The 57,671-nt window shown below is 44.3% G+C and carries 46 protein-coding genes, 5 tRNA genes and 2 other annotated features (2 of these 53 cut by a window edge); of the genes, 33 read left to right on the top strand and 18 right to left on the bottom strand.

Features of this window, described 5'->3' with window-relative positions; translation table 11 throughout:
* Positions 1-6,771, top strand: partial view of a DUF1542 domain-containing protein gene (locus tag AABI08_RS05200; protein ID WP_338344391.1) — the 3' portion only. The gene continues 6,615 nt to the left of window position 1, outside the view; the window shows 6,771 of its 13,386 coding nt (coding positions 6,616-13,386); the start codon falls outside the window, past its left edge; its stop codon occupies positions 6,769-6,771.
* A gap of 434 nt (positions 6,772-7,205) precedes the next feature.
* Here AABI08_RS05200 and AABI08_RS05195 read toward each other — a convergent pair whose 3' ends face one another.
* Positions 7,206-7,733: a TetR/AcrR family transcriptional regulator gene (locus tag AABI08_RS05195; protein WP_338343962.1), complete on the bottom strand. Its 528-nt coding sequence runs from the start codon at positions 7,731-7,733 to the stop codon at positions 7,206-7,208.
* Between the two features lie 138 nt (positions 7,734-7,871).
* Here AABI08_RS05195 and AABI08_RS05190 point away from each other — a divergent pair, with 138 nt between their 5' ends.
* Positions 7,872-10,139 (top strand): MMPL family transporter, encoded by a 2,268-nt coding sequence (locus tag AABI08_RS05190; protein ID WP_338343963.1) that lies wholly within the window; start codon positions 7,872-7,874, stop codon positions 10,137-10,139.
* A 275-nt stretch (positions 10,140-10,414) separates the two neighbouring features.
* Positions 10,415-10,906 (top strand): GNAT family N-acetyltransferase, encoded by a 492-nt coding sequence (locus AABI08_RS05185; protein ID WP_338343964.1) that lies wholly within the window; start codon positions 10,415-10,417, stop codon positions 10,904-10,906.
* Between the two features lie 249 nt (positions 10,907-11,155).
* On the opposite strand, the gene AABI08_RS05180 is transcribed toward AABI08_RS05185, so the two are convergent.
* Positions 11,156-11,677 (bottom strand): TetR/AcrR family transcriptional regulator, encoded by a 522-nt coding sequence (locus tag AABI08_RS05180; protein ID WP_338344387.1) that lies wholly within the window; start codon positions 11,675-11,677, stop codon positions 11,156-11,158.
* 127 nt (positions 11,678-11,804) lie between these two features.
* Between AABI08_RS05180 and AABI08_RS05175 the strand changes: the two genes are divergently transcribed.
* From AABI08_RS05175 to AABI08_RS05150, 6 genes are all read left to right on the top strand, one after another.
* On the top strand, positions 11,805-14,075 hold the full coding sequence (locus AABI08_RS05175) for an MMPL family transporter (protein WP_338343966.1): 2,271 nt from the start codon (positions 11,805-11,807) through the stop codon (positions 14,073-14,075).
* A gap of 148 nt (positions 14,076-14,223) precedes the next feature.
* Positions 14,224-14,439, top strand: a complete 216-nt coding sequence (locus AABI08_RS05170) for a DUF6290 family protein (RefSeq protein WP_059394006.1) — start codon at positions 14,224-14,226, stop codon at positions 14,437-14,439.
* Positions 14,436-14,708, top strand: a complete 273-nt coding sequence (locus AABI08_RS05165) for a type II toxin-antitoxin system RelE family toxin (RefSeq protein WP_168779044.1) — start codon at positions 14,436-14,438, stop codon at positions 14,706-14,708. Before AABI08_RS05170 ends, AABI08_RS05165 begins: the two co-directional genes overlap by 4 nt.
* 135 nt (positions 14,709-14,843) lie before the next feature.
* Positions 14,844-15,029, top strand: a complete 186-nt coding sequence (locus tag AABI08_RS05160) for a hypothetical protein (protein WP_059394004.1) — start codon at positions 14,844-14,846, stop codon at positions 15,027-15,029.
* 88 nt (positions 15,030-15,117) lie between these two features.
* Positions 15,118-15,200: transfer RNA gene (locus AABI08_RS05155), tRNA-Tyr, on the top strand.
* A 33-nt stretch (positions 15,201-15,233) separates the two neighbouring features.
* Positions 15,234-15,305 (top strand) — tRNA-Gln (locus AABI08_RS05150).
* A 168-nt stretch (positions 15,306-15,473) separates the two neighbouring features.
* On the opposite strand, the gene hflX is transcribed toward AABI08_RS05150, so the two are convergent.
* From hflX to AABI08_RS05135, 3 genes are all read right to left on the bottom strand, one after another.
* On the bottom strand, positions 15,474-16,781 hold the full coding sequence (gene hflX / locus AABI08_RS05145) for a GTPase HflX (protein ID WP_338343967.1): 1,308 nt from the start codon (positions 16,779-16,781) through the stop codon (positions 15,474-15,476).
* Positions 16,782-16,857: 76 nt separating this feature from the next.
* Positions 16,858-17,529, bottom strand: coding sequence for a histidine phosphatase family protein (locus AABI08_RS05140; RefSeq protein ID WP_338343968.1), 672 nt, complete (start codon positions 17,527-17,529; stop codon positions 16,858-16,860).
* A gap of 159 nt (positions 17,530-17,688) precedes the next feature.
* Positions 17,689-19,134, bottom strand: a complete 1,446-nt coding sequence (locus AABI08_RS05135) for a hemolysin family protein (RefSeq protein ID WP_338343969.1) — start codon at positions 19,132-19,134, stop codon at positions 17,689-17,691.
* A gap of 433 nt (positions 19,135-19,567) precedes the next feature.
* Between AABI08_RS05135 and nrdH the strand changes: the two genes are divergently transcribed.
* The 4 genes from nrdH (at position 19,568) to nrdF (ending at position 23,771) form a co-directional block, all read left to right on the top strand.
* Positions 19,568-19,798, top strand: coding sequence for a glutaredoxin-like protein NrdH (nrdH, locus tag AABI08_RS05130; protein WP_047975094.1), 231 nt, complete (start codon positions 19,568-19,570; stop codon positions 19,796-19,798).
* Positions 19,799-19,903: 105 nt separating this feature from the next.
* Complete coding sequence (gene nrdE, locus AABI08_RS05125; protein WP_338343970.1) at positions 19,904-22,075, top strand: class 1b ribonucleoside-diphosphate reductase subunit alpha; 2,172 nt, start codon at positions 19,904-19,906, stop codon at positions 22,073-22,075.
* A gap of 279 nt (positions 22,076-22,354) precedes the next feature.
* Positions 22,355-22,795 carry a class Ib ribonucleoside-diphosphate reductase assembly flavoprotein NrdI gene (gene nrdI / locus AABI08_RS05120; protein WP_338343971.1) on the top strand — a complete coding sequence of 147 codons (441 nt, stop codon included), beginning with the start codon at positions 22,355-22,357 and terminating at the stop codon, positions 22,793-22,795.
* Between the two features lies 1 nt (position 22,796).
* Positions 22,797-23,771 (top strand): class 1b ribonucleoside-diphosphate reductase subunit beta, encoded by a 975-nt coding sequence (gene nrdF, locus AABI08_RS05115; protein ID WP_338343972.1) that lies wholly within the window; start codon positions 22,797-22,799, stop codon positions 23,769-23,771.
* A gap of 143 nt (positions 23,772-23,914) precedes the next feature.
* Here the strand turns inward: nrdF and AABI08_RS05110 are convergent, their stop codons facing one another.
* Both AABI08_RS05110 and AABI08_RS05105 read right to left on the bottom strand, forming a co-directional pair.
* Positions 23,915-24,583, bottom strand: a complete 669-nt coding sequence (locus AABI08_RS05110; protein WP_338343973.1) for a phosphatase PAP2 family protein — start codon at positions 24,581-24,583, stop codon at positions 23,915-23,917.
* A 125-nt stretch (positions 24,584-24,708) separates the two neighbouring features.
* The gene (locus tag AABI08_RS05105) at positions 24,709-24,858 is read right to left on the bottom strand and encodes a hypothetical protein (RefSeq protein ID WP_168779053.1); all 150 of its coding nucleotides are present in this window, start codon (positions 24,856-24,858) and stop codon (positions 24,709-24,711) included.
* 94 nt (positions 24,859-24,952) lie between these two features.
* Here AABI08_RS05105 and mutY point away from each other — a divergent pair, with 94 nt between their 5' ends.
* From mutY to AABI08_RS05075, 6 genes are all read left to right on the top strand, one after another.
* The gene (gene mutY / locus AABI08_RS05100) at positions 24,953-26,005 is read left to right on the top strand and encodes an A/G-specific adenine glycosylase (protein WP_338343974.1); all 1,053 of its coding nucleotides are present in this window, start codon (positions 24,953-24,955) and stop codon (positions 26,003-26,005) included.
* Positions 25,989-27,134 (top strand): AI-2E family transporter, encoded by a 1,146-nt coding sequence (locus AABI08_RS05095; RefSeq protein WP_338344047.1) that lies wholly within the window; start codon positions 25,989-25,991, stop codon positions 27,132-27,134. Before mutY ends, AABI08_RS05095 begins: the two co-directional genes overlap by 17 nt.
* 211 nt (positions 27,135-27,345) lie before the next feature.
* A tRNA-Leu gene (locus tag AABI08_RS05090) sits at positions 27,346-27,427 on the top strand.
* Positions 27,428-27,497: 70 nt separating this feature from the next.
* Positions 27,498-27,570 (top strand) — tRNA-Thr (locus AABI08_RS05085).
* Between the two features lie 308 nt (positions 27,571-27,878).
* The gene (locus AABI08_RS05080) at positions 27,879-28,604 is read left to right on the top strand and encodes a CPBP family intramembrane glutamic endopeptidase (protein WP_338343975.1); all 726 of its coding nucleotides are present in this window, start codon (positions 27,879-27,881) and stop codon (positions 28,602-28,604) included.
* Positions 28,605-28,740: 136 nt separating this feature from the next.
* Entirely contained in the window at positions 28,741-28,890 is a 150-nt protein-coding gene (locus AABI08_RS05075; protein ID WP_338343976.1) for a hypothetical protein, read from the top strand.
* Between the two features lie 163 nt (positions 28,891-29,053).
* On the opposite strand, the gene AABI08_RS05070 is transcribed toward AABI08_RS05075, so the two are convergent.
* The gene (locus tag AABI08_RS05070) at positions 29,054-29,719 is read right to left on the bottom strand and encodes a YoaK family protein (protein ID WP_338343977.1); all 666 of its coding nucleotides are present in this window, start codon (positions 29,717-29,719) and stop codon (positions 29,054-29,056) included.
* A 178-nt stretch (positions 29,720-29,897) separates the two neighbouring features.
* On the opposite strand from AABI08_RS05070, the gene AABI08_RS05065 reads away from it, so the two are divergent.
* The 8 genes from AABI08_RS05065 to metF all read left to right on the top strand — a co-directional run bounded on the left by AABI08_RS05065 (position 29,898) and on the right by metF (position 39,933).
* Positions 29,898-30,095 carry a hypothetical protein gene (locus AABI08_RS05065; protein ID WP_168779057.1) on the top strand — a complete coding sequence of 66 codons (198 nt, stop codon included), beginning with the start codon at positions 29,898-29,900 and terminating at the stop codon, positions 30,093-30,095.
* 149 nt (positions 30,096-30,244) lie between these two features.
* Positions 30,245-31,258 (top strand): Abi family protein, encoded by a 1,014-nt coding sequence (locus AABI08_RS05060; protein WP_338343978.1) that lies wholly within the window; start codon positions 30,245-30,247, stop codon positions 31,256-31,258.
* 521 nt (positions 31,259-31,779) lie between these two features.
* Positions 31,780-32,685: a homoserine O-acetyltransferase/O-succinyltransferase family protein gene (locus AABI08_RS05055; protein ID WP_338343979.1), complete on the top strand. Its 906-nt coding sequence runs from the start codon at positions 31,780-31,782 to the stop codon at positions 32,683-32,685.
* Complete coding sequence (locus tag AABI08_RS05050; RefSeq protein ID WP_338343980.1) at positions 32,660-33,940, top strand: O-acetylhomoserine aminocarboxypropyltransferase/cysteine synthase family protein; 1,281 nt, start codon at positions 32,660-32,662, stop codon at positions 33,938-33,940. Before AABI08_RS05055 ends, AABI08_RS05050 begins: the two co-directional genes overlap by 26 nt.
* Positions 33,941-34,085: 145 nt before the next feature.
* Positions 34,086-35,285, top strand: coding sequence for a PLP-dependent transferase (locus tag AABI08_RS05045; protein WP_338343981.1), 1,200 nt, complete (start codon positions 34,086-34,088; stop codon positions 35,283-35,285).
* Positions 35,278-36,438 (top strand): aminotransferase class V-fold PLP-dependent enzyme, encoded by a 1,161-nt coding sequence (locus tag AABI08_RS05040; protein ID WP_338343982.1) that lies wholly within the window; start codon positions 35,278-35,280, stop codon positions 36,436-36,438. The genes AABI08_RS05045 and AABI08_RS05040 overlap by 8 nt, the downstream gene beginning before the upstream one ends.
* Positions 36,439-36,686 (top strand) — a binding site (T-box leader).
* 75 nt (positions 36,687-36,761) lie between these two features.
* Positions 36,762-39,041, top strand: coding sequence for a 5-methyltetrahydropteroyltriglutamate--homocysteine S-methyltransferase (gene metE / locus AABI08_RS05035; protein ID WP_338343983.1), 2,280 nt, complete (start codon positions 36,762-36,764; stop codon positions 39,039-39,041).
* Positions 39,028-39,933: a methylenetetrahydrofolate reductase [NAD(P)H] gene (metF, locus tag AABI08_RS05030; protein ID WP_338343984.1), complete on the top strand. Its 906-nt coding sequence runs from the start codon at positions 39,028-39,030 to the stop codon at positions 39,931-39,933. Before metE ends, metF begins: the two co-directional genes overlap by 14 nt.
* 126 nt (positions 39,934-40,059) lie before the next feature.
* Here the strand turns inward: metF and AABI08_RS05025 are convergent, their stop codons facing one another.
* From AABI08_RS05025 to AABI08_RS05010, 4 genes are all read right to left on the bottom strand, one after another.
* Positions 40,060-41,118, bottom strand: a complete 1,059-nt coding sequence (locus AABI08_RS05025; RefSeq protein ID WP_338343985.1) for an ABC transporter permease — start codon at positions 41,116-41,118, stop codon at positions 40,060-40,062.
* Positions 41,119-41,266: 148 nt separating this feature from the next.
* A complete protein-coding gene (locus AABI08_RS05020; protein ID WP_338343986.1) occupies positions 41,267-41,842 on the bottom strand; it encodes a TetR/AcrR family transcriptional regulator in 576 nt (191 codons plus the stop codon).
* Positions 41,843-41,847: 5 nt separating this feature from the next.
* The gene (locus AABI08_RS05015; RefSeq protein ID WP_338344049.1) at positions 41,848-42,351 is read right to left on the bottom strand and encodes a GNAT family N-acetyltransferase; all 504 of its coding nucleotides are present in this window, start codon (positions 42,349-42,351) and stop codon (positions 41,848-41,850) included.
* A 116-nt stretch (positions 42,352-42,467) separates the two neighbouring features.
* Positions 42,468-42,539 (bottom strand) — tRNA-Gln (locus AABI08_RS05010).
* 236 nt (positions 42,540-42,775) lie between these two features.
* On the opposite strand from AABI08_RS05010, the gene AABI08_RS05005 reads away from it, so the two are divergent.
* On the top strand, positions 42,776-43,474 hold the full coding sequence (locus tag AABI08_RS05005) for a GntR family transcriptional regulator (RefSeq protein WP_047974267.1): 699 nt from the start codon (positions 42,776-42,778) through the stop codon (positions 43,472-43,474).
* A gap of 70 nt (positions 43,475-43,544) precedes the next feature.
* On the opposite strand, the gene AABI08_RS05000 is transcribed toward AABI08_RS05005, so the two are convergent.
* From AABI08_RS05000 to AABI08_RS04980, 5 genes are all read right to left on the bottom strand, one after another.
* Positions 43,545-44,240: a methionine ABC transporter permease gene (locus tag AABI08_RS05000; RefSeq protein WP_338343987.1), complete on the bottom strand. Its 696-nt coding sequence runs from the start codon at positions 44,238-44,240 to the stop codon at positions 43,545-43,547.
* Positions 44,237-45,319 carry a methionine ABC transporter ATP-binding protein gene (locus tag AABI08_RS04995; RefSeq protein ID WP_338343988.1) on the bottom strand — a complete coding sequence of 361 codons (1,083 nt, stop codon included), beginning with the start codon at positions 45,317-45,319 and terminating at the stop codon, positions 44,237-44,239. The genes AABI08_RS05000 and AABI08_RS04995 overlap by 4 nt, the downstream gene beginning before the upstream one ends.
* A 42-nt stretch (positions 45,320-45,361) precedes the next feature.
* On the bottom strand, positions 45,362-46,699 hold the full coding sequence (locus AABI08_RS04990) for a M20/M25/M40 family metallo-hydrolase (RefSeq protein WP_338343989.1): 1,338 nt from the start codon (positions 46,697-46,699) through the stop codon (positions 45,362-45,364).
* Between the two features lie 62 nt (positions 46,700-46,761).
* Complete coding sequence (locus tag AABI08_RS04985) at positions 46,762-47,601, bottom strand: MetQ/NlpA family ABC transporter substrate-binding protein (protein ID WP_338343990.1); 840 nt, start codon at positions 47,599-47,601, stop codon at positions 46,762-46,764.
* A 36-nt stretch (positions 47,602-47,637) separates the two neighbouring features.
* Positions 47,638-48,477, bottom strand: coding sequence for a MetQ/NlpA family ABC transporter substrate-binding protein (locus tag AABI08_RS04980; protein WP_168779069.1), 840 nt, complete (start codon positions 48,475-48,477; stop codon positions 47,638-47,640).
* An 85-nt stretch (positions 48,478-48,562) separates the two neighbouring features.
* Positions 48,563-48,825, bottom strand: a binding site (T-box leader).
* Positions 48,826-49,061: 236 nt separating this feature from the next.
* Between AABI08_RS04980 and AABI08_RS04975 the strand changes: the two genes are divergently transcribed.
* The 3 genes from AABI08_RS04975 to AABI08_RS04965 all read left to right on the top strand — a co-directional run bounded on the left by AABI08_RS04975 (position 49,062) and on the right by AABI08_RS04965 (position 51,841).
* Positions 49,062-49,550, top strand: coding sequence for a P-loop NTPase family protein (locus tag AABI08_RS04975; RefSeq protein WP_338343991.1), 489 nt, complete (start codon positions 49,062-49,064; stop codon positions 49,548-49,550).
* An 82-nt stretch (positions 49,551-49,632) separates the two neighbouring features.
* Positions 49,633-50,520 (top strand): LysR family transcriptional regulator, encoded by an 888-nt coding sequence (locus AABI08_RS04970; protein ID WP_338343992.1) that lies wholly within the window; start codon positions 49,633-49,635, stop codon positions 50,518-50,520.
* A 133-nt stretch (positions 50,521-50,653) separates the two neighbouring features.
* On the top strand, positions 50,654-51,841 hold the full coding sequence (locus AABI08_RS04965) for an MFS transporter (RefSeq protein WP_338343993.1): 1,188 nt from the start codon (positions 50,654-50,656) through the stop codon (positions 51,839-51,841).
* Between the two features lie 71 nt (positions 51,842-51,912).
* Here AABI08_RS04965 and AABI08_RS04960 read toward each other — a convergent pair whose 3' ends face one another.
* Entirely contained in the window at positions 51,913-53,334 is a 1,422-nt protein-coding gene (locus AABI08_RS04960; protein WP_338343994.1) for a cryptochrome/photolyase family protein, read from the bottom strand.
* Positions 53,335-53,763: 429 nt separating this feature from the next.
* On the opposite strand from AABI08_RS04960, the gene AABI08_RS04955 reads away from it, so the two are divergent.
* Together AABI08_RS04955 and AABI08_RS04950 are read left to right on the top strand one after the other, a co-directional pair.
* Entirely contained in the window at positions 53,764-55,023 is a 1,260-nt protein-coding gene (locus AABI08_RS04955) for a hypothetical protein (protein ID WP_338343995.1), read from the top strand.
* 414 nt (positions 55,024-55,437) lie between these two features.
* A protein-coding gene (locus AABI08_RS04950) for a cation-translocating P-type ATPase (protein WP_338344383.1) crosses the window boundary here: on the top strand, positions 55,438-57,671 show its 5' portion. The gene runs 445 nt beyond the window's last position; the window shows 2,234 of its 2,679 coding nt (coding positions 1-2,234); its start codon is at positions 55,438-55,440; its stop codon lies beyond the right edge, outside the window.

Raw genomic sequence — 57,671 nt, 5'->3', positions numbered from 1 at the left:
GCTGATGATTTGAACAACACGGTAACCACTTGGACTGGAACACTGAATGACGAATACAAGGCTGGTGAGGCGTTGTCAGATCAGCAGGAGTCGGCGAATAATCAATTGGCCGTTTTGGCTAATCAGGTCAAGGTCCAGATTGAAGCCGATACTGGTTTGACAAGTGCTGAGCAGCAAGCCCAATCAAAGCAGGTGGATACTGACCTTGCCAGTGCTCAAACGGCCGTTTCGTCAGCGACGAGTGCGGACGGCGTGAATAGCGCTGTTACCACTTGGACCGGCACCTTGAACGCCGACCACAAGGTTGGTCAGGCGCTGTCGACACAACAGGCCACGGCGAACTCGAATTTGGCGACATTGGCCAATCAGATTAAGACCAAGATTACTGCGGATACCGGCTTGACCGGGGATGCACAACAAGCAGAGGTTGCCACCGTTAATGCTGACTTGGGTAAGGCTCAGGCGGCCGTTAGCGGCGCAACAAATGCTGATGGCATTAATAGCGCCAACGATTACTGGACACAAACACTGAATGGCGATTACCAGGCTGGCCAAGCATTAGCCGACCAACAGGCAACGGCTAATTCTAATCTAGGTACCTTAGCGGGCCAAGTGATTGCCAAGATTAAGGCGGATACTGGCTTGACGAGTGCTCAGCAGACTGCTCAGGTTGCCCAGGTAAATGCGGATTTGAATAGTGCCCAGGGTGCTGTGAAATCAGCCACGAAGGCCGACGGCGTTAATAGTGCCGTTGCAACTTGGACCAAGACATTAAATGCCGACTATCAGGCGGGTGAAACCTTAACCGGTGAGCAAAGCGATGCCAAGACGAAATTGTCGCTCTTGGCGGACCAGGTTAAAAATGCCATTTTGGCCGATACCAGTTTGACGGGTGCGACCCAACAGGCCCAGTCGAGCCAGGTTGATACTGATTTGGCCCAGGCATTGCAGGCGGTTGGAGCTGCCCAGAATGCCGACGATGTGAATAATGCCGTGACGACTTGGACTCAGACCTTGAACGGTGAACACAAGGCCGGTCAGGCTTTGTCGACGCAGGAGTCGACGGCCGTTAATAATCTGACAACATTAGCTGGCCAGGTCAAGGCTGCCATTTTGGCCGATACCGGTTTAACGGCTGTTGAACAGCAAGCACAGACTAAGCAAGTAGAAGCTGACTTGGCCAAGGCTACGGTTGCGGTGAATGCTGCGACGAACGCGGACGGTATCAATAATGCCGTTTCAACCTGGACGCCAACCTTGAAAGGTGACTATCAGGCCGGTCAAGCATTAGCCGCCCAACAGAAGAATGCAAATAGCAACCTGGCAACATTGGCTGGTCAGGTGCAAAACAAAATCCAAGCCGATACTGGTTTGACCAGTGCCGACCAACAGAGCCAGTCGAACCAAGTAACGAATGATTTGAGTAAGGCGCAGGCTGCGGTTAACAATGCAACGAACGCTGATGGGGTCAATAGTGCTCTTGCCAGTTGGACCCAGTCGCTGAATGGCGATTACCATGCTGGTCAAGTTTTGTCGACGCAACAAGCAACGGCCAATGCTAACCTGGCGATTTTGGCGGGCCAGGTCAAGAACCAGATTACAGCTGATACTGGCTTGACGGCTGCCAGGCAGAAGTCTTTGTCAAATCAGGTGGATACTGATTTGGCTAAGGCGCAGGGAGCAGTTAGTGCTACCACTAATGCCGATGGCGTGAATAGTGCTGCTACTAGTTGGACCAAGACCTTGACGGCCGATTACCAGGCCGGTACTGCTTTGGCGGACCAACAAGCGACTGCCAAGTCAAATCTGGCTGGCGTGGCTGACCAGGTCACAACTAAAATTAAGGGCGATACCGGTTTGACTGGTGTCCAACAACAAGGTGAGAGCAATGCTGTCAGTGCTGATTTAGCCAAGGCAGATAGCGATATCACGAATGCCACCAACGCGGATGGCGTGAATAATGCTGTTTCAACTTGGACGCAAACGTTGAATGGCGATTACCAGGCCGGTCAGGCATTGGCTACGCAACAGGCGACTGCCAGTGCCAACTTGAAGACACTCGCTGACCAAGTCCAGGCCAAGATTACGGCCGATACCGGCTTGACGAGTGCTGACCAACAGGCGCAGTCTGGCCACTTGACGGCTGATTTGGCTACCGCTCAAGGGGCAGTGCAATCCGCCACCAATGCGGACGGCGTTAATGCCGCCGTGGCCACTTGGACGCAGACGTTGAATAACGACTACCAGGCCGGTGAGGCGTTGACAGCTGAACAAAAGGATGCGAATGCCAAACTTTCGGCTTTGTCAGTCCAGGTTAAAAACGCAATTTTGGCCGATACTGGCTTGACCAGTGCGACCCAGCAAACTCAGTTAAATCAGGTTGATCATGACTTGGGTCAGGCCATCGTTGCAATCGGTACCAGCAAGGATGACGACGAGGTCAACACGGTTGTTTCAGCCTGGACACAAACGTTGGACGACGATTACAAGGCTGGCGAAGCCTTGTCCAACCAGCAGGCAACAGCTGAGGCCGCCTTGACGACCTTGGCAGGCCAGGTAAAGGCCAAGATTTTGGCCGATACCGGCTTAACCAGTGCTAACCAACAAAGTCAATCGAACCAGGTTGAAAAAGACAGTGCTCAGGTGCAAGCAGCCGTAAAGGCAGCAACGAATGCGGATGGTGTCAACAGCGCCGTAACAGTCTGGACCGCAACATTGAACGGCGACTACCAGGCTGGTCAGGCTTTGGCTACCCAACAAGCTAGCGCTAATGGCCAATTGTTGACCTTGGCAGGCCAGGTCAAGGGCAAGATTTTAGCTGACACTGGTTTAACAACTGTTCAGCAACAAAATCAGTCGAACCAAGTCGACCGTGATTTGACTCAGGCCCAAACCAACGTGACTGCAGCAACGAATGCCGACGGTGTCAACAGTGCCGTGGCCACTTGGACAAAGACTCTAAATGGTGATTACCAAGCTGGCGAAACTTTGGCTGTCCAACAGACAATTGCTAATTCAAACTTGGCAACGCTGGCTAACCAGGTCAAGGTCAAGATTGAAGCCGACACCGGTTTGACGAGTGATCAGAAACAAGCTCAGTCAAATCAGGCTGATGCAGACTTTGGTCGTGCACAAGCTGCCGTGAACGCAACAACGAATGCGGATGGCGTGGATAATGAAGTCTCAACGTGGACCAAGACGTTAAACGCTGACTATCAGGCCGGTGAGCCTTTGTCAACGCAACAGTCAACGGCTAATGGTCAAATGACCACGTTGGCTGACCAGGTCAAGGTCAAGGTTGAGGCGGACACCGGTTTGACGAGTGCTGAGCAGCAAAATCAGTCGGCCCAGGTGGACCGCGATTTGTCTCGGGCCCAGGGTGTCCTCAACACAACAACCAACGCCGATGGTGTCAAGAATGCGATTGCAACTTGGACACAGATTGTATCCGCTGATTACCAGGCTGGTGAAGCCTTATCAGCTCAACAATCAACAGCAAACTCCAACTTGGCAACACTTGCTAGTCAAGTGCAGGCTAAGATTGCAGCGGATACCGGCTTAACGACAGCGGAGCAGCGAGCTCAGTCAGGTCAAGTAAATGCTGATTTGACACAAGCTCAGAGTGCTGTGAATGCGGCCCAAAATGCTGACGCTGTGAATGGTGCTGTGGCCACTTGGATCAAGACTCTAAACGATGATTACAAGCCTGGCGAAGTGTTGTCGGCCCAGCAGTCAACGGCCACGAGTAATTTGGAAATTTTGGCTTACCAGATGAAGGCTAAGATTGCGGCTGATACTGGCTTAACCGGGGCAGAGCAACACACTCAGTCCAGTCAAGTTGATACTGACTTGACGAAGGCAGAGGCCGTTGTAAGTGCGGCAACCAACGCCGACGGTGTCAAGAATGCCGTTTCGATTTGGACACCAACTTTGACCGGTGATTACCAGGCTGGCGAAGCGTTGTCAGATCAGCAGGAAGCAGCCAAGAGCAATTTGGCTACTTTGGCTGAGCAGGAAACAGCCAAGATTGCAGCCGACACCGGTTTGACGAGTGCAGAACAGCAGGCTCAGTCGGGTCAAGTCGAGGCTGATTTGGCCAAGGCGCAAGCAGCTGTAACCGTAGCAACCAATGCCGATGGTGTTAATAGCGCGGTGGCTACCTGGACACAGACTTTGACCGGTGATTACCATGCCGGCCAGGCTCTTTCAACTCAGCAAGCAACGGCTAATAACAACCTGAACGGAGTGGCTGGCCAAGTGAAGGCCAAGATTTTGGCTGACACTGGCTTAACCAGTACGGCCCAGCAGGCTCAAGTTGCGCAGGTAAATCAGGATTTGTCTAAAGTCCAAAATACTGTATCGGCGGCAACCAATGCCGATGGTGTCAACAACGCCGTGGCTACTTGGACGCAGACCTTAAATGGTGATTACCATGCCGGTCAGGCTTTGTCGAGTCAGCAGGTCGCTGCTACTGGACAGTTGGCAGCCCTTGTTAACCAGGTCAAGGCCAAGATTGCCGGGGATGCTGGTTTAACAAGTGCAGACCAGCAGGCGCAGTCAAATCAGGTCGAGGCTGACTTGACGAAGGCAGAGGCTGCAGTCACTGCAGCAACGAATGCTGATGGTTTGGATAATGCGGTCAATACCTGGACAAAGACTCTGAATGCTGATTACAAGGCTGGTCAGGCTGTGTCAGCCCAACAAGCAGCGGCTAATGCCAACCTGGCAACACTTGCTAGTCAAATTCAAGCCAAGATTGCAGCTGATACCGGTTTGACTAACGCTGAGAAACAGGCTCAGTCCAGCCATGTCGAGGCTGATTTGGCCAAGGCAAAAGCAGCTGTGAATGCGGCGACGAATGCTGATGGCATCAACGGTGCGGCTTCAATTTGGCAGCAAACGTTGAACCATGATTATCAACAAGGTGCTTCTTTGAGTAGTGAGCAAACGGCAGCCAATACGAGTTTGGCTACGTTAGCAGACCAGGTCAAGGACAAGATATTGTCCGATACCGGCTTAACAACGACTCAGCAGCAAGCTCAAGAAAATCAGTTGGATCATGATTTGGCTCAGGCTCAAAGTGCTGTCAATCAAGACCAGGATGATGACGGTGTCAACAATGCTCTTTCAGCTTGGACGCAAAGTTTGAATGCCGACTACAAGGCCGGCAAGGCACTGGCACAGCAACAGCAATCCGCCATTGCGAACCTAGAAGCCGTGGCTAGCCAAGTAAGGGCTAAGGTTGCAGCCGACACAGGTTTGACTAGCGCTGAAAGGCAAGCTCAGTCCAGCCAAGTAGACACTGATTTGGCCAAGGCAGAAAATGCTGTCAACGCGGCAACCAATGCCGACGGTGTGAACAGCGCGGTTGACACTTGGACGCAATCATTGAATGGTGACTACCATGCTGGCGTTAACCTTGATAGTCAGAAGGCGGCTGCTAGTCAGGCAATTGCCACTGGTGCTGCATCGGCCAAGGTAGCCATCGAAGCCGACAAGACCTTGACGACTGCGCAAAAGCGGGCACAAGAGGACCAGGTTGACCAAGACCAAGCTAAGGCGCAAGCGGCTATCAATGCGGCTACCGATGCTGATGCAACGAATGCAGCTCGCGACGCTGGTACGCAGGCGATGACCAATGACCATCAATCAGGCGCAAGTGTGACAGACCAAAAGGCAGCTGCTAACCAGGCAGTGGCTACTAACGCAGTTGCAGCTAAGGCAGCGATTGAAGCCGACAAGACCTTGACGACTGCCCAAAAGCAGGCACAAGAGAATCAAGTCGACCAGGATGCAGCTAAGGCGCAAGCGGCCATCAACGCGGCCACCGATGCCGATGCATCGAATGCAGCTCGTGACGCCGGGATCCAAGCGATGACCAACGACCATCAGCCGGGTGCAAGCATTGAAGCCCAAAAGGCAGCCGCTAACCAGGCAGTGGCTACTAACGCAGCTGCAGCTAAGGCAGCCATCGAAGCCGACAAGACCTTGACGACTGCGCAAAAGCAGGCACAAGAGGACCAGGTTAACCAAGACCAGGCTAAAGCACAAGCAGCCATTAATGCAGCCACGGATGCCGATGCAACGAATGTGGCTCGAGCTGCCGGCAGCCAAGTAGTGGTCAATGACCATCAACCGGGTGAAAGTATTGCGGACCAAAAGGCAGCGGCTGATCAAGCATTGGCAAATCAAGCAGCGGCTATCAAGGCGGCCATCGAAGTCGACAAGACCTTGACGACAGCCCAAAAGCAGGCCGAAGAGAACCAGGTCAATCAAGCGCTGGTTAAAGCACAGGCGGCTATCAATGCAGCAACGGATGCTGATGGTATCCAAACAAATTTGGCTACTGATAACCAGCAGCTGCAAAAGCTTCAGGATAGCCTGACAAAGTTAACAGGTCAGGAAAGTGAAGAGAAAGCGCAGTCAGTAGCTGTTAAATCAGCTTCAGCATCGACACAGCCAGTTGTGCCCTTGCAGCAGGCTAATCTCGGAACCGAAAGGCTGATTATCAGTCCTCAGTTACAAGCGGTATTACCAGTAACGGGACAAGGTCAAACAAAGCAGTCAGGAACGGTTGACCATACTAAGCCAGTTACCCGTGTTGCTTTGTATGACCATCGAAAGACTGGCGTTCATCAGAATAACCAGTCAGTCATCAAAGGTATCATTTTTGGTCTTTTGTCAATTTCGTCGCTGTTGGCAATGACGAAAACTTATTTTGCACTTGATTTTCACCGAAAGTTTATCGGAGGTAAGCGTCGGAAGCGCTGATCAAGCAAATTTTAGGTAAATGAAAAGGAAGGCAGTCTAATTTGGACTGTCTTTTTTGGATTCAAAATGACTTTTTAGACGAAAAGTCTTTATTTTGTCGTCTTCCATAATTGATAGTGTAACTTTGTTGTTATATTTGAAAATAATTGGTAAAATGTTGATAAGGATTTTCCGAATTTTTTATCAGTGGTTATTGATAAAAATCAATATAGTAATTCAAACAAAAGAAGGGGGGACAAGATGTCAGAGGATGATAATGATAGTCGATTTTTAATTGAACTCATGATTGTGGTGGCCATTATGCTTATCGGTGCTGTATTCTTTGCACTGGCCCTCGCCACCTATTGGTATTAAAACAAAAAACGCGCAACCGTTTTGCCATCAAGCTGAAAGCTCAGTAAGCTTTCGCATGAATGTCAGCGGTTGGGCGTTTTTTAATGACTTTGGGTGCTTGGATCGACCGTCGGAAATTGCTTGTCGGTGACGATTTGGTCGAGAATCTGGTAGTCATGACGTAAATCATAGGGAACATCGCGGTTGGTGTTCCATAACTGAACAACGTAAAGGTTACCAATTAGCCAAAGTAATTCTTGGTCAGTGGTGACCGTGGAGAGGGCTTTGAAAATAGACTTGTAAAAGAGGTCCTCAAATGCGCGGTCTTGCAGTTGAAATTCTAAGACCTCGATGGTGCCATCAAAGTGGAAGGCTTTGATGGTTTCAAATGGGTATCTTTTAAACTTATCAATATCAAGTGTTGCATAGATTGATTGGACACTGGTCCTTAACAACTCGTCTAGAAGTTCATACTTGTCCACAAAGTGGCGGTAAAAGGTGTTGCGATTGACCTCTGCCGCATCACAAATTTCCTTCACCTTTAATTTGGAAAAGGGGGTGTCATGGAGTAGCGCTCCGGCGGTCATTAGTAGGTGGCGATGCATTAAATCATATCGTTTATTTTCCATAAAAAATTTTTCACCCTGTCTAAAAGCAACATTTTTAAATTTTTGTTTCATTTTAAAACAGTGTAACATTTTTTGCCTCTTCAAATCTTCCAAATTAGTCACTAAAATATTCATGATGATTAAAAAGGAGGGGTAGAAATGCTCAAGAAACTCGGGGAATGGATTTATGAAAATAAAGTAAAGACCTTCCTGATTTGGCTAGTTGCCATTATCGTTGTTGCCGGAGGTGCCATCGGTCTCGGTTCGCACTTCTCACAGAGTTTGACGATTAGTGGCGTGCCATCAACGAATATCCAAAGTACGCTGGAACGGGAATTCCATCAGAATCCTAACAGCGGTACGTTAAAGGTTGTCGTGCAAAATCAGAAGGGGATTACCGATGACCAGACAAAGGCGGATGTTGCCAAGGCCATCTCAAAGGCCCAGGATAAGTATGGTTCTGATATCAAGACCATTGCTAATCCTTATACCAACAACACCATTAGTTCTGACAATACGACTACTTATGTCGATATTACCTTCAAGGCCAATTCGACATCGGTAGCACACAGTACGATTACTGGTATCCGCTCGATCTTTGATGATCGGGTAAAGACGAGTGGAACGAAGGTTGCTTATACTGGAACAGTTCAGTTAAAGCCATTTGAAATTGGTGGCCCTTCAGAAATTATTGGGGTTGTGATTGCCTTTGTCTTGCTGCTTGTCTTATTCCGTTCTTTTATTACCGCTGGAATGCCAATTATCTCTGCCTTAGTTGGCTTAGTCACTGGTTTGTTCCTCGTGATTATTGGAACGAATTTTGCAACGCTTGCCAATGTTGCCGAGACTTTGTCTGTTATGTTGGCTTTGGCTGTTGGAATTGATTACGCGCTCTTTATTTTGAACCGTTACCGGACTGATTTGGCCGAGACAAACGGTGATCAAAAGGTGGCCTTAGGAAGTGCTTTGTCCGAAGCCGGCAAGTCGGTTATCTTTGCTGGTGTGACGGTCATTATCGCCGTTTGCGGTTTGTCCTTTGCCGGCATCGAATTCGTGACAACCATGGGCTTTGCTGCCGCTGTGGCGGTGGCCATCGCCGTGTTGTCGGCTTTGACTTTCTTGCCAGCCTTGATTGCGGCTTGTGCCAAGTTTATTCGACCAAATACAAAGACGGTCGAGCATATGGCTAAGAACCCATCAAAGTTCACGAAGTTCTTGACTGGTCACCCATGGACAGTGGTGATTGTCGCCGTTTTGGTTTTGGTTGGCATTGGTTTGCCAGCACAAAATATGCGTTTGGGAATGCCTTACAACGGCTCTTTGCCAGAGAAGCAGACGGAGCGTCAGGCGTATGACATGATTTCTGACAAGTTTGGTGAAGGTATTAACTCACCATTGATTGCCGTTGTTAAATTAGACACTGACAAATCAGCTGCGGTTAACGAGGCCAATGTCGCCAAGATTGCCAGCCATTTGAACGGTCTTTCTGGCACAAAAACATTGTCGCCATTGTCAGTTGACCAGCAAAAGGCAGCGACCTTGCAGGCACAATTGACACAAGAGGCCCAACAGAAGATGGCCTTGCAGGCGCAAACAACTGGTCAGATGCCAACCCAGGCACAAAAGGACCAGGCAGCCGCTCAAATCAAGCAGGTAATTATGAAGCAGGCAACTAAGCCTTATCAGATTTCTGCTGACGGCAAGTATGCCATGTTAGTCGTGATTCCAAAGAAGGGTTCTGAAGCAGTTGAGACGACTAATTTGGTCCACAAGATTCAGAATTACTCAGACAACACGACGAAGTCAAAGTACGACGCTAAGATTACTTTGACTGGAGTGAACGCTGTCAACTTGGATATTACGAAGAAGCTGAATAATGCGACACCAATCTTTGTCTTTACGATTATTGTCTTGGCCTTTATCCTGTTGATGGTTGTCTTCCGCTCCTTCATTGTCCCAGCGGTAGCGATGGCCGGCTTTGGCTTGTCGCTCTTGGCCTCCTTTGGCTTTACCACATTGGTGATTCAAGAAGGCTTCTTGAAGGAATTATTCGGTGTTGCCAAGGCAGCACCGGTCCTTTCCTTCTTGCCAATTATCGTTACGGCCATTCTCTTTGGCTTGGCGATGGACTACGAAGTCTTTATGGTTTCCCGTGCTCGTGAGGAATACCTGAAGACAGGTGATAACGACCGGGCAGTGACGGTTGCCATGCAGGACTCCGGTCCAATTGTGGTGACGGCGGCTTTGATTATGATTGCGGTCTTTGGATCATTTGCTTTGAATCCGAGCCCAACCATCAAGTCTTTGGCCTTAGCCTTAGCCTTTGGTATCTTCTTTGATGCCTTTATTATCCGCTTGCTCTTTGTGCCAGCGATGCTCAAAATTTTTGGGAAAGCCAACTGGGTTTTCCCGGGTAATAAAAACTAAAAACCGACATCTTTTAAATTTTTTCTGCTTATAAAAATTGAAGATAACGAAAAGCCAGCTCAGTAGAGCTGGCTTTTTTTGTTTAAAGTCGAATAGAAATCTTAGTGAATTCTTGAAAGAAATTAGAATGTCTAATAAACGTAAAAACAGCTGCTAGTCCATAGTTGGAGGACAATCGGCTGATACCTGCTGACTTATTATCTTAGGGTCATTGACTTTTCTTTAAAAATGATGAAAAATGAATTTAATTTTGAAACACGATAGAAGGTGATGTTATGCACTTTGCTGAGTTAACTTTAAGTGATGAATTGTTGTATCGTCACTATAAAAATTCTTGGAAAACAAGGATGGTTCCTGGGTCGTCATCAAGTGATATGCCTTTTCCTGATTATCTGCAGAAGCTTGAAGATGATAAAACCAATAAAAATGGAAAATTTGTCCCCGCTAAAACGTTATTCTTATTTGATCACGATGTGATTGTTGGTTGCGTACAAATTCGATATTTATTGACCAAAAATTTAATGATTGAGGGAGGAAATGTTGGGTACGGTGTTCATCCGGATTTTCGGGGGTTAGGGTATGGCACTAAGTTACTTGAACATGCCCTGCAAGAACTTAAAAAGAGTGGTATTAATGAAGCGGTCCTTACGTGTGACAGTGAAAACCCGGCATCGCGGAACGTAATCCTGAATTGTCATGGTGCTTTGAATGCTAAGTACGAAATTAGTAATGTTATGAAAGAGCGTTACTTAATTCCTATCAAATAATGTGGTGCGTCTTATTTCCAATAGTGCAGTAGCGTACCTGCACCATAGGTATCGAAAATCAGCGAAATAATTCGTTTTTTTCTTCCCTGTTACCTATTACTAAAATTCAAAAGCCCAAAGAATTTTTTCAGCTAATGTGTAGCTGTCTCATAAAAATTCTTGGGACTTTTTGTTTTGAATGAATATTTTGATTAATGATGATAAATATCTCGCCTTAAAACGAGTAGTAAAGGAATCTTACTTGCGACATTAACGACTCTCAACATCGGAATCTGGAAACTTTCTCTCATTAAACATTCGATCAAAAATGGGATAGCCTTCGTGGAGTGTATAGGGTTTTTCTAAGTTATGGTTCCAAAGGCGGATAATATACATGTTTCCGAGGCTCCATATAAATTCCTGATCATCGGTTAGTTGGCGCAATACTTTAAAAATCAGGCTATCAAAAATATCCTGAAACAGGGAATCATCGAGTTGAAAATCGAGTGCTGACATTGGTGTCGAAAATTCCATAGCGGCAATAATTTGAAAGGGATGCACACGAAAATCAGCTAAGTCTACTTGGGCAAAGAGTCGGGTGATGGCCTCTGTTAGCATGAATTCTAATAGCGCAAATTTATCAACAAAATGCCGGTAAAAAGTATTGCGATTAATATTGGCGGCTTCGCAGATTTGCTTGACCGTTAATTTGGAAAAAGGAACGGTTGTTAATAGTCCGGCCGTTGTTTCCATAATGTGGTGATGCATTAATTCGTAATTTTTACTAGCCATTGTTTTAAAAAGGGGACACTTTCTTAGATTTGTCTCTCTAAGGAACAGTATAACAATTTTATCCCTTTCATAATATACATATCACCATTAAAATGTACACAACGATTAAATAAAAGGAGGAGCAATCATGCTCAAGCGTCTTGGGGAATGGATTTATGAAAATAAAATCAAAACCTTTCTTGTTTGGTTGGTTGCCGTTGCTGTCTTAATTGGTGGGGCAGTGGGACTTGGTTCTCATTACACGACTAATTTGACAATTACTGGTATTCCATCAACCAACATTCAAAGTACTCTTGAAAAAGAGTTTAAGATGAACCCGAATAGCGGAACGATGAAGGCCGTTATTCAAAATAAGAAGGATGGTGTCGCTGACGACCAGACGAAGGCCGAAGTGGCCTCCGCTATCGATAAGTTGCAAAAGAAGTATTCTTCCGACATTAAGTCGATTTCAAACCCCTATACAACGGGTGTGATGAGCTCTGATAAGACGACGACTTATGTTGACATCACCTTCAAGGATGATTCAACAAATGTCTCCCAAGATGCAATTGATGGCGTTAAGGACACGTTTAACGATAAGGTGAAGAGCTCCGATACTAAGGTTGCCTTTACCGGATCAGTGAAGGTCACACCAATCGAAGTTGGTGGTAAGTCTGAATTAATTGGAATTGCCATCGCCTTCGTGCTTTTGTTGGTACTGTTCCGTTCCTTCGTGACAGCCGGAATGCCAATCATTTCAGCTCTTGTTGGCTTGGTTTCCGGGGTATTGTTGATTACTATCGGAACCAACTTCATTACATTGGCTAGTGTTAGTCAAACGTTGGCTGTGATGTTGTCATTGGCCGTTGGAATTGACTACACACTCTTTATCTTGAACCGTTACCGGACTGATTTGGCCGATACGAACGGAGACAAGAAAACGGCGCTTGGTTTAGCGCTTTCAGAGGCTGGTAGTTCAGTCATCTTCGCCGGTGTGACGGTGATTATTGCCGTTTGTGGTTTGGCCTTTGCGGGTATCGAATTCGTGACGACGATGGGATTGGCAACAGCCGTTGCGGTTGCCGTGGCAGTCGTTTCAGCGTTGACATTCTTGCCAGCTTTGATAGCGGCCTGTGCCAAGTTCATTAAGCCAAACAACAAGACAGTTGAACATATGGCTAAGAACCCATCAAAGATTACCAAGTTGATTACTGGCCACCCATGGACAGTTTCAATTGTGGCTATCTTGGTCTTGGTTGGAATTGCCTTGCCAGCGCAAAACATGCGTTTGGGAATGCCATATAACGGTTCATTGCCTGATAACCGAACAGAGCGTCAGGCCTATGATATGATTTCTGACAAGTTCGGTGAAGGGGTCAACTCACCTTTGATTGCCGTCGTTAAGATGGACACTGATAAGGGCCAAGCCGAAAACGAAGCTAATTTGGCAAAGATTGCTGGTCATATTGCTGACATGAAGGGCGTTAAGATGATGAGCCCACTGACCGTTGACCAGCAAAAGGCTGCAACGTTGCAAACGCAATTGACCCAAGAAGCACAGCAAAAGATGATGGCCCAAGCGCAAGCAACAGGTCAGACACCTACGCAAGCTCAAAAGGATCAAGCAGCTGCTCAAATTAAGCAAGCAATTATTGCTCAAGCTTCAAAGCCATACCAAATCAGTGCGGATGGTAAGTACGCAATGATGGTCGTGATTCCAACGAAGGGATCAGCCGCTAAGCAAACAACTGATTTGGTTAACAAGATTAAGGATTACTCTGATACAACGAAGTCAAAGTACGATGCTAAGATTACGATGACCGGTGTCAATGCCGTTAACTTGGATATCACGAAGAAGTTGAACGATGCTACGCCACTCTTTGCAGTCACGATTATCGTCTTGGCATTCATCTTGTTGATGGTTGTCTTCCGTTCATTCGTTATTCCGGCTGTTGCCATGGTTGGCTTCGGTTTGTCATTGTTAGCATCCTTTGGCTTTACCACATTGGTTATCCAAGAAGGCTTTATGAAGGGACTCTTCGGTGTTGCTAAGGGCGCACCAATTATCTCCTTCTTGCCAATCATCGCCACAGCCTTAATCTTCGGACTGGCAATGGATTATGAAGTCTTTATGGTTTCACGTGCCCGCGAAGAATACGCTAAGACTGGTGATAACAACCGTGCTGTCACGGTTGCCATGCAATCATCTGGTCCAATCGTTGTGACGGCCGCTTTGATCATGATTGCGGTCTTCGGATCATTTGCTTTGGATCCTGACCCAACGATTAAATCAGTTGGTTTGGCACTGTCATTTGGTATCTTCTTCGATGCCTTTATTGTCCGCTTGCTCTTTGTTCCGGCCATGATGAAAATCTTTGGTAAGTGGAATTGGGTTTTCCCAGGAAACAAGCACAAGTAACAGCTTCTGATTTTTCTGCTTAAAAATTAATATAACTTGAAAAAGCCGGCCCTTTGGGGTCGGTTTTTTTGTTAAGATTATTCTTCAAAGGACTTACTACATTTGTAGTAAGGTGGTATACTACAAATGTAGTAAAGGAGGACCAGCGATGAGTGTGACTACTGTAAGATTAAAAGATGATACGATGGCATGGGCGAAAGAATATGCCGAATTTAAAGGAATGACTGTCACTGCGTTCATTGCTTCTTTGATTGATGAAGCACGTCAAGATGATGAAGACTATGCCGATGCGATGAAAGTGATTAACTCAGAGAATCGTGAATACGTCTCACCGAGTGAAATTAAAGCGAAATTTGGACTATGAGATATCGGTGGAAGTTTGATAGGAAGGCTGAAAAGCAATTTGAAAAACTAGATAAACCGGTACAGCGTCGCCTTTATAACTGGCTGGAGCTAAATATCAGTGGTACGAATAATCCTAGACTTTTTGGTAAAGCTTTAGAGGGTGAGTTCAAAACATTGTGGCGTTACCGAGTTGGGAAGTATCGAATTATTGCTGATATTGTTGATGATGAATTTGTAGTTGTTGTTCTGAAAACTGATAAACGCTCTGATGTTTATCGTAATAAATAAGAAGATAGCTTGAAGAAGCCGGCCCCATTGGGGGCGGCTTTTTTTGTTTGGATAACTGAGTGAAGACTTGTCAGAATTGCCCTTCTTTGTTAGTTTAGAATAAAGAAATTTTGTTTGAGACGGGGAGAGTTTAGCATGAAAAATCGGAAGATAATGTGGTTACTAGCGCTCGCTAGTCTTATCGCCTTTGTGGGTAGCTTGTGGCTTGATCAATTGTTCTTTAAAATTATGTTTTATATTGTGGCAACGCCACTTTTCTTGCAGTTAGGGTGGTCAGCAGCCGAAAAAACTTCTGGTTATTTTAAGAAAAATCAGCGGTGAGCGGAATTGATTAACGCAGAAATAAAGTCATAAAAAGCTTGCAATGCCTGGCGTATCTTGATATACTATCATAGTCGTAAAGATATACGGGAGTGTAGCGAAGTCTGGCTAAACGCGACGGACTGTAACTCCGTTCCTTCGGGTTCGTAGGTTCGAATCCTACCGCTCCCATCGCTGCCCTTGTGACAGCCACTGCTTTATGACTGCCCCTTGGCCAAGTGGTAAGGCAGAGGTTTTTGGTACCTCCATGCGCTGGTTCGATCCCAGCAGGGGCAATCATGGTTAAAAAGACTAACAAGAAATTTCTTGTTAGTCTTTTTTTGTCTTCTCGGGTAGGTAAAGAAAAAAGCATTGTTTAATGTTTACGAGGGTAGAAGTTGGTCAAATATCCCAGCTTACCAACAAGCAGCTAAAAACGGCCTGACGTCACTGTCAGGCCGTTTTTTAGGCGAGGTATTGTTTGTACTGTTCGATTTCTTTTGGCTTCAAGGAAACGCGAATGGTTGTCCCAGATTCATTGAAGTCTTGACCCAAGAGGGCATGCTTGTCTAAGATTTCAGCCACAATCTTGGAGTCTGCAAATGGGACGTGCAGACTCACTTCGGCCATGTCGGCAAAGAGCGTCTTTTTAATCAACGTCAAAACTTCATCCTGAGAAGTTCGATCTCGGGCAGAAATGGTAATCGATTGATCACCATCCACTAGCGGGTAAGCCATTTCCGCTACATCCGCCTTGTTATAGATGGTAATCATCGGTTTATCCGTGATACCCAGGCGGGCCAGTGTTTCCTTCGTTGTCGTCATCATCTCTTGATAATGGGCGTCGGAAATATCAACCACTTGTAAGAGTAAATCAGCCTTGGCGGCTTCTTGCAGGGTTGACTCGAAGGCAGCGACCAAGTGGTGAGGCAACTTAGAAACAAAACCAACCGTATCCGAAAGGAGGAATTGCGTCTTATCGGGTAGCGTCAACTGGCGGATGGTGGTGTTCAAGGTTGCAAAGAGCATGTCCTTTTCGAAAACTTGCTTGCTTTGGTCGCTACCGGCTCCTTGGCCGAAACGAGCTAAGAGTTGGTTCATCAGCGTCGATTTACCGGCGTTGGTATAACCAACCAGGGCAACGGTTGGTAGTTCGGATTCTTGCCGTTGCTTGGCTTGCGTTGAGGCATCTTTTTGCAGTTCGGCCAATTCTTTTTTAATAGCGACCATTTCATTGGTCAGGCGCCGGCGAGATTGCTCGAGCTTTGTTTCACCGGAACCACGGCTCGTGAAGCCGGCACCGCCAGCACCAGTTTGCTGGTCTAATGAAACGGACATTGACGTTCGCAAGCGAGGTAATTGGTATTGCAGACGGGCGAGTTGAACTTGGAGCTTGGCAACCTTGGTCTGAGCTCGTTCGGCAAAGATATCGAGGATTAAGCCGGTCCGATCAACGACAGTGGCACCCGTTTCGGCTTCCAAATTTCTGATTTGCGATGGGGATAACTCATCGTTAGTTACGATTAAATCAGCGTCGTAGGTATCAACGGCAATCTTAAGCTCATCAACCTTGCCCTTACCGAAGTAGGTGGCGGGGTTGGGACGCTCCAAGGATTGAAGGAAGGTTTCAACTGGTTGTAAGTTGTTGGCTAAGGCCAAGTTTTGCAACTCTGTTAACTCATATTCCAGGTTTTGCTTTTGATCTGTGCGCAAGCCGGCCAGAAGGACGGGGCGGCTGGGCTTTTGTGAGGTTTCTTTAAAGGTTGTTGGCATACACAGGCCTTTCTGTGAAATAAAACCGCCCTGGTTTCAGTAGCGGTTTGGGAACAATTGAATAAAAAATGTTTTCTTAGTCAAAAACGGTAGTGATGTCGTTGAAGGCCAAGATATCGGCACCGTCGTCTTTGAGGCGCAGGTGCATGACAGCGCCGTTATGCACCGAATGGGCAGCCATTTCAGGATGGCCGAAGTAATCGGCGATTGCCCGAATGGTTGTGCCATGAGAGACAAGCAGGACCTTGTCGCCGTCTTGGTGGCGACTTTTAAGGTCTTTAAAGCCAGCTTCAATGCGGTTGACGAATTCTTGGTAGGACTCGGCTAGGTGATAAGGGTCTGCATCATGGAAAATATCCATCACAACCGGCATACCGAGGTCTTCAACCATGTCGGCATAAGCATTGTAGGCCTTTGGTACCCGAGCATTCAGGTCTGTTAATGTGACCTGGGAGTCGCGGCCTTCAAAAGAACCGAAATTTTCTTCACGAAAGTTGGGCAGAGTTGTTGGCTCAACTGGTGACTGTGCCTGATTTTCACTCAAGGCATAGCGAGCAGTGTGGATGGCCCGTGTTAAATCAGAAGAGTAAGCACCATCAAAGTGAATCTTGGCGAGGCGTTGACCGGCTTTATGCCCATCTTGGATGCCGGCATCGGTTAGCGGTGCATCGGAAAATCCTTGGAAACGGCGTAAAAGGTTAAAGTAAGTTTGGCCGTGGCGGACCATGTAAACATCAATTCCTGCCATGAAATAAGACTCCTTCAAATCTGTTTTTCTTCTTCTTTTGTTAGAAGATTTCTTGTTTCTAGTGTACCACGAAAGGCAGGTGAGCCAAATGCTTTGCCGGTCTTTCGGACTGATTTTTTAATGAAAAAAGCCGGCGAAAATTCGTCGACTTTTTAAACATTATTCGGGGTCGGTATCCTTACCCTTGAGCTGAAACTTTAAGCGTTCACGGTCTTTTTCAGACATGGATGGCTTACTTTCAGAAGTGCCTTGGCTATCGTTATCGTCAGAATCTGTCTTTTCAGGTTCTGGTTTGCTCTCAAGCTCTTTGACAGCAAATTCAGGGATGAAGGCGTTTTCGTAATCAAGCGCCGTGATTTGATAGTTGGCAATCCGCAAAGAGTCACCAGTTCGGAAATCAGGATCGCGCTTCAAAACGTAACCGGTCAAGGTAACAGCTTCATCTTCGTCTAATTCCTTCACATGAATCTGGAAGTAGCGTTGGAAATCGTACAAGGTTGTCTTACCAGAAACCTTGTAGCGTTGATTACCAAGCTTTTCGATATATTCATCGGATTCATCGTTGATTTCATCTCGAACAGAACCGAAAAGTTCTTCGTAAATATCTTTATCAGTAATGATTCCGGCAGTACCACCGTATTCATCAACAACCACCGCAATCGGAGAACGTTTGATGGTCATTTCATCCATGACATCGTGCAGGTCCATGTTTTCAGGAACGGCTGGAATATCACGCATAATCTGAGCAACCGGATTTTTACCAGAGATTCGATTTTGGCGAACAAGGTCGTAGTTAAAGACATAACCCAAAACCTTATCCTTATCGTTGTCAGCGACAACCGGGAAACGAGAGTGACGCTTTTGCAAGTACTCATCAAGCCCCTTAGCAATCGTATCATGGACATCGATCACATCCATTGATGTTCGATCAATCATGACGTCAGCGGCGACCTTATCATTCATTTCAAAGGCACGCTGCATAAAGGTTAAATCTTCAGTATCCAATTCACCGGCTTCAGCAGCACTCTTCGACAAGGAAAGGATTTCCGTCTGCGAATAGATATCATCGTCATTAGTAACCTGGAAACCAATCAAACGGGTTAACCAGTTTGATAAGTGATCGAGGATCCAAATGAATGGGAAAAGGGCAATATGAAAGAAGCGGACTGGACGCACAATTAACAACAAGACCTTGATTGGTTCTTGAATCGCGATGTTTTTTGGCACTAAGTCGGTGAAGACGGCATGAATAATCGTAAAGATAACGATGGCCGCAACAGAAGCGACAGGCTTGGCATAGTCAGCTGGTAGGATATTGGTTGCTAAAATCAAATCAGCAACGGTTTCCTCACCAATCCAACCTAAAATCAATGATGTTAATGTAATTCCGACTTGAGCAGTCGATAAGAACTCCGTTAGGTGCGACACCATATGAATGGCGTGCGCGATGTTTTTTGATGGCTTTTCGCGATCAGCTTGAAGAGCCTCCAAGGCCGACAAGCGCACCTTAACAAGAGAATATTCCGTTAGTGTAAACAAAACCGCCAACAACAAAATAAAGATGATGACGAACGCATTCAACAAGAACGAGGGACCAGAATCCACAGTTATTACCTCACTTAATATAATTTAGATATTTCCTCTATTATAGCAAACTTTATGAAACAAAAAAGATAATCTTTACTAGTGTTAGAATTGGTCTAGTGTTTGTGCTCAAACTGATTTCACAAGCAAAATTCTTTTTGTTTGACAAAAAAGGCGTTAATATGGGAACAAAGTAAGCGTACGTGTTTCAACAAAAGGGATTAGATTGCGTTTTTAAAAATACAGTGAATATTGTGAATTAAAAAATATGCAAAATCAAAAGCCTATTAGAAAGGCCTTTAGGCGAACAAATGTTTGTGCGGACAGTTTTAGGCCTTGAACTCTAAGAAAAATCGGCTAAACTAGTAATTAGCTCAATTGCTTGTTAGTGCTTGTAAATGCGGGTGCGACAGGGAATTGCTTGAAAAATATAAAAGAAAGTGGGACCAAAAGTATGGCTCAAGTAACGGTCTTTACCAAAAATAATTGTGTACAGTGCAAGATGACAAAACGCTACCTCGACAACATGGGGGTTGGCTACGAAGAAATTAATATCGAAGAACAACCAGAGTACCTTGCTCAATTGAAGGATGCTGGTTTTAAGCAGACACCTGTTGTTCAAATTGCTGGTCAGGAAGCCTTCTCTGGTTTTCAACCTGACGCCTTGAAGTCTTTGACGGCCTAAGTTTTTTTAGTGTCACGATTTTTTCCGCTTAGTCCTGATTGGTCTATGCGGAATTTTTCTTCTTAAGGGGAAGACGAACAAATTATAAAAAACGAGGAGAATTATATGTCATTATTGGATCTTGACCTCACACAGGTTACCTATTTTGATTTAAATAACGAAATCAATATTCCAAAGGACAACCAGATTCAGTTGAACAAGGATCAGGAAGCTTTGGCAGCTTTTATGAAGGAAAACGTTGAACCAAACTTAAAGCGGTTTGACTCTGTTGAAGCTCATTACGATTGGTTGATTGAAAACGACTTTTTGGATAAGGACCTGGTCAAAAAATATGACATGGCCTTCATTAATAAGATGTATGACTTCTTAGAGGAGCAAGATTTCCACTTTAGTTCCTTTATGGCGGCTTTTAAGTTCTACAACCAATATGCGCAAAAGACGAACGACAAGGCTTACTACGTTGAATCTTACTTAGACCGTGTTGCCCTGAATGCTTTGTTCTATGCGAATGGCGATGAGGACTTGGCGATGGCCCTGGCCAACGAAATGATTCACCAACGCTACCAACCAGCAACGCCATCATTTTTGAATGCTGGTCGTGCTCGTCGTGGCGAACTGGTTTCTTGTTTCGTTTTGCAAACAAGCGATGACATGAACTCTATCGGCCGAACAATCAACTCAGCTTTGCAGTTGTCAAAGATGGGCGGTGGTGTTGGTATCAACCTCTCCAATCTTCGTGAAGCCGGTGCACCGGTAATGGGGATTGCCAATTCTGCTGGTGGTATTGTGCCAGTAATGAAGTTATTGGAAGATTCCTTTACTTTTTCTTCACAGGTGGGGGCTCGTCAGGGGGCCGGTGTTGTTTATCTGAACATCTTCCATCCTGATTTGATGACCTTCTTGGCAACCAAGAAGGAAAACGCCGACGAAAAAGTCCGCGTGAAGACTTTGTCATTGGGCTTGATTGTCCCTGACAAGTACTACGACTTGATTGAAAAGGGTCAAGAAATGGCCTTGTTCTCACCAGTTGATGTCGAACGCGAATACGGCATGCCATTCAACTATGTTGATATCACAGCTGAATACGACAACATGTTGAAGAACGACAAGATTACGAAGAAGATGATTCCTGCTCGAACGGTTGAAGAAGAAATTTCAAAGCTTCAGCAAGAATCTGGTTACCCTTACATCGTTAACATCGATACGGTTAACCGTGCCAATCCAGTTGCTGGAAAGGTGATTTCATCCAACCTTTGTTCTGAAATTTTGCAGGTGCAAACACCTTCAACAATTGACGATGAACAGGAATATACAACGTTGGGTGAGGATATCTCATGTAACTTGGGTTCAATCAACATCGTCAACATGATGAAGACGGATGATTTCGCCGGTTCTGTCGATGCGATGATCCGCGCTCTGTCCTTTGTTTCCGAGCAGTCTAATTTGAACGTCGTTCCATCCGTGCAAAATGGTAACCAACAAAATCACGCCGTTGGTTTGGGGGCCATGGGTCTGGCAGCCTTCTTTGCTCAGAACAAGATGATGTATGGCGATGAAGAATCGTTGGACTTTACCAAGGTCTTCTTTATGACCTTGAACTTCTATTCATTGAAGGCTTCAATGAATATTGCCTTGGACCGAAAAGAAACCTTCAAGGACTTTGACAAATCAGCTTACGCCGACGGCACATACTTTGAAAAGTACGTGAGTCAAGATTGGGGTCCAGAAACGGATAAGGTTAAGGCGTTGTTTGCCAACCTTCCTGTGCCAACGAAGGAAGATTGGGCAGAATTGTGTGATCAAGTGCAAAAGAACGGTTTGTACAACGCTTACCGTCACGCTGTAGCGCCAACTGGTTCCATTTCATACGTTAATAACACCACGGCTTCTTTGTTGCCAATCGTTAACAAGATTGAAGAACGTCAAGAAGGGATGATTGGTAAGGTTTACTATCCAGCACCTGGTCTGTCAAATGAGACGTTGCCTTACTATGTTTCTGCCTATGATACGAACATGAAAAAGGTGATTGATATTTACGCTGCCGCCCAACCACACGTTGACCAGGGAATGTCTTTGACATTCTTCATGCGGTCAACGATTCCTGAAGGCCTTTATGACTGGAAAGAGGGGCGCACGGAAAAGATGACCACACGTGATTTGTCCAAGTTGCGCAATTATGCTTACAAGAAGGGCATCAAGTCTTTGTATTATGTCCGGACATATACGGATGATAACCAAGAAGCTGGTATCAATGAATGTGAGTCTTGCTCAATTTAATGACGATTTAATTCTAATTGGATATGCTTACAAGAATTTAAATTAGAAAATTTTTCTAACAAAATGCGATTGTGAATACGTGTTCAATCGTTATCCTGGTCTTGTTTACCAGGTTCACAAATGACTGAGCACTGCTCAGTCGTACATATTTTAGGGGTTGACGGCTGTCAACCCAGCTGTTAAATTGAATACGTTGCATGAACTTTGTTCAAATATTATCAAATGATTCTAATTCAAAGTTCTGACAAACAGCCTGCGCTGTTTAGAAAGGAAAGTTCGATGGCAACATACCGACTCTTATATGCCAGCATTGAGGGCAATACACAGTCGTTTATTAATAAGCTGCAGGCGGTTGCTGAAGAAAAAGGCGACACTATTGACGCAAAGGTAGTTGGTGATGAAACCGATTATGAAGAAGAACACCAACCCTTTGTAGCGATTGTGCCCACCTACCTGACGGGTGGAACGGGAACCGGGCCTGCGGTTGTCGAAATCTTTACGAACGCCCTCGCGGACTATATTGATTTTGCTGACAATGCTACACTAATAAAGGGCGTAGTTGGATCGGGAAACCGTAACTTTAACGATCAATATATTTTGACCGCGAAGCGCTACGCCAAAAAGTATCAGGTACCGGTGATTGGAGACTACGAGTTACGTGGGACTCCTTACGACGCAGAAAAAATTTACCAAAGCATCAAGGAAACATTAGGAGAATAACATGGTTGAACACGTGAATAACGGCTCATATACTGCCATTAACTGGAACGATATTGAAGACGCCTTGGACAAGGCAACCTGGGAAAAGTTGACCCAACAATTTTGGTTGGATACCCGTGTCCCAATTTCAAACGATTTGCGCAACTGGCGTGGTGATTTGAATGATACGGAACGCCGGGTTTATAACTTGGTCTTCGGTGGATTGACGACCTTGGATACTTTGCAATCACAAGACGGAATGGCTTCATTGCGTCGCGATGCCGTTAACCAAAAGGAAGAAGCGGTTTTGAATAATATCCAATTTATGGAATCTGTTCATGCCAAGTCATATTCTTCAATCTTTGAAACGTTGAACGACAAGTCTGAAATCGATGCGACCTTCGAATGGGCCGACCACGATGAATTTTTGCAGTACAAGGCCAACAAGATCAATGATGTTTACCAAAACGGCACACCATTGCAAAAGAAGGTCGCTTCGGTCTTCTTGGAAACTTTCTTGTTCTACTCAGGTTTCTACACGCCATTGTACTACTTGGGCCACAACCGGATGCTCAACGTTGCCGAAATCATCAAGCTGATTTTGCGTGATGAGTCCGTTCACGGTACTTACATCGGTTACAAGTTCCAAATTGGCTTCAACAAGCTTTCAGAAGCGGAACAAGAAGAGATGAAGACTTGGATGTATGACTTGTTGTACGACTTGTACGACAACGAAGAAAAGTTTACCCACGAAATTTACGATCAAATTGGTTGGACTGAAGACGTTTTGGTCTTCTTGCGCTACAACGCCAATAAGGCCTTGATGAACTTGGGACAGGAACCATTGTTCCCAGATAATGCCGACCAGGTTAACCCAGTTGTGATGAATGGTATTTCAACTTCAACATCAAACCACGACTTCTTCTCAGGAGTTGGTAATGGTTACTTGTTGGGACAAGTTGAAGCCATGTCTGATGACGACTATCAGGAAGACTAAACTTCTAATAAATCAGAATGCCCACCGCCTCGTGCGGTGGGCATTTTTTGTTTGAAAAAGGAGGGGCTGATTTTTTAGTGAGGCATGTTTTTGCATGACAATTAAAAAAAGACTCAGTCATTAGTGGCTGAGTCTTATCAGTATTAAATTTCTTGTTCCTTGAAAAGCCAAAAGTTTTTCTTCAATGCTGTTGCGACTGCCGGATAAAGGCTGGCGCAGAGGACGACCCAAGCGTAAGCAAGCAGGTAGCCAGCAATAACATCTGAGGCGAATTGCGAAGAAAAGTAGAGTCGTGAGAGCATAACCATCAGCGCCAGGGTAATCAAAATCCAGTCAATCAAAATCCGTAAAATCATCGAATTAATGTTTGGTGTCACCAGCAAAAACAGGATGAAGACGATTGACCAAACAGAAACGACGTGTTGAGACGGAAAAGAGTAGCCTGTGTCCGTTAAGAGGTGACCAACGGGGCGAGAGGCATGGATGAAGAACTTAATGATTTGGGTCAAGATAATTTGACCAAAGGCGGTAAAAATGACCCAAAAGGCTGGAATTTTTAAGTTTGCCAGGAGTAAAACGCCGGCCAAGAGGACGGCGTAGATTAGACACATGAGTGGTGAACCTAAGAAGGTTGCTGCCGACATAATGGCATTACCGTAGCTCGTCTGGACCCCCGTCATAAAGAAACGAACTGATTCATTCATTTCATACAAAAAAGACGCATTGGTGCCAATCAAAACAGCCAGAACGATAAAAAGCAGGGTGGCAAAGACTGCCCAGCGGCGTTGTTTATTTTCGACGGAAATAATCATAGGTTTGGTCTCCAAATAAGTGATTGCTCAATATTTAGTATAAGCATGGCCACCAGGCAAGACAAGCAGTTTTTTTAGATTTATGAAAAAATAAAGAAAAAAAACTAGCTGAACGCTAGTTTTCCTTACTTAGTGCTTGTGTTAGGGATTTCAGTGGTCTTTCCCTTAGCCCATTGTTGCAATTGAGCAACAGCAGCTTGGCGCTTCTTCTTAGAAGAGTCATGTCCGACCTTGCGGCCGCGGGCGAATGAATTCAATGGTGTCTTAACTGCCATGGTGTAACTCCTTATATTAGATAAAATAAATGTATCGTACAGAAAACAATTATACCTGATAAGAGATTGGTTTTCAAGTGCTATAATAGTGGTTATGGAGAATTGGAATCAAACGACAATCAACGCCTTTCGCAAAGACTTGCTTGCCTGGTACGACCAAGAAGGTCGGGCCGCTTTGCCTTGGCGACAAAACACGGATCCTTATCGAATTTTAGTCTCGGAGTTAATGCTCCAACAGACTAGGGTTGATACGGTCATTACCTATTTTAACCGTTTCATGGAAGCTTTGCCAACGGTAGCTGATTTAGCCGCTGCTGATGAAGATTTGGTCTTGAAACTTTGGGAGGGGCTTGGTTATTACTCACGGGCTAGAAACCTGCATAAGGCGGCTAAGTATGTAGTCAATGACCTTCAGGGGCACTGGCCGGAATCATATGATGACCTCCAGGACTTGCCTGGGGTTGGACCCTATACGGCAGCGGCGATTGCCTCGATTGCCTTTGGTCAAGTAGTACCGGCCATTGACGGTAACTTTTTTCGAGTCTTTTCTCGCTTGTTGAAAATTGATGATGATATTGCGCAACCAAAAACCCGCAAGGTTTTTTATCAAGCAATTGAACCCATCGTTGATCCAGAGCGGCCCGGTGATTTTAACCAAGCAATTATGGATTTGGGCACAACTTATATGAAGACGGATAATCCGGACACCTTGCATTCGCCCGTTAAAAAGTATAATGCGGCCTTTCGTGATGGGGTTGAGGACCAGTATCCGGTAAAGACTAAGAAGAAAAAGCCTGTGCGGCAAATTTATCAAGCCCAGGTGGCGTATGATGATCAGGGCCGGTTGTTGTATGAGCAACGACCAAAAACAGGTTTGTTAGCTAATTTTTGGACTTTGCCATTGAAGCAGGTGGAGTCAATCGAAGAATTGGCCGGAAAACAATTAACCTTAAAGCCGATTGTGCACGTTTTTTCTCATCGTCGTTGGGAAATTTGGCTGGTTGATTTGCCGGTTAAAAATCAGCAAAACTTACCCACTAACATGACCTTCCTCTCGTCAAAAGAGCAAGAGGCGCTGGCCTTACCCAAGGTACAACATAAGTTACTGGATCAATTGAAGGAGGTTGATGATGTTTCCAAACGATAAATTAAAGACCGTCTTCTTTTGGACAATCGAGGCGCTGGCCTTAGCTTGCTTAGTCTTCTTAGTCTTTCGCTTCGACTTTTTAATGCACCCGATTGCGGTCTTCGCTAATACGGTCTTCATGCCGTTATTGGTCGCTGGCTTCTTTTACTACGTTTTGAAGCCAATTTTAAAGGCTATTGAAAAAATCAGAATCAAAAACTGGCAGATGCCTCGGCTTTTAGCCGTTTGGATTACCTTTGCCTTGTTCTTGATTGTGGTCGGTGGAGCCTTGATTATTTTTGTGCCACTGATTTTAAATGAAATCACGAATATGATTAATGCCATTCCATCTTTTATCAAGCACGTGCAAGATTTGGTCAATGAAATGGTCAAAGAGCCCTGGTTTAAGCGCATGAATATTTCGGTTTCGGACGCTGATATTAAGACGTCTGTGACCAAGTATGGGACTTCTGTCCTCTCAATTACTGCCGGTACTCTTCAAGCTGTGATTGCGGGAGCGACTTCTTTTACCATCAACGCTTTGATGGTTCCAATCATTCTTTTTTATATGCTGAACGACGCGGACCACTTTTTGCCAACGGTCAAAAATTTCTTCCCAAAGAGCAAGGCGCAGGACGTCTTTGAACTTGGGGGGCAACTCGATAAGACCATTGAGCGCTATATTTCGGGTCAGGCCATCCAGATGGTCTTTGTCGGCTTTGCTATGAGTATTGGTTATTGGATGACCGGATTACCATATATTTGGCTCCTTGGCTTCATTGCCGGGGTCGCTAACATCGTTCCTTACGTGGGACCCTTTATCGGAGTTGTGCCGGCCGTTTTGGTCGCCTTGTCGATTTCCTGGAAGATGGTCATCGGAATCGTGATTACGATGGCAATTGTCCAGCAGGTTAACGGCTCAATTATTTATCCGGCCCTGATTGGTAAGAGTCTGAAGATTCATCCATTAACGGTGATGATGCTCTTACTTGGGGCGGGGAACCTTTGGGGCATCGTTGGCATGATCATTGTTGTGCCGGTTTACGCCATTGTTCGAACGATTATTTTGTACTCCTATAAGTTGCATCTGACGCAGCGAAAGGAGCAGTCTGTTTCGGAATTAACGAAGAAGACCTTTGATAATGAATAGCAATTGATAAATCAGCGCCACAGCCTTTGTCTGTGGCGCTTTTTGAATAGGGGAGATTTTTAGCTATTCTCTGTTGTCGTGCTTTAGAAAAAATAATGATTTTTTCTAAAGTTTTACTTGACGATGAGAAAGAAATCCAGTATTATTAAATGGTTGCCAAAGCGTCTGTCGGTTGTTTAAGACCGGGAGTTAGCCTGGTACGTCAAGATTTGCGGATGTGGCGGAATTGGCAGACGCGCTGGATTTAGGTTCCAGTGGAGTAATCCGTGCAGGTTCGATTCCTGTCATCCGTATCACAATATTTCAAAAAAATATTGTTGAAGTATTCAAAATGTTTTGATATAATATTTAGGTACTGATTTTGCCGACTTAGCTCAGTTGATAGAGCACCTCACTAGTAATGAGGGGGTCAGCGGTTTGAGTCCGCTAGTCGGCATAAGGCTCGTAGAGCAAGACTTTTCAAAAAGGTAGAACACTATGTGTTCTACCTTTTTTGTCGTGATTTTTTTATTTGAAGCAAGCCATGAATGTTTTTATCTCGCACGGGGTAATCTGGCATTACTTTCGTGCCTTTAATTAAAAAATAAAGTAAAAATGCTCAAAATATACATTAAATTTATTAAACATGTTAATATATATTCAAGAAATTCAATAAAATTTGGAGGTTTTGTGTGAAGCAAGATAGTGAAGAAATAAAGAACAAAACATCACGGCATATTGTTGATTTTTCTATTTTGTGTAGGCATGTCTTTTGAGCCTGGGTATCCGGATATAGTTTCTTTTGGTGTAACAATTGTGTTGTCAGTATTGCTGTCCGTCGTTTTGATTATTGATGTTTATTTGATTCGTAAAGTAGCCAATCAAGAGAAAATTTATCAAGAAAAGCTGCCGCTTTCGAAATCACAAAAATTTTTAACCCTTTGTGTGTTGTTGTATTTTGTTGTGATTTATGCCATTAATGGCAATCTTCAAAGCGTTTTTGACCTTTTCGAAGAATCACCTAAAATGATAATTAGTTGCACGATGGTCGCTTTAGGTGCTGGCTTTTTTGAAGAGTACCTTTTCAGAGGCTATTTGGTAAATTTGACACAACGTATTTTGAATCGTTTTAAAATTCAACGCAACAGATTAATCATTATTTCTATCTCAACGAGCTTAGCATTTTCAGCTCTTCATCTTTCAAATTTATCTATTAATTCATCTAGTTCAGCTGTATATCAGCAAGTGGTTTATACGTTTGCACTAGGGCTAGTCTTCATGGTTTTTCGTGTTTTGACAAATTCAATTCTAGTCGCTGCAGTAGCACACTTTCTTTTGGATTGGCAGAGCACTATCACTGGTAATTTAGAAGTAAGCCCTTGGTCCGACATCTTGTTGACCTTCTTGCCGTTGATAGTTATTGCTATTGTCTGGCTAGTTTCAGTGGGTAAAACGATTGAACGAAAGCAAATTTTAGAATTAAAGCCTTAGCTGACATTAACGAAGGAAAAATTAGACTCCATTTATCAGGGCCTGATTTTTTTTATTTTTTTGTATAACTTTTTACTTTACATCAATGAACTTTGGTGTATACTGAGGGCAATCAAATTTAAAGGAGGAACATTATATGTCATTCGAAGAAAAATTTGATGCAACAAAGGACAAGTTCGAAGGTGAGGCAAAAAAGGCCGAGGGCAAGGCAAAGGAATTTGCAGCCGATGCTAAAGATGCCACCAAAGATTTTGCCGATAAGACAAAGGATGCTTTTAAAAAGTAGCTAACGGACCTGGTGAGTGTTCGGTAGTGATTTCAGGTAAGACGTTATTAAACGTCTTACCTTTTTTGTGTACACTCAGTTTGATCTGCGGTGATTCGGTGGCGTTATTTGGCAAATAAGCCAAAAGAAAAAGCCTCTAACAAAATGGCTAGAGGCTGTTCACTTATTTCATTGTGACCAGTTGGCTCATAATGAGTGTTACCAGAGCTGGAATGAGGATGGCCAACCCGGCCAGAACGGGAACCGTTGCACTGATCAAGAGTGCTCCCAAGAAGAAGGTGAAGATGACCGTGGCGATATCGATGGCCGTTTGAGCCATCTTAGTGTTGCCACGGAAGAGGCTTTCATAGAGGGCTTCGTAGAGTGTCCGGAAGTTTCCGGTCATCATCAGCGGCATAAATGGGGCACCTTTGAGTTTGCGGAATTCTTGTAATTCGGCAGCAGCGGCAAAGGAAAGAATCGATGTGCCAACGAGGTTGGGCACGTGTTTCTGCAGGATTGCAGACAACACCAGGATGGCCGTCATATACCAGAGAACCAGGCGCCGTTCGGTTGTCTTGCTGGCTCCCTTATTTTCTAATACATGTTGTAAAACCTTGATTAAGAGGGTACCAACACCGAAAGCAAGCAGTGAAATCAGGTAGTGACTCGCAGTGGAAAAATGCATTTTTCCTAAGTTGATACCGAGCAAAATTAGGTTTCCGGTTTGCAGACCGGCAAAGACTTCGCCGTGGATTAGATAAGAATAGGCATCCAGTGATCCAGCGGTGAAAGTTAAAAGACTTCCAAAGAGGAGTCGTTCATGTGATGGAAATAAATTTTTAGACAAATCCGTCACCTCCAATACGGATACCATTGTACTGCAATTTGTCTTGTTTGCGTGGATAAAGTCGCTGATTTTTAAGGGTTATGAATAGGCCCCCAAGACACTCTTTAAGATTTTAAAAAAGAATGGTTCCGATAAAAGTGCTATACTCAGTCTAGAATGATGAGAAGGAGTACAGAATATGAAGTATGGGATGCGCACACCAAGTTTGAAAAAGTCGATTGCGGCTCGAACATCCGGCCGGGCAACACGGGCAGTTAAGAAGGCTTTAATTCCGGGATACGGAACTCGGGGACGGGGTTGGATGAACCCGAAAAAGAAGATGTATAACAAGGTTTATAGCAAGACGACTTTTAGTTTATTTGATCTGTTTAAGTAAGATGTTAACTAATTATTTCTATCTATTTTTAAAAAAGATAATATTTTTAAACATTATTTACAACAGACAGATTTACTGTTAAAATTGAATCATGATCAGGTCGGGACTGTCTACGGACACCCGGCTATTTTTTTAGGAGTTTTTTTAATATGTCTAAACTTTCAAAACCCTTTCAAACTCACCAGCAGCAAATTAAATTACTACGTTCTCGTGGTATGGAAATCAATCAAGGTAATCAAACGAGCAAAGCCATGCGCTTTCTGGAAAGAGAAAACTATTTTAGTGTTATCAATGGGTATAAACTAATATTTCTTGAAAAGGATCGTTTAAAGGGAAAACCTTTAACTCCTGAAAAATTTTTAGTTGGAACAAAATTTGACGAAATTGCAAGTTTATACAATTTTGATAGGGACCTTCGAAATCTTTTGTTGAATTATATGCTTAAATACGAAAGTAATTTAAAATCGGTAATTTCGTATAGGTTTTCAGAGGAACATGCTAATCAATCTCATCCATATTTACAATTAGATAATTATCGCAGTGGTAATAGGACGGAAGATACTAAAACGGTTCTTTCAACTATATCTACTTTATCAGCTATTATTTCTCGAAAAGGTGGCAAAAAAGGAAATGCCATCTATCACTATGTAGATAAACATAATCATGTTCCTTTATGGGTATTAGTTAAATATCTGACTTTTGGGAATATTAACTTTATGTATGAGTCATTGCCTGACAAAATACAAAATAAAATAGCAAAAGATTTTTCTTCAGAGTATAGGCGTTCTTATGGATTAAAGTCTGACAGGAAATTTTTAGTTACGAAAGAAATGATTTCAGAAATAAATAAGGCTATTAATTCGTATCGAAACGTAGCTGCTCATGAAGAGATTATGTATAAACATGTAGTTACAAAAACAGTTGGTCATAAAAATATTTTTAACTTATTTGGTATGAAGACCTCTGACAATGACGTCACGAATGTTTTTGTTTTAATTATGATGTTACGTGTGGCATTGACAAAACAGGACTACAAAAATCTTTTTAAATCATTAGTTAATTTATTTAATGATTACCAAAATGAATTAGTTACTGTTCCGTTTTCTGACGTTATGAAAATAATGGGTTTTGACGATAATTGGAAACAATCTTTAAAAGCATAATTGGCATATAAAGAACATGGAGAATCAAAAACTTGACTAATTATTTGTAAGTTATATAAATTATTATCTGTTTAAAATATTGTAAGGTGGTTAATATCCAGACGAAAAGCGTATTGAGGCGCTTTTTTATTTGATTAATCATTGTCATTAAAAAACAAAATCACTGTTGACAAAGAAATTAGAACAGTTTATTATACGTGTCAACAGATAAATTATAAATTACTGAGAAAAGATGAGTAAACGTTCAGCTGATTTTAACAGAGAGCCCGGGTTGGTGTAAGCGGGTATTTGAGCAAATGTTGAAGATGGTCTTTGGTTGCGGTATAAGCGGTGAGTCTTGTCGATGAGCCTCTTACGGATTGACACACGTTACCGTGTTAAGAGATAGCTTCTTTAGTGTCTTAAGTGCTGGCCAATAAGCCAGCAATAGGGTGGTACCGTGCCAGGCTATTTGGCGCCCCTAGAATGACTTTTATAGTGATTCTAGGGGCGTTTTTTTGTTTTAAAAAAGGAGAGTGGCGATGACGGCGAATGCAAAGAATGGGTTCTTGCACCAAAAGCAAGCGTGGCAAAATCAGAAATTAATCCAACCACTGCAAATCTTGGTTTGGAACCTGATGCCAACCAAGGAAAATACAGAGGAACAGTTTCTGTCCTTGTTAAATGATTTGGACCAGGATGTCGAATTGACCTTTTTATATGCCTGTAGTCACCACTTCAAGACTATTCCAAAGGATGCGGTCGCCGACTGTTATGCCTGTTGGCACCAAATTGAAGATCAAAACTTCGATGGCCTGATTTTGACGGGGGCACCGGTAGAGCAGCTGCCCTTTGAGGATGTTGATTACTGGCAGGAATTTTTGACCATTAAGGATTGGGCGAAAGACCATGTCAGCCAAACAATCAATGCCTGTTGGTCGGCTCAAGCAGCACTGTACCAAGACTTTGGTATTAAAAAGCGTCGCTTACCGGCAAAATTGTTTGGAATTTATGAGGCCAAGCAACCGGCCCAAGAAACTACCACTGAAAAATCAGGATTGACCGCTGGCCTCTCAAATTTCAAGACACCGCAGTCGCGGTATTCGGAATCGGTGATTGACGTTGAAGACTTGCCAGCTGATTTACAAGTCCTCTTAACCAACGACCAAGCGGGACCACTCCTGCTACATTCGGCTGAGAGGAAGCAGACCTACCTGACTGGGCATTCGGAATACCAAACGAAAACGTTGGATGCTGAATACCGTCGCGACCTGGCTAAGCATTTGGCCATCCATGAACCAGCTAACTACTACCCAGAAGACTATTACGACCGTGGCGAAGAGATTGAAAATACCTGGACGGCTAGTAGCCGCCAGCTCTATCAAAACTGGCTGAACCTGATTGTCAATAAGGAGAAAAATTATGACCGACAAGAAATTACACTTTGAAACGTTACAAGTACACGCTGGCCAAACAGTTGACCCAGAAACTGGATCACGGGCCGTGCCAATTTATCAAACAACTTCTTACGTCTTTAAGGACGCTGATCAGGCAGCCAACCGTTTTGGTTTGACGGAGCCCGGCAATATTTATACGCGCTTGACTAACCCAACGACGGCGGTAGTTGATGATCGCGTGGCGGCTTTGGAGAACGCCAGTGCTGGGGTGACTTTAGCCACAGGGTCAGCGGCCATTACAGCGGCCATTCTCAATATTGCTGGGCAGGGGGATGAGATTGTTGCTGCCAGCACTCTGTATGGTGGGACTTATGACCTCTTTGCGGTCACGCTGCCAAAATTAGGAATTAAAACGACCTTTGTCGATCCAGATGACCCCGAAAACTTTGAAAAAGCCATTACGGATAAGACCAAGGCGGTTTATGTGGAAAGTATCGGGAACCCCAATATTAACTTGGTTGACTTTGAGGCCATTGGCGAAATTGCCCACCGTCACCAAATCCTTTTCTTAGTGGATAACACATTCGGAACGCCTTACTTAGTCCGACCTTTGGATCACGGCGCTGATATCGTGATTCATTCGGCCACGAAGTTTATTGGTGGTCATGGGACAACGATGGGTGGTGTCATTGTCGAAAAGGGTGACTTTGATTATAAGGCCAGCGGCAAGTACCCAGGTTTCACAACGCCAAACGCGCAGTATAACGGCTTGGTCTTTGCTGATTTGGCACCGGCGGCCTTTACGACCAAGGTTCGAGCCGAAAGCTTGCGTGACCTGGGAGCAACGATTAGTCCCTTCAACTCTTTCTTGTTGCTGCAAGGATTGGAATCACTCTCCTTGCGGGTTGAGCGTCACGTTTCAAACGCCGAGAAGGTGGTCGACTACCTGAATAACCATCCAAAGGTTGCCTGGGTCAAGTATCCAAAATTGGCTGATAGTCCTTATCACGATTTGGCGGAAAAGTACTTCCCTAATGGGGTTGGTTCAATTTTCACTATTGGTTTGACTGGTGGCGAAGAGGCCGGTAAGGAATTGATTAAGAACTTGAAGCTCTTCTCGCTTTTGGCCAACGTCGCCGATGCGAAGTCACTGATTATCCACCCGGCTTCAACGACCCATGCCCAATTGAATGAGGAAGAGCTGCGAGCAGCTGGTGTGACGCCGGACTTGATTCGCCTCTCAATCGGGGTGGAAAATGTTGACGATATTATCACTGATTTGGACCAGGCATTGGCTAAGATATAAAGGCGTGCGTGGTGAAGAGGCTTTGGCCATGTACTAAAGATGTGCGTGGTGAAGTTGGCATTGACCGAATTTAAAAAGGCACGATAGGGTTTGACGACAAAAATCAGGCTGTGTAAAAGATTGGAATAAGGAAAGGTAAAAATTAATGGCAATTGACTGTTCTTGGCAAAAGAAGATTGAAACGATTTTGGCCCAAGCGGGTAACCGAGTTGATAATGTGACGGGGTCGATTTCGATGCCGCTGTACTTTTCGACCGCTTACCGGCACGAAGGTTTGGGTAAGTCAACGGGTTATGACTATTCTCGGATGACGGAACCAACCAGGGACGTCTTAGAGGACGTTTTGGCACAGATGGAAAATGGGGCGAAGGCCTTTGCCGTTTCCTCTGGGATGGCGGCCATCCAATTGGTCTTTAGCCAGTTTAAGAGCGATGATCATATCATCGTTTCCGATGACTTGTATGGTGGCTCCTTCCGTTTCTTTGATCTTTTAGCAAATCAGTACCATCTCCGCTTCAGCAAGTGGGATGGTCAGGATTACCAAGAACTCGACCGGCTTTTGGCAGATGGCGGGAAGGCTGTTTGGATTGAGACCCCTTCAAACCCAACCATGAAGGTGATTGACATCCAAAGGGCGGCCGACCACGCTCATGCCGTTTCGGCCCAATTGCTCGTGGATAACACTTTCTACACACCTTTGATTCAACAACCCTTAAATGAGGGGGCAGACATCGTGGTTCATTCTGCTACGAAGTATTTGTCAGGGCATAATGACCTGTTGGCCGGTGTGGTGGTTTGTAAAACCGAAGAAACAGCTGCAGTCATTGGTCAGAATCTGATTACGACGGGTCCTAATTTGGCACCCTTCGACTCTTGGTTACTCTTGCGTAGCCTGAAGACGCTGCCTTTGCGCCTGGCCAAGCAGGAAGAAAACGCACAGACCTTAGTCGCTGATTTTAACCAAAGTGAGTTGATTGACGAGGTGCGCTACCCTGGCCGCGGTGGTATGGTCAGCATTTATGTGAATAAATCAGTTGATATTGACCGTTTCTTGAGTGCCTTAAAGGTAATCTCCTTTGCTGAAAGCTTGGGTGGTACGGAAACTTTGATAACCGTTCCGGCAGTGCAAACCCATGCCGATATGACACCAGCCGAACGCGAAAAAACAGGGATTACGGAAAACTTGTTGCGAGTATCCTGTGGAATTGAGGCAAGTTCGGACCTGATTTTAGACTTTCATCAGGCCCTGGCCGCTGCAACGGATGACAATGTGGCTGAGGCCAATTCGGTTAAGGAACAGGTGGCAGAGACATTTGGCGTAGAAAAGGAGTTAATTCATGACTAAGGATGCATTTTCTGATTGGACGAAGGTCATTAAAACCACGACCAAACCCGATAAGGAAAGCGGGGCGATTAACCCAGCAATCGAGTTGTCGTCAACATTCGAGCAGCGTGATTTTGATCATTTCGGTCACTGGGATTATGCCCGGTCAGGGAACCCAACGCGAGATGTGCTAGAGGAAAGTATTGCGGAATTGGAGCATGGCACCCGGGGCTTTGCCTTTGCAACGGGGATGGCAGCGATTTCGACGGCCTTGTTGACGCTAAACCAGGGCGATCACGTAATTTTGACCAAGAATGTTTATGGTGGGACCTTCCGCTTGGTAGAAGAAGTTTTGACCAAGTACGGAATTTCTCATACCTTTGTGGACTTGGGGAACCCAGCTGATTTGGAAGAGGCCTTCCAGGATAATACCAAGGTGGTTTACGTGGAAACTCCTTCAAATCCAACCTTGCAGGTCACGGACATTCGTTTAGTGGCACAAATTGCCCACGACCACGGTGCCTTAGTTTTTGCCGACAATACCTTTATGACACCGGTCTTGCAAAAGCCATTGGACCTTGGTGCTGATTTGGTCGTGCATAGTGCGACGAAGTTCTTAGCCGGCCACAGTGATATTTTGGCTGGATTGGTGGTCACCAAGGGCGAAGACCTCGGCAAGCAAATTTACTTCCTCCAAAATGCCATGGGTGCAACGCTTGGTGTTTCGGATTCTTGGCTCTTGATGCGCGGCATTAAGACCTTAGCGGTCCGAATGGAAAAGGAGTCACAAAATGCCCTAAAACTGGCTCAATGGCTCGACCAACAGGAGCTTGTGACAAAGGTAAATTACCCGGGCTTGGAAGCGGATGCTGGCTATGCAGTCCAAAGTAGTCAGGCCAAATCAGGTGGGGCGGTCTTGTCCTTTGATATTGGTAGTGAAGACAATGTGCGTCAGCTGGTAGCCGAATTAAAGATTCCGATCTTCTCGGTTTCTTTGGGAGCTGTGGAATCGATTATTTCCTATCCACCGAAGATGTCCCACGCTGAAATGAACGCGGAAGAGCGCCATGACCGTGGTATTACGGATGGCTTGGTCCGCTACTCGGTTGGCCTCGAGGATATTGATGATTTGAAGGCTGATTTACACCAGGCCTTTTTGAAAATTAAAGAATGAAAACCAACAATGAAAAGATGAGTATCTAATCCGAATTTCTGACAGAGAACCATGATGATGAGAATTGGTAGAAAAATGGTTAGAGAAGATGGTCTTGGAGTTACTGGCCGGTCGAGCGCACTTTGCGTGAGATGGCCACGGTTCACAACCGTTATCTTGTGTGGCTCCGATGTATTTTGGGGTATTGAGTAAGTCTGATGTTTTTTTCAGACAATTAGGGTGGTACCGTGCCAAAAGGCGCCCCTAGATAGACGTGATTGTTTATCTAGGGGCGTTTTTATGTGCGGCCAAGACTAGTAAAGAAAAGATGAGGAGAAAAGAACATGACAACAACAATTATTGGTTTCCCACGGATTGGTGAAAAGCGAGAGCTTAAGTTTGCGACAGAACATTATTGGAAGAAGCAGTTGAACCAGGACGAGTTACTGCAAAAGGCACACGAGATTAAGTTGGTGCATTGGCAGGCCCAGCAGGAAGCTGGCATTGACTTGATTCCAGTTGGCGACTTTTCTTTCTTTGATAATTTTTTGGACGTTGCCAACGATTTAAATATTGTTTCTGACCGCTATCGACAATTAGGATTGTCAAAATTAGATGAGTATTTCGCTCAGGCTCGAGGTTATCAGGAAGGTGACCAGACAGTTAAGGCGCTGCCAATGAAGAAGTGGTTTAATACGAATTATCACTACATCGTTTCTGAATTTACGCCAGAGACACACGTGCAGTTTAATGGTCAAAGGCTACTTGATGAAATTCGTGAAGCCCAGGCAGCAGGGATTGATTCGATTAAGGCTGTCTTTATCGGTCCCTATACGCTGTTGAAATTAGCACGTTTTGTGGATGGCGCCAAGCCAACTGATTTCATTACTGATTTGGTCCAGGCTTATCAAGCACTCTTGGCTAACCTGCAGGAGCTGGGGGTGGACTATTTACAAGTTGATGAACCAGCCCTCACGTTTGATGTCAGTCAACAAGACCAAGAATTGTTTGATCAACTCTATGACCAAATCTTGGCCCAACCAACCACAGTCAAAGTCGTTTTGCAGACCTACTTTGGCGATGTCAGGGATGTCTACCAAAATTTGATTCAAAAGCCTTTTGCAGGGATCGGTTTGGACCTTGTTGAGGGGCAAGAAAATTGGCAATTGATTGAGCAATACGGTTTTCCAACCGATAAGACGCTCTTTGCTGGGGTTGTGAATGGTAAGAACGTTTGGCGCAACCATTACCAAACAACTTTGCAGCAATTGCACCAGTTGCCAGCAGAAGTACCCGTTGTCCTCAATACTTCTTCCTCTTTGTTGCACGTGCCTTATACCGTTGCCAATGAAAATCAGTTGGACCAGGATGTTGCCCAACATCTGGCCTTTGCTATTGAGAAATTGCATGAACTCAGTGAATTGGCTGCGATTGTTGCTGGCCGAGAGGGTAGCGAGAAGTATTTGGAAGAAAATCAACGACTCTTTGCCGATGTCAAGCACCCGGTTAATGTGGCAGTGCAAAAGCGAGTGGAGGCGTTGCGCGACGATGACTATACTCGGCTGCCAGATCGAAAAACACGGATTGCTTTGCAAAACGAAGAATTAGACTTGCCATTGTTCCCAACGACGACAATCGGTTCCTTCCCACAAACAGCTGATGTTCGGGCCAACCGTCGTCAATTTAAGCACCATGAAATCAGCCAAGAAGAATACGACCAATTTAACGAAGACAAGATTGCGCGGATTATCCGTAAGCAAGAGGAGTTAGGTCTGGATGTCTTGGTTCATGGAGAATACGAACGCAATGACATGGTCGAATACTTCGGTGAAAAATTAGGTGGATTTGTCTTTACCCAAAATGGATGGGTCCAGTCATATGGGAGCCGGGCTGTTAAGCCACCAATTATCTGGGGAGATGTTAGCCGTACGGCACCGATTACGGTCGCAGCCTCAGTCTATGCGAATGGCCTGACGGATAAGCTCGTGAAGGGGATGCTGACGGGGCCAGTAACCATCTTTAATTGGTCATTCCCTCGTGAAGACATCGAGCGCAAGGAAGTCGTTACTCAAATTGCTTTGGCACTACGTGATGAAGTTTTGGATTTGGAAAAGCATGAAATTAAGATTATTCAAATCGATGAACCCGCCCTACGTGAGAATTTACCATTAAGAAAATCAGATTGGTTTAGCCAATACCTAGATTGGGCCGTTCCGGCTTTCCGCCTGGTTCATTCCGGTGTCGCGCCAACAACGCAAATTCACACTCATATGTGCTATAGTGAGTTCTCAGATATTCTCCAAGCGATTGATGACTTGGATGCCGATGTAATTTCGTTTGAAGCCTCTCGAGCTGATTTCACCTTGATTGACGACTTAGTTGACCACCAGTTCCAAACTCAGGTCGGTCCAGGTGTCTATGATATTCATTCACCACGGGTGCCAAGCCAAAATGAAATTCAAGGTTTGATTGAGCAGGTGATCGAAAAAATTCCTGCCGAAAATGTTTGGATCAATCCAGATTGTGGTTTGAAGACCCGGTCCGAGGCGGAATCGTTCGCCAGTTTGGCAAACATGATTGCTGCCATTCAAGCAATCAGGGAGGATGTCGATGAAGCTAGTTGATTTATTCGAGAAAAAAACAGTTTTTTCCCTCGAGGTTTTTCCACCACGAAAGAATACTTCCAAAGAAAGTATTCTGCCAACGCTATCTTCTTTAAATGATGTTTCGCCTGATTTTATTTCGGTCACATTGGGTGCGGGCGGAACGGCCCAGGGCAATGAAACGATTGAGGTTGCCAATCTGATTCAAAATCAGCTACACGTACCAGCAGTTGCCCATATTCCTAGTTTGTATCGGAGCCAACAGCAGGTGGACGAATTGCTTGACCAACTGGCGGCCGATAATATTCAAAACGTACTGGCACTGCGCGGTGACCCAGTAGACGGGTTATCACCAAATGGGACCTTTCACCATGCTTCTGATTTGGTTGCTTATATTGATCGCGAGTATCCTAATTTTGATGTTGCCGCTGCTTGCTATCCGGAAGTGCACCAGGAGTCACCATCTGTGGTGGCTGATATTGAGGGGCTGAGGCGCAAGGTCGATGCGGGGGCGGACCACCTGATTTCACAGCTATTTTTTGACAATCAGCATTTTTATGAATTTCAGGAACGGCTAGCCCTGGCTGGCATCCACGTGCCGGTTGAAGCCGGCATTATGCCCTGTACCAATAAAAAGCAAATTGAGCGGATAACGAAATTTTCGGGTGTGCCAGTACCCAAAAAGTATCAAAAAATGCTTGATCGCTATGCGGATAATCCGTTGGCGTTAAAGGATGCTGGGATTGCCTATGCAATCGAACAAATCGTCGATTTGGTATCTCAGGGAGTCGATGGCATTCATTTGTATACGATGAATAAGCCAGAAATCGCTGAGAAAATCTGGGATGCCACCAAGACGATTTTTGCGGCTAACCAAATAGAGGATAGCGTGGAAATCGAACTGGTTCATTAACGCGAGTTCCGGGCCGCTTGATACTAATACTGACCTCCTTGAAAATTAAATAGTAAAACAAAAAACCGCTTGCTTGTCTGAAATCAGACGTGCGAGCGGTTTTTCAAGCAGAAAAAATATTTTGGATTAGTCAGTCGTTGTTTCAGAAACAACAATGGTTGACTTCTTACCGATGGCGAAGAGAATCAAACCAACGGCAACGTAGCTAAGCAATACAGTCAATGGTAAGGCGATGGCATTACCATCGAAGAAGGCGATGTCACGCAAGAGCGTTCCAGTTGCCCCAGGTGGCAAGAGTTGTCCGAAGAAGCCCCAGCTCTTTGGCAACATTTCAGGAGCTGATGAGAGCCCTGAAAGTGGGTTTCCAAGCAAAATCAACATGATGGCGGCGATAATCAAACCACCGTTGCCCATCACTTCCAAAATACCCAGAACAAAGAATGCAGTAGCGGCGATACCAACCATGGCACCAAGTGATGTTAACCAGTAGTTACCATTGAAAGTACCAACACCGAATTGGATAACACCAACAAGGCCAAGTCCACCAACGAAGGCGAAGGCCAAGGCAGCAAAGAACTTTTGCTTCTTACCCTTAATCACATTTGCAATAGCAACGGCACCAATCCAACCACCAAGGGCAATTGGCAAAGCACCAGCGGCCAAACCAGTTCCCTTAGGGTCATCCTTAGGGAAGGCACGTAATTCAACAACCTTCAATGTCTTAGCATCGATTGCTGCTGACTTTTGGTTCAAGGCCTTCAACGTGTTGACGTCATTGGCCTGTGCCATCATTGGCGTTAATTGCGCCTTAGCAGCGGCCTTTTGCTGGGTAACAACACCCTGACCGATTTGGTTCAAGGCTTGGGCAACGGTTGCAGAAGCGGCTGTTGCTTGGTACAAGCTCAAGTCACCGGTTGCTGACATTTCAAAGGCACCGTAAATCTTACGTTCCTTGATAGCTGACTTCACGTCTTTTTCGCTGTCATACTGGCTAACCTTAAAGCCCTTATCGGACAATGGCTTAGCCAACTTTTCGTACGTTGCATCATTTTGAGCAACGACACCAATTGGCACATTGTTAATACCTGATTTTACGGCTGGCAATGAGAAGGCAGTCATCATAATTCCTAAGACGACCGTCAAACCAAGGGCCAAACCTAAAATCAATTTATTTGATGATTTCATATTGTACTTCCTCGTTTTATTTACTGACTTTAGTATATGAAATTGTCAAAAAAATAAAACCAACAATCGTTGCTTAAAAGTTGGATAGGAGGATTTTAAGCACTTTATCCAACAAAAAACCACCCATTGGCGGGTGGCTTTTGCAAGATTAGTCTTGGACATGGATAACTTTTGTTAAAAGAGGTGGAATAACTTTAACTAAGATAGCCGCGAATTCATCAGTTGAGTCCTGAAAATCTGAACGAATCCAAGTGATAATCATATTCGTGGTGGTTCCAGTGAGAATATTTAAGGCATAGCGTGGTGGAATGGCCAAGTCATGTCCCTCGGTCGTGCTAAAGAAGGCTTTTTTTGCTTGTTCCACCATTCGGTTTTCAAAAGAATGCTCGGCATGCTTTGATAAGAGCAGAGCTGCTAAATCTTTTTGCTCATAGAGTTTTTGGACTAAAAATTCGGCTCGATGCTGAAAAATTTCAGAAACGTCAAAATTTTCGATGTTCAAACTTGGTAAAGCCCCCATGGTTTCTTCCAAAAGATCCATCTGGATGGTTTCCATCAAATCATCTTTATCTAAGAAATGAGCATAGAAGGTTGAACGGTTAATATTAGCCTGCTTAATGATTTCTTGGACAGAGATTTTATGAAAGTCTTTATGGGCCAAAATCTCTAAGAATGTGGCACGAATAGCGGCATCGGCTTTGGTATAACGGGCATCAGTTTTCATAATGATTATTTTTCTTGGTAAAATTCGTTAGCGAAGAGTCCCATCATTAAGGAATCATGGTAACGTCCTTCGGCAAAGTAATGTTGACGGAGTCGGCCTTCCTCTTGGAAGCCGAATTTTTTATAAATGTGGATAGCAGCTGGATTTTCTACATCGACGTACAGGTAAATTTTGTGAAGATTTAAGACGGAAAAGGCATATTCAATTCCCGCGTGTAGACCTTCTTGGGCTAAGCCTTGGCCCTGAAATTTGGTGTCAATAATGATTTGGATTTCACAGTGTCGGTGAATGGTATTGATAGCGATTAATTCAACAACACCGACAAATTGGTTATCTTCCTCAATCACGAAACGGCGTTCGCTTTGATCGAGGACGTGGCGGTCGTAGAGGATGGTTAATTCGTCCAGGGAATTAAAGGGTTCCTCGAACCAAAGGGCCATCACGGACCGTGAGTTCTTTTGCTGGTAAATATGAGGCAAATCTTGCTTAGCAAGAGGACGGATATTCACTTTTGTCTCCATTTCGTCTGCTACTAGAATATCTAGTAAAGGAATTAAGCTATACTACCAAGATAACATAAAAGGCGGCCTTACACTAGCAAGACCGCCTTTTCTAAGTTATCGTATTGCCCCTGCTGGATTCGAACCAGCGCATAATGGCACCAGAAGCCACCGCCTTACCGCTTGGCTAAGGGGCAATTACTTGATATATATTACCAGGTTTTCTCTCATTTTGCAAGAGGTTTTTAGAATTTTTCTGGATTTTTTTTGAATTGATTCTATAAAAATCAGCTAGAGGAAGGCGATTCAAAAATTTGGTGAAAAATGCGGGCTGATTTGAAATATCTGCCTAGACCAATTATAATGAGAAAAGAGATGCTAGCAACTTATCCTAGATTTCAACCAATAATAACAGTCAGGAGCGGCAATAATTATGGCTATACCACGCTATATTGAAATTCACAATGAGATTCGTCAACGCATTGCGGCTGGTGAATGGGGGACGAATAAACGCCTGCCGGCCGAACGTGACTTGGCTGAATCCTTTCACGTTTCTCGGATGACCCTCCGCCAGGCAATTCAGACCTTGGTGGACGAAGGCATCTTGGAGCGCCGTGTTGGTTCCGGGACCTATGTGGCTGAGAAAAAGGTTTCAGAACGGGCACTCGGTGTGACTTCCTTTACGGAATTAATGAAAAAATCAGGCCGGGAGGCCCAAACCGTGACCGTTTCTTATAAGGTGACAACCCCATCCGTTTCAGAGTTGGAACATTTGCAACTCAAACCAGAGGATGAAGTTTTGGTGATGGAACGCTTGCGTTTGGGTGATGATGAGCCAATTTTGTTGGAGCAGACCACCTTACCTGTGAAGCTAGTCAATAACTTTACCCGTTCAAGCCTGACAGAGTCACTCTACGCCACTTTAATCCAGGCTGGTATTCAGCCTGGGCGGGCCGAGCAAACGGTCACAGCAGCGCTAGCAACGGAGCGGCAAGCTGATTTCTTGCAAATCAAGCGTGGCGACCCAATTTTGGCTGTTCGTCAGGTCTCTTATGACCAGGAAGACCACCCGTTTGAATACGTGCGCTCATATTACGTTGGTGATCGCTTCGAGTTCCAATTGACTCGCTAATTAATCATTAATAGTTCGATAAAAAAGGAGCTTAACACAGTTATGTGTTGAGCTCCTTTTGTACTGATTTTTATTTGTGGTTATAGCGCTTTGCCAGGTAGTCACCGACGACTTGGACAATCAAGACGAGGATAAGGACCAAGAGGGTGGCCACCAAGGTGGTATCATTGGCGAAACGGTTGTAGCCGTAAGCGATGGCCATGTTTCCAAGACCACCGGCACCAATGGCACCGGCCATGGCTGTTAATCCAATCAGGGAAATCAGTGTCACTGTTGACACGCGAATTAATTCTGACCGACCTTCGCGGAGGTAGACACCAAAGACGATTTCGCTAAAGGAAGCACCAACTGCTTGGGCAGCTTCGACGATACCAGAATCAACTTCAGTCAAGGCAACCTGAACCTGACGGGCGTAGAAGGGGAAGACTCCCAATGACAATGGCACCAAAGCGGCAGTAGACCCGATTTGTGTCCCAACAATGGTCTTTGTAACGGGGGCAATGAAGGCCAACAGGATAATGAACGGAATTGCTCGGAAAATCGAAACAATCTTATCAAAAATCCAGAAGAGCACCTTGTTTGGGGTAATGCCACGAGGGCTTGTAACAACGAGGCCAAAACCAAAGATTAGGCCCAAGAGACCACCAAAGATAGCGGACCAGAAGGTCATAAAAATGGTTTGGTTGATCGCAGTTAGCCAACCGGTATCACCGGACCAACCTTGATAAACGACGTTTGGAAATGTTTGTGAAAACCAATTACTCATGCTTGCTTTCCTTTCAAGATATCAACGGTAATGCCTTGGTCTTTTAAGGACTGCAAACCAGCAGCCAAACCATCGGCTGAGCCTGAGAGGATGACCAACAGGGAACCAACTTCTGTTCCTTGTAGAATCTCAACGTTACCGTACAAGATGTTGGCGACAACTTCATACTTCTGATAAAGGGTGGTGATCAATGGCTCATTTGTGCTATTACCAGAGTAAGTCAGACGAGCAAAGACCTCGTTGTCCTTTAAGTCCGTAATGGCGTCAGATTCCTCAATTGTTGCCAACGCCTTATCTTGGTTCGTAGCCGTTTCAATAAATTCCTTCGTTAAGGCGGCCTGTGGCTTGGTGAAGATGTCCAAAGTTGAACCTTCTTCTAGGACCTGACCGTCTTGCATCACGGCAACCTTGTTAGCCACTTCCTTGACGGCATCCATTTCGTGGGTAATCAAAAGAATGGTTAAGTTGTATTGCTCATTTAACTTCTTCAAAAGGGCCAAAATCTGGTTAGTCGTCTTTGGATCCAAGGCAGACGTTGCTTCATCAGAAATCAGAATTTCAGGGTCGTTGGCCAAGGCGCGGGCGATGGCGACACGTTGCTTCTGACCACCTGAAAGTTGAGAAGGGAATTGTTCTGCTCGATCAGTCAATTCAACTAATTCAAGCAGTTCAGCAACCTTAGCCTTCTTTTCATCGGCCTTTAATGGGCTGTGCTGGAGGGCAAAGGCAACGTTTTCGGCTACCGTACGCTCGTTAAGCAAGTTGAAGTGCTGGAAAATCATCCCAATCTTGCGACGGCGGTCGCGAAGCTCATTTGGCTTAATTTGGACACCGCTTTTACCAGCGCCTTGACCGTCAAAGAATGTTTCACCATTCACGATGACCTGGCCGTTTGTTGGGACCTGGAGGAGGTTAATGACCCGGACCAAAGTTGACTTACCAGCTCCGGAATAACCAACAATTCCGAAGACGTCGCCACGGTTCACGTCGATAGAAACGTTTTTAACCGCCTCAATAGTCCGCTTCTTTTGTTGGAAGGTCACATCAATATTTTTTAAAGAAATAATTGGATTCGTCATTGATAAATTCTGGTGCTTGCGCACTTTCCTTTCTGTTTGCTACTAGTGATTAGCATAGCTACCAATGATTAGTTTAACAAACTTTATGTTGTCTTCGTAATCAGTCAGGCGAATGTTCTCATTTGGAGCATGGTCTAAGGCGCCTTGGTAGCCGACACCCAAAGAAATAATGGGGGCCTTGATAGCATTGTTGACATAGGCCATTGGGCCGGTTCCTGGTGAGGTTGGGGAAACTACTGGTTCACCAGGGTAAAAGTCTTTGGCCAGGTCGATGACTTTTTTGATTTCAGGATCCGACATATCTGACCGGTAGCCTGGTTGGCCAAGGGTCTTTGTGACTGTCAAATCAGCAAAGCCCTGGTCGGCCAAAAAGTCTTGGATTTGCTTTAAGGTCTTGTCTGGATCCATACCAGGTACCAGTCGGGCTTCTAACTTCGCGGTTGCTTCTGCTGGCAGTACTGTCTTGACACCCTGATCTTCGTAGCCAGAGGAGATACCCTCAATATTAATACTTGGTTCAAAGTAAAGGGCTTCCTTCCAATCGTCACCACGCTTGTCGGTTAGCAGTGGGGCAGTGATTTGGTGACCCTTGATAAACTCCTCCTTGGTACCGGGCAAAGCGGCAACCAGGTCCTTTTCTCGTTGGTTAGGGGTAACGACATCCTCATAAAAATCTGGGACTTGAATGCGACCCGTCTTTGGGTCAAAGAGGGTGGCTAACCCTTGGCTCAAACGCCAAGCGGCAGAATCAACAACAGTTGCTAATGAGGAATGGAGGTCGATGCCAGCTGTCTTGGCCGTTACATCGAAGGTCACGATGCCCTTATTACCACCGCCGAGTTCGATTTGGCCCTGGTCGTCTTTATTACCGGACTCCCAGATGATTAAATCAGCTTTTAATTCTGGATGCTTAGCTAAGTAGTCATCCAAGTGTTGTGAGGCGGTTTCCTCAGAACCTTCAATTAAGAAGGTAATGTTGACAGGTAATTGGCCATCGTTTTCGTCTAAATATTCGGCTAAGGCCGTGAAGCGGGCCGTGATATTGCCCTTATCGTCATCAACACCGCGACCAATCAGATGACCATCCTTTTCAGTTAACGTCCAGGGGTCTTGGTCCCAAAGGTTAAATGGCTCTGCTGGTTGCACGTCGTAGTGGTTGTAGATAATGAGGTTCTTGGCACCGGCTTGGTTACTGTTAAAGTGCGCAATGACCAGTGGAGCAAAGTAGCTATCATCGATTTCGACTTGGCCACCAAGCTTTTCTAATGCTTGACCTAGAAGGGCAGCAGTTTCGGGTAGCTTTTCGTGCTTTGCTGAAACACTGGGGAGGGCAATCAGTTCTTTTAAGAACGTGAGGTATTCTTCTTTACGATTTGACATAGGTAATTTTCCTTTCGTGGTGATGATTAGATATGTACGCGGGACAAGCCCGCATGGTTGAATTACTTCTTGTAATCCCAAACAGTGATTTCGGCACCGTCGTAGTTCTTCTTAACCAATTCCTTGGTCTTAGCAGTTTGGATAGACTTCACAACATCCTTGTAAATCTTCTTATCCTTGTCAGACTTGTTAGCTGCAACGAAGTTGAAGAATTGAGTGGTGTTCTTGTTCAAACCTTCAACATAGATGGCAGAGTTGAAGTCGATTCCTGCTGATTTAGCAAAGTTTGTGTTGATAACAGCACCGGCAAACTTAGGATCCTTCAATGAAGTTGCAGTTTGTGAGGCATCAACAGGCACAATCTTCAAGTTCTTAGGGTTTGAAGTGATGTCGTTTGGTGTGGCCTTGTTTGTATCCTTCACCTTAATCAAACCAGCTTCGGCCAAGAGGTGGATACCGCGGTTTTCGTTAGTAACATCGTTGGCAACGGCAATTTGGCTACCATCAGGGATGTCCTTGATTGACTTGTACTTGTCTGAGTAAACACGCAATGGCGTTGTCCAAGTGTCACCGATTGAAACGATGTCTGTCTTATTAGCCTTGTTCCAGTTTTCCAAGAATGGGTAGTTTTGGAAGGCGTTCAAGTCGATGTCGTGGTTGCTCAAGGCCTTGTTTGGCTGTGAGTAGTCAGAGAACTTAACGGTCTTCAAAGTAATACCGTACTTATCCTTGGCAGTCTTGGCTGCTTCTGACCAGATTTGGTCTTCTGATTTGTCGCCGTTCATGACACCAATCTTAACCACTTTGTCATCTTGGCTACCGTGGTTGAAGAAGCTGAAGTAACCAATGCCAACAATGGCTGCGGCGGCTACAATTCCAATAATCGTCTTTTTTGCACTCATAATATCTTTCTCTCTTTCCTATGTTATCCAATAACTTTAATTAAATTGCTTGTCCCAAGCGGCGACTTCTGATTCACCATACTTTTCCTTGATCAACTGCTTGGTCTTGTTTGTTTGGTAAGCCTTGACGACGTCTTGGTAAATCTTCTTGTTCTTGTTCTTCTTTTGGGCAACGATGATGTTGACCCACTGGTGTGAATCCTTGTTCAAAGGTTCCACGAAGATGGCATCTTGGTACTTTAGGCCAGCTGACTGTGCATAATTACCATTGATGACGGCCCCCTGAACATCTGGAAGGTTACGAGCGGTTTGATCGGCTGAAACTTCCTTAATCTTCAAATTCTTTGGATTTGAAGTGATGTCCTTCGTTGTTGCCAGCGTCAATCCTGATTTCAACTCAATTAATCCAGCGTACTTCAAGAGGTAAAGGGCCCGACTTTCGTTTGATGGGTCATTTGGAACGACGATGGTGTCGCCGTCTTTAAAGTCGCTAACATTCTTGTATGAGTTGGAATATAGGCGGATTGGGCTAATGGCCGTTTCACCAATTGAGGTTAATTCGTTGCCGTTCTTTTTGTTATAGGCATCCAGGAAGGCGTAGTGCTGGAAAGAGTTCAAATCAATGTCGCCGTTTTGCAAAGCCTTGTTTGGCTGTGAGTAATCGGAGAACTGCTTGAACTTAATTGTCACACCGTACTTATCCTTGGCCGTTTGAGCAACACTCTTCCAAATATCATCGTCATCTTTGTTCGCTGACATAATGCCGACTGTCACCGTTTTATTACTACTTGTACCGTGATTACCAAAGCTGACGTAAGCTAGTGCTGCGACAGCAACAACTGCGATACCGGAAATCAACCAACCTTTTTTTGACATTTTCTTGTTATTATCTCCTTTTTATCCTTGTATCTTTATTTTAATTTTAGCAACAAAAAAAGCCACTTCTATCTTTAAGATTTAAGACAGAAGCGACTTTCGCGTTACCATTCTGAGTTTTTGCCCAAAGTTACCTCTAGGCTGCTCACTAACCATCGGGCCCCGGGGAATGATCCTAGCCGAATGGTGTGCCCAAGTAACGAGGGCCAATCCGTCAACTACTAACGGTAAACCGAGTCGTAGTTGCCAATCACAGGTCATTTTCAAAAGCTTCTTTACCTTACCTTGCACCAACCGGTAAGTCTCTAGGCTAAAGTTACTTTTTACTTTCCTGATCAACTTGTTTGATATGATGTGTCTATATTACAAGATGTTAGCTTCCTTGTCAACAAAAATGATAAAAATTTTAATAAAAGTGCTAAATCAGGCTTTGTTTAGAACTGTTATATCAAAGATATTACTGATTTCGTTGAAACAATTATGTTGAAATTTCGGTGTTTTATTCGGGCCGGCGTAGCATTTGAATGTGGCTGTTGATTTATTGATATAGTAGTAGCAATGAGATGATGGCGGGGGAAACATAAATGGGAAATCTAATCGTGATTCGAGGGAATTCGGGTAGTGGCAAAACGGTTACTGCGAACGCTTTACATGAACAACTTGGTGAAAATAATTTATTAATTCCGCAGGATTATGTCCGGCGGACAATGTTACGAGTGAAAGATACACCCAAAAATCTATCAATTGATCTGATCAAAGAGATGACTTTGTTTGGGATTAAAAATTGTCGGTATACAATTATCGAAGGGATTCTCCCAGCTTCAAAATATGGCCAAATGCTGTCCGAAATGATTGACCAGGCTGACCAAAGCTTTATCTATTATTATGATTTGCCATTTGAGGAAACTGTTAAACGACATCAAGAAAAAATGAACCCTGGTTTTGATGAAGTTGATTTAGCAAAGTGGTTTCGACCCCATGATTTATTACAGATTACAGGTGAAAGGGTCATTGACCCGAGCCTTGGCCAAGAAGCAGTTGTTCGAAAAATCATGGGTGATTTAGCTCATTAAGGGTATGTTAGGTTACTCGAATTTAGTGCTGATTAAAGGAATTATCCTATATGACTATCGATGAATTCTGAAGGAGTGACGGATGGAAATTCGCTTATTACAATATTTTTTAAAGGTAGCGGAGACACAAAACATTACCCAGGCCGCTACTGATTTACATATCACGCAACCAACGTTAAGCCGGCAAATTCATGCTTTTGAGGAGCGCTTGCAGACTAATTTGTTTATCCGTGATAATAAAAAGCTGACGTTGACTGATTCGGGCCGATTTTTGAAGGCCAAGGCGGAAGAACTGGTTGCTTTGGACCAGAAAACCGAGCAAGAATTTGCGACCTATCAGGATCGGGAACTAACTGGCAAAGTCACCATCGGGTGTATTGAGTCGGATAACTCAACTTTTTTGGCCAAAATTATGAAGACTATGCGAAAAAAGCATGACCAGGTGACCTTTGAGCTCTACAGTGGCAATGGAAATGATTTGGTGGATAAGCTTGAGAAGGGGCTGCTTGATTTGGCCTTTATGGTCGGCCCTTTGACCCTCGACCAGGCTGATTTTAACGTGGTCAAACTCCCTGGTACGGAAGCTTTGGGGATCGTGGTCGCCTCGCAGAGTTCACTAGCCGATAAAAAGTTTGTGACGGCCCCCGAGCTCTTGCCTTTACCAATCATTGGGGCCAAGCGGGTTGCCGTGCAAGAAAGTTTTTATCAGTGGGGCCAGTTTGATCCCGAGAAAATGAATATTATTGGCATGTACAATTTGCTCTTTAATGTCTTGCCACTGGTTCGAGAAGGGGTTGGCGTCGCTTTGGCCATTGAGGGGGCCAGCAATGAAAATACGGATGGGACAAAGTTTATTCCTTTAGAACCGCGATTGGAAAGTGACCGAATGCTGGTTTGGAAGAAGGATCGCATTTTAAATCCAACTGCTCAGGAATTTATTCAATTGGTTAAAAATGCCTCTAAAGCATGAAAATAAGCTTAATAAGTATTATACGTATATCATTTTTGGGGTTAAGATAAGAATATACGAAAGAAGCAAGGCATGCTCTGGTCGCGTTAGCGACCTTTTTTGTGCGATTTTATAGAATGTGAGGAACTGATTTTTGAAAAGAAGAGTTTATTTGTTAGCCGGACTCGGCATCATTTTAATTGGTGCTGACTTGCGTTTGCCAATTACGATTTTGCCACCAATTTTGCCTCAATTACATACCATTTTAGGTTTGCCAACCAGCGTGAGTGGTTGGTTGACCACGATTCCGGTTTTGATGTTTGCTTTAGTATCACCAGCCATCGGGAAGTGGGGCGTGCGTGCTGGTAATCCGCAAGTCTTATTCTATTCGCTGTTATTATTAACGGTTGGAGTAATTATTCGGGCCGTTACAAATCCGATTTTGCTCTTTGTGGGAATGGTTTTGATTGGTATTGGTCTGTCCGGTGGGAACGTTTTGTTGCCAAGTATCATTCAAGAGTATTTTCCAAAGCAAAGTGCTTTATTAACAGGGATTTACCCAGCAATGATGACGCTTTTTTCCGGCATCGGGACAGCAACGGTTGTACCAATTTTAAAGGCAACAAATTTGTCTACGACTATGACTATTTTTGCCGTCTTAGCGGTCTTGACGTTAATCGTGTGGGGGAGTGCGTTTAAGCAGTTACCACAAACTAACCACCAGCTGGAGAGTGAAGAAGAAGCCGAAGGTGATTTTTCGGTCAAAAATTATCGCGTGACCTGGTTGATTACGCTGTTTTTTGGAATTCAATCATTATTGGCTTATTCATTAATGACTTGGATGCCAAAATATTGGATTGATCACGGCTTTGTGGCAACAACAGCCGGCGTCTTGGCTACTTTTTTCCAAATTTTTGGGATTCCAATGGCCATTGTGACACCAATGATTGCCAAGCGGAAGCCAGGAATGATTGGGATGGCGCTGTTTAGTGCCACTGCCGTTTCAGTTGCCACTTTTGGGATGCTTTTCCCTGCGCATAGCTTTTTCTTGAACGCCCTTTGGTCAGCTCTGTCTGGGATGGGAACAGCGGCTGCCTTTACCTTAAGCATTGTCTTTTTCCAACAGAAGACGGTTCACTTTGAACAAACGGCTGAATTATCTGGAACTGCCCAGTCAGTTGGTTACTTGTTGGCCGCAATCGGTCCAATTGCCTCTGGCTATTTGATTAACTTGTTCCATTCTTGGGACATGATTTTCACGATTTACTTGATTTTGTCGATTTCTTTGGGCTTCTTAGGATTCGGGATTATCTTTAGTAAAAAGATTGGTGCAGAGCGCTAAGTTGATTTTTTATAGTAATTGATTGAACGAAAAAAAGAAAAAGGAACTTGGATGCAAGTTCCTTTTTCTTTTTATGCGTTTAAATTTTTATAACTAGCGATTGCTCGTTTGCGAGCGAGAGCATGGTCCACGATTGGCTTGGGATAATCTTTTCCAAGGATTACCTGGTATTGTTGCTGGTCGGCTTCGCTCAAGCGGTCGATATGGTGAATTTTATCGGCTGGCAAATCAGCGAGAGCGGGGATGTATTGTTTGATGAATTTGGCATCCGGATCAAATTTTTCGGCCTGGGTGAACGGATTGAAAATTCGAAAGTAGGGGACGCTGTCCGTTCCGGTTGAGGCAGCCCATTGCCAACCGCCAATGTTGCTAGCAGGGTCATAATCGACTAGTTTTTCTTGGAAATATTGCTCGCCCCATGTCCAATTAATCAGCAAGTCCTTGGTCAAAAAGGAGGCGACAATCATTCGTAAGCGGTTATGGAGCCAACCAGTTTGGTTTAATTGCTGCATGGCCGCATCGATAATTGGAAAGCCGGTCGTACCGTTTTTCCAGGCGTTAAATTGGGATTCGTTGTTAATCCAGGGGATGGTTTGGAACTTTGTGTTGATAGCCTGGTCCTTTTGATTGGGGTAAATGGTGTAAATCATATTATAAAAGTCGCGCCAGCAGAGTTCCTTGATAAAAGTCTCTTTGCCCAGACTAGCGGGTTGGCGGCTGACCGCATCGTAAACCGTTCGGATGGAAATTTCACCGGTTCTTAAATACCGTGATAAATGGCTGGTACCATCCAGGGCCGGAATATCCCGGTTTTGGTCGTAGTCGGCTAATTTATTAGAGACGAAGTCCTCTAAAGTGTTGACCGCTTGCTGCTCACCAAGACTGTCCTGGTAGGCGTAGCTGTGGTTGGGATTGATTAATTTTTTTAGGTCATCAATGTGATCCTCAAACGGCTCTGCTACCTGCTTATCCTGAATTTCAGTGCTGGTTAGACTGGGCAAGGGTTGGTCTTTTTGAACGGATAACCACTTTTTATAGTAAGGAGTAAAAATTTGATAGGCGCTTCCGTCTTGTTTTTTGATTGAAGAGGCGCTGGTCAAGGTAAAGTCCAAAAAGGGATGGGCAACGATACCGAGTTCTTGTGAGAGGTGACGGATGGTTTGTTGGTCCCTTTTGCGACCGTAACCACGCTCATCGAAATTGAGGTAAATGTCGCTGACCGAAGGAACTTTTGTTTTGATTTCTGTAACGACATCGATTACTGGGCCAGTTTGGATTAAGAGAGTGATATTGTTTTTGGCAAGGGTCTCTTTAAAATGTAAGACACTGGCAAAGAAGGCGCTCTGGTTGACGCTTGCATTATTTTGGATTTGTTTTGGGTCAATGATAAAAATGAAGATGACCTGGTCGCTCTTTTGCATAGCGGCATGCAGTGCCCGATTGTCGGTCAGTCGCAGATCCCTGCGAAACCACATAATACTTGCTTTTGTCATTTATTTTCCTTATTAGATGATTGCTTTTGCATTACCGAGTGTAGAAATGAAAAATCAGCGGTGTGAACTATGCTTTGATTGTTTCGCTTAATTGGACGAGAAAAATCCGTTTTTAGACCATAAATTTGCGTTCAAGCGAACGCTTGGCTGATTTGTAATTATTTCCTATTTTATCCTACTTGGAAGTATTGAAAAAATCTAAATAAACAGTAAATTAGTGAAAGGGTATAAATTTGATTAATGGTGAAAAGATGAGTATTGAGTACTTTGTGTACAAATAATTTTGAATAAACCAAATATTGAATCTATTTTAATTGAAAATAGCGAATTATAAATTCTAAACATTAAAAGTTAAGTAACTATGTTATATTATTATCAATATAGGGGAGTGGATAAGGTAGAATTTAGTAATTTGAGGTTATGAGGAATATGAATCCAATTTTTGAACACGTTTATCATAAAAATGATGATAGTAGTACCACTGCTGAAGAGATAAGAACTCTGTTAAATCATGTAGTGCCAATTAATGATGGTAGCGAAAGTGAAAAAGAATTTATTGGTGAAATTATATCTAATTTTTCTTTGGAAGAGCCAATTAAAATTGATGGTTCACACCAAGCAATTACTGACTTTTTAAGTCAGGAAATTAATAAATTTGATGCTATTTTAGGGGTATCGGATTTAGTTAATTTAGATTTTCCGATTGAATCAGGTATGGCTAAATTTGTCCCTACTCGATACTTAAAATTTGATATTCTTGGCGAAGATTCGAATAGAGTAGGAAATAAAAATATCCGATCGATTTATCGAGCAAAACAAATGTTTTTAGACTACTTTTATAGTATTGATAAATTCACTGATTTTGCTTTATCATATGACTTTAAATTTTTGGTTTTGAATGACTTTAAATCTTTGAATGAAAATCAAGATATTCTTAATAGGAAGGCTAAATTTCGTTTTATTGAAGCAAATGGAGAAACATATTTTAGATCGTTAGTTAGTCAGGGAAGATATAAAACATTTGATAATTCCATTGTTTTTTATATAGTCTTAAGTAAAATATCTGAGTTTTCTAAAAATCATAATTTAGAATTTGATTTAAATTATATGTATATGACTGATTCAAAATTGGAACTGACCTTTATGGAAACAACATCTCATTTAATTGATGATTCTATTTCTATTCAGACGGGTATCAATGTTACGAACAGTGAATTAGGTGACGGTGCTGCTGTATTCAATTTTGTTTATAAGATTATTAATAACAAAAATCAAAATATTATGCTGCAAAGAGATGTGTTGGCAAAAATTAATCATGGACATGCTCCCCATACAATAAGTCGTGAATTGGAGCAAATAGATGATTTCATTTCTAATAGAGAAGAATTAATAAAGATGTTAGAAAACATCGATTGGAAGAAAAATATAGAGGAAAGTTCTGCTGAGTACGCTCTAATTTTCACTAGGATTCAAGGGCTTCAAAGGAGTCGCTCCCTTCCTAAGGATGCTAAGACAAAGTTGTTAAATGCTATTGATTCAAAATCTATTGCAAATAAAGTTATAAATTTATTGCAAATTTTTGGTATGTTATCTAAAAGTGTTGAGGATGAAAGTCGTGAGGTTCAACGTGTCGTAGAAGATAGGTTAAATAAGTTGATTGTTGAAATTAGTCATCGAAACTTCAACTAATTTGATTTTATATGCGTATGCAATACAAAAATAGTATTTATACGCCCTAAATACTAATTAGTTTATTTGGTCAGATAAAAAATATTTAGCAAAATTGAATTTATTGTTAGAATGTAATTGAATGCAATTCTAATTTTTTGAATTCATTTAGAAATGTTAAAAATCACTATACAGGTGTAAAAATTCTGTTATACTAAAGACATAATAAAATTTCTGAGGGAGTAACTGACGAAATGTTCGTGGCTGATAACCGTCAAAGCAAAACAGTAATGTTTTATATCGTGCAAGCTTTATTGCACCGGCTCAGCCTTAAACAGTGAGACTCATACCATAACGCTTTTTTGCGTTTGGTATGGGTCTTTTTCTTTTACCCAGACCAGATAAAAAAGAGAGTAGTAAGAAAAGGAGAGAATTGTGGCAAAACAACCGTATCAAATTGATGTCACTGATTTGACCAGCGAGCTCAAGACAAATGCGCAAACTGGTTTAACCGAAGAACAAGTCCAAGAACGATTAGCAAAGGATGGGCCCAACGCCCTGGTTGCTAAGAAAAAGCGCAGTCTTTTTCAAAAGTTTGTCGATCAATTTAAGGACTTGATGATTGGTATCCTGTTGGCTGCCGCCTTAGTGGCCGCCTTTACGGGTGAAACGACCGATGCCATCTTTATTTTGGCTATCGTGATTATTAACGCAGTTTTCGGTGTCTTCCAAGAAAGCAAGGCCGAGGGGGCCATCGAAGCCTTGAAGGCTTTGGCAACACCAAAGGCTAGAGTTGTGCGTGCTGGTCGCGACCAGGAAGTACTTGCTCCTGATTTGGTCGTGGGGGACCTCGTTTATCTGGAAGCCGGGGACGTTGTGCCCGCTGATTTGCGTTTGGTGTCTGTCGCTAACTTACAGGTGGAAGAATCAACTTTGACCGGTGAATCAGTGCCGGTGGAAAAGACCGATGCCGTCTTAACCGGTGACAACTTGCCGTTAGGTGACCAAGCAAACTTGGCCTTTATGAACGCCAATGTGACTTATGGAAAAGCCACTGGTATTGTGATTGCAACCGGAATGCAGACTCAAGTTGGTCAGATTGCGGAATCACTGCAGTCAACGGATGAAACCAAGTCACCATTGCAGGAAAACTTGGCACAATTGGGCCGGATTTTGACTTACCTAATCTTGGCGATTGCAACCTTGACCTTCGTGGTTGGTTACTTTACCCAGGATGCCAAAGTGATTGACTTGATTTTGACTTCGATTTCCTTGGCCGTGGCTGCAATTCCTGAAGGGTTGCCAGCCATCGTGACGGTTACTTTGGCCTTGGGAACAGCCCGGATGGCCAAGAAGGCCGCCTTAGTTCGGAAGTTGCCCGCCGTTGAAACCTTGGGATCAACGGATATCATTGGTTCCGATAAGACTGGAACTTTGACCCAAAACAAGATGACTGTTGAAAAGTTGGTCTTGGATGGGGAAATCGTTGATTTGAAGGCCGAAAATCCTTTTGAAGCCGACCAGGTGAACCTTGATTTGCTGAAGTTGGCCGACTTGCTGGCCTTAAATAACGATACAAAGGAAATCGATGATGGCTTGGTGGGTGATCCAACCGAAACTGCCTTGATTGCCTTTAATCAGAAGTACCGTCCGGCTTATAAGGACACGCTTGCTCAAATGCCACGTGTCAGTGAAATTCCGTTCGACTCCGAACGAAAGCTGATGACAACAATTCACCCGGTTGCAAACGGTTTTGAAGCAACGGTTAAGGGAGCGCCAGATTCAATCTTGGCTCGCGTAAGCCAGGTCTTAGACCACGGTAAAATCAGGCCCGTGACCGATGCTGATTTGGCCCAGTACCAAGACATTAATGCTCAATTAGCTGATCAGGCCCTCCGTGTCTTGGCCTTTGCTTACAAGGATTTGGCAGCTGTGCCAGACAATCCACAAGCCGATGATGTGGAAAAGGACTTAATCTTGGTTGGCTTAATCGCCATGATTGATCCGGAACGTCCTGAAGTTAAGGGCGCCGTTGCCGAAGCCAAGAAGGCCGGTATCCAACCAATTATGATTACTGGTGACCACCCCAAGACAGCCGCTGCGATTGCCGGTCGGTTGGGCATCCTAACGGATGAAGATGACCGCACCAAGGCCGTGATGACGGGTGCGGAATTGGATGAAATGCCGGAAGAAGACTTCCAAGATCGGGTTAAGGATGTTCGTGTCTATGCCCGAGTGGCACCAGCCCACAAGGTCAAGATTGTTCAAGCCTGGCAAGGTAAGGGCAAGGTCGTCGCTATGACCGGAGACGGTGTGAACGATGCGCCAGCCTTGAAAACCGCCGATATCGGGGTGGCCATGGGAATTACCGGAACGGAAGTTTCTAAGGAAGCGGCCGACATGGTTTTGGCCGATGATAACTTCTCAACAATTGTGGCGGCCGTGAAGGAAGGTCGTAAGGTCTTTGCCAATATTCAAAAGGCTTTGCAGTACCTGCTGGCATCAAACTTAGCCGAAGTGATTGCCATCTTTATGATGACGTTGCTTGATTGGGAAGTGCTGGCGCCCGTCATGATTTTGTGGATCAACTTGGTAACGGATACGTTGCCAGCAATCGCATTGGGATTGGAGCCAGCCCAGAAGGGCGTCATGTCACAGAAGCCTCGTGG

The organism is Fructobacillus evanidus (genome assembly GCF_963580165.1).
GTDB classification, from domain to species: Bacteria; Bacillota; Bacilli; order Lactobacillales; family Lactobacillaceae; genus Fructobacillus; species Fructobacillus evanidus.
Note: the sequence above shows the minus strand (reverse complement) of the source record. Positions and strands in the feature narration are given on the sequence as shown.

Coding starts and splice junctions, on each gene's coding strand:
- nrdE (WP_338343970.1), top strand. CDS start 19,904: ATGTCATTATTGGATCTTGACCTCACACAGGTTACCTATTTTGATTTA.
- AABI08_RS05160 (WP_059394004.1), top strand. CDS start 14,844: ATGAAAAATCGGAAGATAATGTGGTTACTAGCGCTCGCTAGTCTTATC.
- mutY (WP_338343974.1), top strand. CDS start 24,953: ATGGAGAATTGGAATCAAACGACAATCAACGCCTTTCGCAAAGACTTG.
- AABI08_RS05075 (WP_338343976.1), top strand. CDS start 28,741: ATGTCATTCGAAGAAAAATTTGATGCAACAAAGGACAAGTTCGAAGGT.
- AABI08_RS05180 (WP_338344387.1), bottom strand. CDS start 11,677: ATGGCTAGTAAAAATTACGAATTAATGCATCACCACATTATGGAAACA.
- AABI08_RS04985 (WP_338343990.1), bottom strand. CDS start 47,601: ATGAGTGCAAAAAAGACGATTATTGGAATTGTAGCCGCCGCAGCCATT.
- AABI08_RS05110 (WP_338343973.1), bottom strand. CDS start 24,583: ATGATTATTTCCGTCGAAAATAAACAACGCCGCTGGGCAGTCTTTGCC.
- AABI08_RS04970 (WP_338343992.1), top strand. CDS start 49,633: ATGGAAATTCGCTTATTACAATATTTTTTAAAGGTAGCGGAGACACAA.
- AABI08_RS05095 (WP_338344047.1), top strand. CDS start 25,989: ATGTTTCCAAACGATAAATTAAAGACCGTCTTCTTTTGGACAATCGAG.
- AABI08_RS05065 (WP_168779057.1), top strand. CDS start 29,898: ATGAAGTATGGGATGCGCACACCAAGTTTGAAAAAGTCGATTGCGGCT.
- hflX (WP_338343967.1), bottom strand. CDS start 16,781: ATGCCAACAACCTTTAAAGAAACCTCACAAAAGCCCAGCCGCCCCGTC.
- AABI08_RS04955 (WP_338343995.1), top strand. CDS start 53,764: ATGAATCCAATTTTTGAACACGTTTATCATAAAAATGATGATAGTAGT.
- AABI08_RS05185 (WP_338343964.1), top strand. CDS start 10,415: ATGCACTTTGCTGAGTTAACTTTAAGTGATGAATTGTTGTATCGTCAC.
- metE (WP_338343983.1), top strand. CDS start 36,762: ATGACAACAACAATTATTGGTTTCCCACGGATTGGTGAAAAGCGAGAG.
- AABI08_RS05175 (WP_338343966.1), top strand. CDS start 11,805: ATGCTCAAGCGTCTTGGGGAATGGATTTATGAAAATAAAATCAAAACC.
- AABI08_RS04995 (WP_338343988.1), bottom strand. CDS start 45,319: ATGACGAATCCAATTATTTCTTTAAAAAATATTGATGTGACCTTCCAA.
- AABI08_RS05195 (WP_338343962.1), bottom strand. CDS start 7,733: ATGGAAAATAAACGATATGATTTAATGCATCGCCACCTACTAATGACC.
- nrdF (WP_338343972.1), top strand. CDS start 22,797: ATGGTTGAACACGTGAATAACGGCTCATATACTGCCATTAACTGGAAC.
- AABI08_RS05000 (WP_338343987.1), bottom strand. CDS start 44,240: ATGAGTAATTGGTTTTCACAAACATTTCCAAACGTCGTTTATCAAGGT.
- AABI08_RS04990 (WP_338343989.1), bottom strand. CDS start 46,699: ATGTCAAATCGTAAAGAAGAATACCTCACGTTCTTAAAAGAACTGATT.
- AABI08_RS04975 (WP_338343991.1), top strand. CDS start 49,062: ATGGGAAATCTAATCGTGATTCGAGGGAATTCGGGTAGTGGCAAAACG.
- AABI08_RS05080 (WP_338343975.1), top strand. CDS start 27,879: ATGTCTTTTGAGCCTGGGTATCCGGATATAGTTTCTTTTGGTGTAACA.
- AABI08_RS05105 (WP_168779053.1), bottom strand. CDS start 24,858: ATGGCAGTTAAGACACCATTGAATTCATTCGCCCGCGGCCGCAAGGTC.
- AABI08_RS05025 (WP_338343985.1), bottom strand. CDS start 41,118: ATGAAATCATCAAATAAATTGATTTTAGGTTTGGCCCTTGGTTTGACG.
- AABI08_RS05165 (WP_168779044.1), top strand. CDS start 14,436: ATGAGATATCGGTGGAAGTTTGATAGGAAGGCTGAAAAGCAATTTGAA.
- AABI08_RS04960 (WP_338343994.1), bottom strand. CDS start 53,334: ATGACAAAAGCAAGTATTATGTGGTTTCGCAGGGATCTGCGACTGACC.
- AABI08_RS05140 (WP_338343968.1), bottom strand. CDS start 17,529: ATGGCAGGAATTGATGTTTACATGGTCCGCCACGGCCAAACTTACTTT.
- nrdH (WP_047975094.1), top strand. CDS start 19,568: ATGGCTCAAGTAACGGTCTTTACCAAAAATAATTGTGTACAGTGCAAG.
- AABI08_RS05050 (WP_338343980.1), top strand. CDS start 32,660: ATGACCGACAAGAAATTACACTTTGAAACGTTACAAGTACACGCTGGC.
- AABI08_RS05190 (WP_338343963.1), top strand. CDS start 7,872: ATGCTCAAGAAACTCGGGGAATGGATTTATGAAAATAAAGTAAAGACC.
- AABI08_RS05045 (WP_338343981.1), top strand. CDS start 34,086: ATGGCAATTGACTGTTCTTGGCAAAAGAAGATTGAAACGATTTTGGCC.
- AABI08_RS04980 (WP_168779069.1), bottom strand. CDS start 48,477: ATGTCAAAAAAAGGTTGGTTGATTTCCGGTATCGCAGTTGTTGCTGTC.
- AABI08_RS05055 (WP_338343979.1), top strand. CDS start 31,780: ATGACGGCGAATGCAAAGAATGGGTTCTTGCACCAAAAGCAAGCGTGG.
- AABI08_RS05020 (WP_338343986.1), bottom strand. CDS start 41,842: ATGAAAACTGATGCCCGTTATACCAAAGCCGATGCCGCTATTCGTGCC.
- AABI08_RS05005 (WP_047974267.1), top strand. CDS start 42,776: ATGGCTATACCACGCTATATTGAAATTCACAATGAGATTCGTCAACGC.
- nrdI (WP_338343971.1), top strand. CDS start 22,355: ATGGCAACATACCGACTCTTATATGCCAGCATTGAGGGCAATACACAG.
- AABI08_RS05040 (WP_338343982.1), top strand. CDS start 35,278: ATGACTAAGGATGCATTTTCTGATTGGACGAAGGTCATTAAAACCACG.
- AABI08_RS05060 (WP_338343978.1), top strand. CDS start 30,245: ATGTCTAAACTTTCAAAACCCTTTCAAACTCACCAGCAGCAAATTAAA.
- metF (WP_338343984.1), top strand. CDS start 39,028: ATGAAGCTAGTTGATTTATTCGAGAAAAAAACAGTTTTTTCCCTCGAG.
- AABI08_RS05170 (WP_059394006.1), top strand. CDS start 14,224: ATGAGTGTGACTACTGTAAGATTAAAAGATGATACGATGGCATGGGCG.